The sequence below is a fragment of the Gottfriedia acidiceleris genome (assembly GCF_036421055.1).
In the GTDB taxonomy this organism is placed as follows: Bacteria; Bacillota; Bacilli; order Bacillales; family Bacillaceae_G; genus Gottfriedia; species Gottfriedia acidiceleris_C.
This window is the reverse complement of sequence record NZ_JAZGQS010000007.1, coordinates 57,672-115,342: the sequence shown is the minus strand read 5'-3', so window position 1 is coordinate 115,342 and position 57,671 is coordinate 57,672. Positions and strand designations below refer to the sequence as shown.

Sequence of the window (57,671 nt, the reverse complement as noted above, 5' to 3'; positions counted from 1 at the left end):
TTTAGTATACAAAACAATGACTGGAAAATTTAATGCTGTTGTTGATGAAATCGTTGAGCGTCATAAAGCTGGGCAACCAGTTCTAGTTGGTACGGTAGCGATCGAGACTTCAGAGTTAATATCTCAATTGTTAAAACGTAAAGGTGTTAAACACGAAGTATTAAATGCCAAAAATCATGAGCGCGAGGCTGATATTATCGCATTAGCTGGTCACCGTGGCGCAGTTACTATTGCGACTAACATGGCTGGTCGTGGTACAGATATCAAATTAGGTGAAGGCATTCGTGAACTTGGTGGATTAGCTGTTATTGGTACGGAGCGTCATGAAAGCCGCCGTATTGATAATCAGTTACGTGGTCGTTCTGGTCGTCAAGGTGACCCTGGTGTGACAACATTCTATTTATCAATGGAAGATGAATTAATGCGTCGTTTTGGTTCAGAAAATTTATCAGTTATGATGGACCGTTTAGGACTAGATGATTCTCAACCAATTGAAAGTAAAATGGTTTCTCGTGCAGTTGAATCGGCACAAAAACGAGTAGAGGGTAATAACTTTGATGCTCGTAAACAATTACTTCAATATGATGATGTATTACGTCAACAACGTGAAGTTATTTATGCTCAACGTTCTGAAGTTATTGATTCAAATGATTTACAACCAATCGTTAAGAATATGATTGAAGGTACTATTAACAGAGTAGTTCAAGCTCATACTCCAAACGAACAGCTTCAAGAAGAGTGGAATTTAGAAGGAATCATTGATTTCTTAGAAGCAAACTTATTAAATGAAGATGAAATCACAGTTGAACAATTACGTGTAATTGAACCTGATGAAATGGTTGAATTGATTCAAAAAACAGTATTCGATCGTTACGAAGAAAAACAGGTAGCTTTACCAGCTGAACAAATGCGTGAGTTTGAAAAAGTTGTATTATTACGTACTGTTGATAACAAATGGATGGCTCATATTGATTCTATGGATCAACTTCGTGAAGGAATTCATTTACGTGCATATGCACAAATTGATCCACTACGTGAATATCAAATGGAAGGCTTCGCAATGTTTGAAGAGATGATTGCTTCAATTGAAGAAGAAGTATCTCGCATTATTATGAAAGCTGAAATTGAAGTTGATGTAGAGCGTGAAGCTGTACAAGGCGATGCAATTCATGTAAGTAATGATGGTGATGGTGAAGTAAAGAAAAAACCAATTGTAAAAGGCGAAGAAACTGGTCGTAATGAAGATTGTCCTTGTGGATCAGGTAAGAAGTATAAAAACTGCCACGGTAAAGGAATCTAATAAAATAGAAACTATATAAAAAGGGGCAAGGGCAAGTAGTTATTAAAAAGGTAGGAGTAACTTTCTTTTGAAGGTTTCTTACTTTACTACTTGTCTTTACCTGCTTTTTATTGTTCGTAAAATTTAATCGAGGTGTTATGTAATGGAATTAGTAGAAGTAAAGCAAGAACTAGAAAAGATGGCGAAACGCCTTCAAGCATTTAGGGGGTCTCTTTGACGTCGAAACAAAACAAGCAAGACTAGATGAGCTTGAAGCGTTTATGTCAGAGCCAGATTTTTGGGATGACCAAAAAGCCGCACAAGTAGTAATTAGTGAAGTAAATGGTTTAAAAGAGGTCATTAATGAATTCAATGACTTAAATGATGGATATGAGAATCTTGAAGTAACATATGAGTTAGTTAAAGAAGAAAGTGACGATGAACTGTTTGAAGAATTAATCACTGAAGTAAAATCTTTAACAGGAAAACTGAATGATTTTGAACTTCAATTATTATTAAGCGAGCCTTATGATAAAAATAATGCAATTCTTGAGCTGCACCCAGGAGCAGGAGGAACAGAGTCTCAAGATTGGGGCTCAATGTTATTACGTATGTACACTAGATGGGCTGAAAAACGTGGTTTTAAAGTCGAAACTTTAGATTATCTACCTGGTGATGAGGCTGGTATTAAGAGTGTAACTTTAGCAATTAAAGGACATAATGCTTATGGCTATTTAAAAGCAGAAAAAGGCGTGCATCGTTTAGTACGTATATCTCCATTCGATTCATCAGGTCGTCGTCATACTTCTTTCGTTTCTTGCGAAGTAATGCCTGAATTCAATGAAGAAATTGAAATCGATATACGTACAGAAGATTTAAAAATTGATACGTATCGTGCAAGTGGAGCCGGTGGTCAACACATTAATACAACTGACTCAGCAGTACGTATTACACATGTTCCAACTAACACAGTAGTAACATGTCAAACAGAGCGTTCACAAATTAAAAACCGTGAACATGCAATGAAAATGTTAAAAGCAAAACTATATCAACGTAAAATAGAAGAGCAACAAGCACAACTAGATGAAATCCGTGGGGAACAAAAAGACATCGGCTGGGGAAGTCAAATTCGTTCATATGTCTTCCACCCATACTCAATGGTTAAAGATCATCGAACAAACACAGAGGTTGGTAATGTACATGCAGTAATGGATGGAGATCTTGATCCATTTATTGATGCTTACTTACGTTCTAAGATTTAATGTTGAAAAATGGGCTGATAAGATTGGGGGAAACTTCTTTCTTACCAGCCTTAATCTTTGGGGACAAAAGAGGTATATTTTATCATTGGGTTTTTTTGTAAATCCATCTTTTAACCTAAACATCTTCTAAGATAAGAGATGTTAATCTTTTATACTTTTTCTTTAAAGGGGTTAGGAAGGATTTTGCCTTACTAATGGTTGGAGTTAGATAAATCATATTTACTTTTAATGGGTTTTACAAATGGAAGAAAGTAAATTTTGCGTATATGTAATTAAATCTTATTGTATTTTTCATAATAAAAAATAGAGAGAGTATCCGATAAAAAGGATAAAAAATAGAAAAGTTGTCTGTAAGTGAGAAATGTTGAGGGGGATGGATTTGAAAAAGGTCAGATATTCTACTGCTCTAACTGTAGGGTGGGGAAAAACGTTTTTTGAATACTTTTTTGTATTAATTGGTTCTGCAATTATTGCTGTTGCATTTTGTGTGTTTTTATTACCGAATCATATTGCTTCTGGTGGGGTAAGCGGTATTTCGACGATTCTAAAGAGTACGATGGGATTTAATCCTGCATTTGTACAATGGGCATTTAATATTCCTTTATTTATAGCAGGTGTCATTTTCTTAGGTAGACAATTTGGAGCTAAAACATTAGTTGGAACAATCTTTATTCCACTTGTTGTTTATTTAGTTGATTTATACAATATAAAACCGGCAACTGATAATCCGCTTTTAGCATCAATTTTTGGTGGACTATTTATTGGTTTAGGTCTAGGGATCGTATTCCGTGGTAAAGCATCTACTGGTGGAACAGATTTAGCAGCTCAAATTGTTCATAAATATACTGGTTTATCACTTGGAATTTGTGTAGCCTTTATTGATGGATTAATCGTTCTTACATCTGCAATCGTGTTTAATCTTGAAAGCGGTATGTATGCACTAATTGCACTTTTTGTTACGAGTAAAACAATCGATTTAGTACAAATTGGTCTTGCTAGATCAAAAATGGCACTTATTATTACTTCAGAAGTGGAGCCTGTAACAACGGCAATTGTTCACCAATTAGATCGAGGAGTTACAAAGCTAACAGGTGTTGGTGGATATACAAATGAAGACCGTTTAGTATTAATGTGTGTTCTTGATCAAACTGAATTTTCTTCTCTACGTGATATCGTTCGGTCAGTTGATCGAAATGCATTCATTACAGTAGTAGATGCAACAGAAGTTCTTGGAGAAGGTTTCACAAATTTGACATAAAAAGGAAAAATAAATACTTTTATTAGTAGTAGACTATAGTTATGGGATTTTTAAAGGGGCGATGATTTTTGTGAAAAAGCTACTTCTTACTTTTATAACTGGTGGTATGTTGTTAACAATTACTGCATGTGGGTCAAATAATGATACAAGTAAAAATAATGATTCAGGTGCACCGGTATCGGTCGCTAATGGGGAAAAGTTATTTAAACAAAGCTGTGCTAGTTGCCATGGTGGAGAACTAGAAGGTATAATTGGACCTAGCTTAAAAAAGGTCGGAGCGAAATATTCTGAAAAAGAAATAGAAAATATTATCCATGATGGTAGAGGTTCAATGCCTAGTGGAGTGGTTCAAGGAAATGACGCGAAAAGTGTAGCGAAATGGCTTGCGACTAAAAAGTAAAATGTTTTAATAGAAAAAATTAAAGAAACAGACAATTTTCTGTTAATTAGAAAAGGTCTGTTTCTTTTCATTTTAGTTACATTTTTCCATATTTTGTTAAACTAATCCATTAATCGTTCGGAAATAATCTTGACTATTATTAAAATGTAACATAAATTTATCAATTTTGACATTTTTTAAGTGGTATAATAGAGGAGCTTAGCTGAAATTATCGAAATATGTAAATAGCAGGCGAAATAATAAGATCAAGTAAAGTTTAATAGAATTTCATCCAGAATGGATCTTATATAGTTTGATAGAAGAAAAAGGAACAAAAAAATAAGGAGAATGTCATGATTGAGTTAAAAGATGTATATAAGACTTATCCTAATGGTGTTCTTGCGGTAGATGGTATTAATGTAAAAATTCGCCAAGGTGAATTTGTGTATGTCGTGGGACCAAGTGGTGCCGGAAAGTCGACATTCATTAAAATGATGTATCGCGAAGAAAAACCATCAAAGGGTACAATCTTAATTAATGGAATTGATTTAAGCCATATGAAGGATAAAAAAGTTCCTTTATTACGTAGAAATATTGGGGTAGTTTTCCAAGATTATAAGTTATTACCGACTTTATCAGTTTATGAAAATATTGCATTTGCACTTGAAGTTATTGAAGAAAATCCGAAAACAATTAAAAAGAGAGTAATGGAAGTACTTGACCTTGTTAAGTTAAAACATAAAGCGCGATTCTTACCAACAGAGCTTTCTGGTGGTGAACAGCAACGTGTTTCGATTGCCCGTTCTATTGTAAATAAACCACAAGTAGTGATCGCCGATGAGCCAACTGGTAACCTAGACCCTGAAACTACTTGGGAGATTATGGATATATTTAAAGAAATCAATGATCGTGGAACAACTGTAGTAATGGCAACTCATAATAAAGATATCGTAAATACGATCAAGCGACGTGTTATTGCAATTGAAGCTGGAAAAATTGTACGCGACCAAGCGAGAGGAGTGTACGGTTATGAAAGCTAGAACTGCAAGAAGACATGTTCGTGAGGGTCTACGTAGTTTAAAACGAAATGGTTGGATGACGTTTGCATCAGTAAGTGCTGTTGCAGTCACTTTAATGCTTGTTGGCGTATTTTTAACCGTAATTTTGAATGTTAATCATATTGGAACAACGCTAGAAAAAGATGTTGAAGTACGTGTTTTAGTTGATTTAACAGCAAACAAAGAGCAACAAGCTACTTTAAAAGAAGAAATCAAAAAATTAGATCATGTAACTACTGTAAGGTTCTCGTCGAAAGATCAAGAACTAAACAATCTAATTAAAAGTATGGGAGAAGATGGGAAAGCATTCCAACTGTTTGAACAACAAAACCCATTAAATGATACGTATATTGTTAAAACAGATTCTCCAGAACAAATCGCACCAGTAGCCAAAAAAATTGAAGGCTTAAAATATATTGATGAAGTAATTTATGGTAAAAAACAAGTTCAAAAATTATTTAATGCAGTTTCAGTAGGTCGTAATATCGGTTTAGTACTGATTTTCGGACTATTATTTACTGCGATGTTCTTAATCTCTAATACTATCAAAATAACGATCATGGCAAGACGACGTGAAATTGAGATTATGAGATTGGTAGGGGCAACTAATAACTTTATTCGTTGGCCGTTCTTATTAGAAGGCTTACTGCTAGGTGTGTTAGGATCTGTTGTTCCGATTGTTTTACTATTAACTGGCTATAAGGTCATTTATAATATGTTAATGCCAAAATTAGCAGGAACAATGTTTACATTATTACCATTTTCACCGTTTGTGTACCAGCTATCTGCAATATTAATAGGTATTGGTGCAATAATTGGGATGTGGGGTTCTGTCATGTCAATTCGTAAGTTTTTACGTAAATAAGAATAAATTTTTAATTTATAGTTCTATTGTTTTAATAGTGTAATTCGTTTGATAAGCTCTAGTTCCCAATTTAACGTCTGTCTGAGTTGATACAGGTACTAGGGCTTTTCTATATACATATAAGGAGGGATCTTAGATGAATAAGAGAAAATCATCGAAAGTAATAACAATTATGTTATGCAGCTCTTTCATCATCGGTGCTATCCCATCCGTTTCTTTTGCTGAAAGTAAATACCAATCTGAAATTGACCGCATTAAAAAGAAGCGTAGTGAAGTTAAGGATAAGACCGATGCAACTAACAACAAAATTGCTGATATAAAGCATGATCAGCAAGAAGTTGTTGCGGAGCTTGAAAAACTTGATGCTCGGATGAGGCTGACTAAGCAAAAAGTTAACCAAACTGAAGATGCAGTTAATGATGGGAAAAAGCAAATTTCGAAACTAAAGGAAGAAATTAAGTTTATTGAAGAACGTATTAAATCTCGTGAAGAATTATTGAAAAACCGAATGCGATCTCTTCAAAAAGCTGGTGGAATGGTATCTTATATTGATGTCATTTTAGGCGCTAATAGTTTCGGAGATTTAATTCAACGAATGAGTGCCGTACAAATTATTATGAAGGCTGACGAAGATATTATTAAGCAGCAAAACTTGGACTTAAAAGAAGTTAGTGCTAAAAAAGATGATTTGACTATAAAACAAGCAAAAATTGAAAGAGATTTAGCGAACTTAAAGAGTCTAAATAATCAACTTGCAAGTCAGGTTAGCGAAAAAAACAAATTAATGGCTTCATTAAAAGCTAAAGAAAGCGAAGCTCATGAAGATGTTTTAGATTTAAAGGAACAAGATCAATTATTAGCAGGTCAGCAGGCTGCAATGCAAAAAGCTCTTGAAATCGCTAAGAAACAAGCTGCTGAAAGAGCTGCGGCAGAAGCAAGACGTAAAGCGGAGGCTAAACGTAAAGCAGAAGCTGCTGCAAAAAGTAAAAAGCCATCTACAAGTACAAGTCATTCAAGTGGAACTGGAAGCTCTAGTAGTTCAGGTACTTCTAGTAACTCAGATAGTACCGGTAGTTCTGATAATACACCAACCGTGTCTAGTGGAAACTTTACAAGACCAGCAAACGGTTATGTCTCTTCAGGATTTGGACAACGTTCGTTTGAGGGTGGAGAGTTCCATGAAGGTGTTGATATTGCTTCAGCGGGAAGTGTACCAGTTGTAGCAGCAGGCGATGGGGTAGTAATTCGTGCTTATGTTTCATCTACTTATGGTAATTGTGTATTTATTACACATAATATTGATGGACAAGTGTGGACGACCGTTTATGCTCATTTAGCTAGTTTTAATGTATCAACAGGACAAACTGTTTCAAAAGGTATGAAAATTGGTTATATGGGAAATACAGGTCACTCTACTGGACAACATTTACATTTTGAATTACATAAGGGTGAATGGAATTACGCTAAATCAAATGCAGTAGATCCTATGAAATATATTAATTTTTAATTTATTAGAAACCTATCCTAAAATATTAGGATAGGTTTCTTTCTTTATAAATCTCAATTTATAAAACTCACAATCCATGCCTACTTAAGTTAAGAGGAGTTTAAATTCAATTAGATTGTTCAACAGATTATAATAATTATAATTTGATATTGATTTTCATTATAAGTTAGATTAATATATAATTATTACTAGATTATAATAATTCTAATTAAGGAGAAATAACATGACAAATAACCGACTAACAACAAATCAAGGTGTGCCAATTGGAGATAATCAAAATTCACTTACAGCGGGAAGAAGAGGTCCAACTTTATTAGAGGATTATCAATTAATCGAAAAACTAGCTCATTTTGATCGTGAAAGAGTACCTGAGCGTGTTGTGCATGCACGTGGAGCTGGAGCACACGGTGTTTTCATAACTAAAAATAGTATGAAAAAATATACGAAAGCTAAGTTCTTACAAGATGCCGGAACAGAAACACCAGTATTTGCTCGTTTTTCAACTGTTATTCATGGATTACATTCTCCTGAAACATTACGTGATCCTCGAGGATTTGCTGTAAAATTCTATACTGAAGATGGGAACTATGATTTTGTAGGTAATAATCTACCTATATTCTTTATTCGTGATGCAATGAAATTTCCCGATATGGTTCATTCATTAAAGCCAGATCCTAGAACTAATCTACAAACACCTAACAGATATTGGGATTTCATGTCCCTAACACCTGAGTCAACAAATATGTTATTACATGTATTTTCTGATGAAGGTATTCCAGCGAACTATCGTCAAATGAGAGGTTCCAGTGTTCATGCATATAAATGGGTAAATGAATACGGCAATACAGTTTATATAAAACTTCGTTGGGTACCAAAGCAAGGAATTAAAAATCTTTCAATGGAAGAAGCTAGTGAAGTTCAAGGTAAGGACTTTAATCATGCAAGCCGAGATTTATACGACTCAATTGAAAATGGAGAATTTCCAGAATGGGACTTATATGTTCAAGTAGTAAATCCCGCAGATATGGATGATTTCGATTTTGATCCATTAGATCCTACAAAAGATTGGTTTGAAGATGTGATCCCTCGACAATTTGTTGGAACAATGATCCTTAATCGAAACCCTGAAAATGTATTTGCAGAAACTGAATCAGTTGGATTTAATCCAGGTGTGTTAGTTCCCGGAATATTACCATCTGAGGATAAGTTACTACAAGGAAGATTATTCTCTTATTCAGATACTCAAAGATATCGTATCGGGGCAAATTATTTACAACTTCCAATTAACTGTCCTTTTGCAAAAGTAGCAAATGGTCAACGTGATGGTCATATGCCTTTTAGTCAGCAAACACATCAAATTAACTATGAGCCAAATAGCTACGCTGATACGCCAAAAGAGAATGCTGATTATGTTGAAATAGCTCAGCCTTTAAGTGGTGTTTCTGAGCGCAAAAAAATAGAAAAAACAAATGACTTCGGCCAAGCGGGAGAAGTGTGGAATAGATATAGTAAAGCAGAGCAGGATGCTGTTATTAAAAATATTAGTGCTGATCTAGTTGATGTCGATGAAAAAGTTATGCTTCGTGCAGTTTGTAACTTCTATCGTGCAGATGCAGAATTAGGGGAGAGACTTGCCGGTAAATTAGGTATTAACCTAACGCCATACTTACAACATCTACCAAAATAATTAAACTCTTCTAATAAAAATTTATTAAATCGTGTTCTACTTGCAAACATAAGTGATACAAGCTTATCATATAATAGAACAGAAATGGCATCGCACTCTGTGTGATGCTTTTTCAAGTACATACACTATTTAATAGATTGGTACGTTCCTTTAGGAACGAAAAATAGGAGGTTCTGTATGAATCGTAAAAAAACGGCTTTACTTGCAACAGCAACATTTGTTGTTGGAATGGGGGTAGGTACATTTGCATTTAATGATGGAACAAGTACAATCGTTTCAAAATTCTCTGAGAGTAAAGAAGTAAAGGCTTCAGAAGATGAAAATATTGCTAAAATACAAAAAGCTTACGAAATTATTGCAAATCAATATGTGAAAAAGATTGATCCTGACAAATTAACTGAAGGTGCAATTCAAGGGATGGTAACAACTTTAGATGATCCGTTTTCTACTTATATGGATGGAAAGACAGCAAAACAATTCCATGAATCATTAGGTTCATCTTTCCAAGGAATTGGAGCGGAAGTTTCTAAAGACGGTGAAAAATTAATTATTGTATCTCCAATTAAGAACTCCCCAGCGGAAAAGGCTGGTCTGAAACCAAAGGATGAAATTTTATCAGTTGATGGTAAAAGTGTAAAAGGTTTATCTCAATATGATGCAGTGTTAAAAATCCGTGGTAAAAAAGGAACAAATGTTACGATTGAAATACAACGTCCAGGAGTTCCGGATCCAATTAAATTTACAATTAAACGCGATGATATTCCAATGTATACAGTATTTAGTTCAGTGAAGGACGTAAATAACGAAAAAATTGGTTATATTCATATTACCTCGTTTAATGAAAAAACAGCTGACGAATTTAAGAAAGAATTGAAAAAGCTAGAGGATCAAAATATCCAAGGATTAACAATTGACGTTCGAGGAAATCCAGGCGGGTACTTACAAGCTGTAGAAGGCGTTTTGGAAGAATTAGTTGTAAAAAATGAGCCATACTTACAGGTTGAAAATAGAAATGGCCAACGTGAAAAGTATTATACTAAACTAAATAAAGCAAAACCATATCCAATTGATGTATTAATTGATAAAGGAAGTGCATCTGCGGCAGAAATTTTAGCAGCGGCATTAAGTGAAGCAGGACATTATGAATTAATTGGGGAAAAATCTTATGGTAAAGGTACTGTACAATCTACATTAGATTTCAAAGATGGTAGCAATATTAAGTTAACACAATTTAAATGGTTAACTCCAGATGGTACTTGGATTCACAAAAAAGGTATTAAACCAGATGTTGCTGTAAAACAACCTGATTATTTCTACGCTACACCAATTGATAAAAAGAAAACATTTAAATTCGATGATAATGATGAAAATATTAAACAAGCCCAAATCATGTTAAAAGGTTTAGGATACGATCCAGGTCGTAAAGATGGATATTTCAGCAAGCAAACAGAAACGGCAGTAAAGAACTATCAAAAAGCGGTGGGGATTACTGTTAACGGTGAGATTGATCCTCTAACGTCAGAAAAACTTGAATCATCATTAATTGATAAAATTAAAGATGAAAAGAATGACCTTCAGTTAGAAAAAGCTTTAGATATGGTAGCTCAATAATACTACAAAAAGAGGACAACTTTTTATTGTCCTCTTTTTGTGCAAACATAGTAAAAAACTTGATTCTCAATTTAGAGAACAGAATTTATTTCGTCCTCATTTGACATAATTCCCGGGAAATAGATTTGAAATTACAATCCATGCAGGACTTTTAGTTTTGTATGTCGAAAGTACACTTTATGGAGAAGTGTGCTTTTTTATTGTTTTGTGGCATATTCTCTTTGAAAAAATATGAATAAACCGATAACATAAGTATATCAATCTATAATAATAAGGTGGTGAATGTTATGTGGTCAAATTTATTATCTGAACTACTAGTTGGATTAGGTAAACTATTTTTAAATCCATTTACTTATATATTTTTCATCGCATCAATTTTCTGTGGCAATTTACGTGTAAAACGAGAACGTAAGCATTTTTCGGTTCGAAATTTTAATGTAACGTTTGAGTGGAAAACTTCTCTATGGTATGGATTACTGATTGGATTAGTTCTTTCGGTTATCACATTGGTAGCTGGAATTAGCATTCCGGTTGAAATGGTTTATTTACTAAGTGTATTGACGATTATTTGTGCACTAATTTTACAATTCAGATGGATGTCTCCTGCTTATCTTTTTGGACTAGCATTAGTAGCTCTGCCATTACTAAATAGAGGGCAAGATTCATTACCTTTGTTAAAAAACTTAATACCTAATGATCTGAATGCGATGCTTCCTGCTATAACAATTTTATTGGCTTTACTTTTATTAGCTGAAGGAATTTTAGTTCAACGTAATGCTGCAAATCATACAACTCCTTTATTTATTGAGAGTAAACGTGGAAAAAGAGTAGGGGCACATGAGGCAAATAGATTATGGATGGTCCCATTATTTTTACTAATACCAAGTGGTTCAATCATTAGTGACTATTCATGGTGGCCAACACTTGCTTTAGGTGATAGTGGGTATTCGATTCTTTGTGTACCATTTGGAATTGGATTTTACCAGTTAATTCAAGGCATGCTGCCAAAGGAATCAATTAAGCTTGTTGGTAAACAAATAGTTGCTTTAGCAATTATCGTTTGTGCAGGTGGTATATTAAGTTATTTCATTGGTTTTGTAGCATTTGTAGCCGTAGCAATCGCAGTAGTGGGACGAGAAGCTATAAACTATATTCATAAAAATAAAGATATGAATACACCATCTTATTTTACAGTAAAATCAACGGGCCTAATTGTTTTAGGAATTCTACCAAACTCCGTAGCAGATAAAATGAACATTAAAGTAGGGGAAAGTATTACAAAAGTAAATGGACAAAATGTCTCTACTGTTAATGAGTTTTATGAAGCACTACAAATTAATCGTGCTTACTGTAAATTGGAAGTAGTTGATTTGAATTCTGAAATCCGTATAACTCAATCTTCAGTTTATGAAGGTGAACATCATGAGTTAGGATTTTTATTCCCAGAAGAAGAATCTAAATATAGTGGACAAGTCGGATAAGATTAGTAGGTTATAAGCTTTCATTTTTTACAATATAAAATTAAAAGGGACATATTCATAGCTTGAATATGTTCTTTTTTATACCGGTTTATAAGTCTAATGTAGGGGATATAGGTAGTATGTCATGTTTAACGTTTGTCTATATTTTGAGCTATCCGGATTAATAAATTTTAAAGTAGTGGAAGGGACGAATTCAATACAAATCAGTCCCTTTTGTATATTGTGTCTTATCTATTTTATCTAATGACCATTAATAAACATATCTCCAGTATGAACTGCTTTTTCATATTGTTTTGTCTTAACATAGTAGTTGTATAGCAATTTTGCATATTTAGTTGCATGTGTGACATGATGATGATTCTTAAAGAAAGGAAATGCAGTTTGTTCCATGTAACCATAATAATCTTCAATTTTTTTGTTAAAACGTAAAATAAGAAGGTTAAAGAGAATCTTGTATAAATCATTCATCGCCTTTTCGGAGAGAGTAAGTCCTTCATATGCTTCATTTAACAATTCATTCGTAGATAAAAGCTTCCCTTCTTCGGCATTATCAAGATAGTTGTATAAACGATTTAGGTAAGGTAATGATTGTTTATCGGCTTCTTCAACTGATTTTTTATAAAAAATATGAGCATTTTTAAAGTCTTGTTTCCAATAATACATTAGTCCTAAATTGTGTAGGATCAATCCTCTTTTATCTAAAAGACCTAAAGCTTCGCTATGTTCAATTAAACTCTCATACCTTTTTACAATTTCTTCAAAATCGAGTTGTGTACTGTCTTTTAATTGTACAAGCATCAAGGATTCAGCTAAAATTGCTCTTGCGTAATTATTTGTTTTATTAAAATATTTAAATGCTTTTTCGCCATAGAAATATGCCATAACTTTAGAGCGTGTCCAATGATAGGCTAGTCCTAGATGGTAGTAATATTCTTTATTTCTGTATTCCTCTAGATTGACCTTCTTTAATTCTTGTAAGGCAATTTGCCTATTTACATTTTCTAGACGGGTATATTGAGTTAAATAATATATTCCTTTGACATGATGGAATAGGTTCTTTTCAAAAGTTGACATAGGAGGAGAATCTTTTTCAATTCGTTTAATAATACGATCAGCTTTCTCAATGTTTTTACATAAAATAAAATAACGGGCTAATAAAAGCTGAAAATAGATTGCATAGTTAGATGCACTAATATAGTGAATGCTTTCTAATTCTTCTTTAATGACTATAATGTCCTTCATTCGCTCCAATATAATTGCGTTATGCCATTTTTGGAGCTTCTTTTCGATATTTTGAACAGCGGTTATCTCATTTTTAATGTCAATCTGAAGACGTTGAGAGAACAGTTGAATAATTTCTTCAGAATATCGAGTTTCCCCTCGTTCAATTCTACTTACATGGGTAGCGGTACAAATGTTTTTCCCTAATTCCTCTTGGGTTAATCCCGCTTTTTTACGATAAAATTTAATGATTTCGCCTTCAAGCATATGTTCTCTCCTTTTCTAATTCCAGTTGCTTAACTATGAAGTGTTTTGCGTCAATGCAAGACTACATTCTTACAATTTGCCAATGTTCATTTTGCAACGCAAATCTAAAAATCTAAGAAACTAGAAATTACAAAGACTTTGAAATACCTATTAATTTATAATAGCTACAATTTGGAAGTCAAATACTTTCGTTTCAAAATAAAAATAACACAATTTTTTAAGTGAAATTTCATGCTTTTTTAATATTAAATGAAATTTCCTTTCATTTTTCAATACCTTTTAGTAAAAAAATCCTACAAAATGACCAAAATTTCGATAAATAATAACACAATATGCTTTTTGCCTAAATGCGATTACTATTTAAATAGTGAGAATTTTTTAACTATATAGATAAAAGTGGGGGATGATGAATATGAAGGCAACAATATTGGTAAAGCACTCGGCAGTACTTGCCCTTTCAACAAGTCTGCTTATTTCACCTTTCAGTGCAAAGTCATATTTAACGGCAAAAGCAGCAACTTCTAAAGCTGAAGAAATTTTAGCCTCAATTACACCAGAGCAAAGAGAGGCACTAAAACAATTAGAATTAAACGATCAAAATGGGCTTCAAGGCTTTCAGGAAAGTGAATTGAATTCTGATAAAAACATCTCTGTCATTGTTCAATTTAAGTCAGATCCAAGTAATGTTGCAGTATTAGAAGCAGCAGTCGAAGGAAAGTCATTAACAAAAGCATCAGCACAAGCTCAGGTAGATAAAGAGCACAATACTTTCAAAGGGGACGTTGGAAAGTTTGTAAAAGTGAAAGAAAAGAAAAACGCTCCTGTTATTACAAAAACGTATAAAACAGCATTTAATGGTGCAGCGGTAACACTTCCTGCAAATCAAGTGAAAGAACTTTTGAAATCAGATGCTGTAAAAACGATTTATAAAGATTTAACGTTTAATGTTGATCCAATTAAAGAAGATGTCCCAACAGATGTTGCAAGTAAAACAACTACAACAGTAGATAGTATTCCTTATTTAAATGTGGACAAGTTACATAAAGAAGGAATTACAGGTAAAGGAGTTAAAGTTGGGGTATTAGATACAGGTATTGACTATAATCACCCTGAGTTAAAAGACGCTTTTAAAGGCGGATACGATTTTGTAGATAATGATAGCGACCCAATGGAAACTACATATAAGGACTGGCAGGCATCAAAGCAACCTGAAATGAATGGTAGTAATTCTTACTATACAGAACATGGTACACATGTATCTGGAACAATTGTAGGACAAAATAAAGGCAAAAATGGCGTATCGGTAGAAGGTGTTGCACCTAACGCTGATTTATATATGTATCGCGTGCTAGGTCCATATGGAAGTGGATCTACTGAAAATGTAATTGCTGGTATTGATAAAGCGGTTCAAGATGGAATGGATGTCATTAACCTTTCATTAGGAGCAGCATTTAATGATCCATATTATCCATCGAGCACGGCTATAAATTATGCAGTATTAAATGGAGTAACAGCTGTAGTATCAGCAGGAAACAGTGGATCTAAAGCTTACACTTTAGGCTCGCCAGGTACAGCTGCATTTGCTCTAACGGTTGGAGCTAGTGATGTTCCATCTTTAATTACAACATTTGATGGAAAAGTAGCAGGTGGATGGTCAACGGATTTAGTGAGTATGGCTAGAAGCTTCGCTGATACCTTTAATAGTTTAGAAGGAAGTTCTCTTGAACTAGTAGATGTAGGTTTAGGAACACTGAATGATTACAAAAATAAAAATGTTGCAGGAAAAATTGCTTTTGTTCAGCGTGGAAACTTTGCTCTAGTAGATAAAGTGAAGTATGCAAAGCAAAATGGAGCAAAAGCTGTCATTATGTACAACAATGTAGATGGCCATGTTGGATATAACTTAGGTGAATCAATGGAATATATTCCTGCATTCTCTATGACGAAGAAAGCAGGAGAAGAATTAAAAGAAAAAATTGCGAGCGGAAACAAGACATTTACCTTTACAAATCTAAAGGAAATCTCAACTGAGGGAGATAAACTAGCTGATTTCAGTTCAAGAGGTCCAGTTAATGGTAATTTCCAAATGAAGCCAGAGATTACTGCACCGGGTGTAAGTGTTCTATCTACGGTTCCTTCTTATATTGCAAATCACGACACACCGGAAGACTATAGATTTGCATACCAAAGAATGGATGGAACGTCTATGGCATCACCATTTGCAGCTGGTGTAGCCGCATTATTAATCGGACAGAATCCAAACCTTGAGCCATCAGACATTAAATCAATTCTAATGAACACTGCTGATCAACTAAACGGAGACTATAGCGTCTTTGAAGTAGGAGCAGGTCGAATCGATCCATATCAAGCTCTTCACACTCAAACAGAATTAAAAGTACAAGATGAAACATTAATTCCAATCGGCAACCAATTGGTAAAAGCAGAGAACGAAACAGGTGGTTTAAGTTTTGGTAAACAAGTTGTTAAAGATGAATCAGAAGTAAAAGTAAAGAAAGACATTGAGATTACAAATAATAGTGATCAAAAGAAAACATATGACGTAAAAGTAGTAGACAACGCAAATGGAAAGAATGGATTACAAGAGAACGGAATAGTTCTAGATATAGATAATTCGTTTAAAGTGGACAAAAACACAGTTAAATCAGTAAAAGCAAGCTTAACTGTTCCATCTACAGCGAAAAAAGGTTTTTATGAAGGGTATGTTTTAATTACAAACAATGAAGATAAAACAGAAGAATACCGCATTCCATTTAGTTTCAAAAAATCAGATGAAGGTTTTGATTCATTAAATTTATTAAGTCATGCGATCAGTCCTACATATTATAATCATGGGTATGACGGTTATCGCACAACAACAGCATTATTGAAATTCAATTTAGGTTCACCAATCAATTCACTAGATGTCATATTGCAAGACGGAAAAACGAATGAAGATTTAGGATTAATCGGTACACTTAACCTAGAAGGAAGACCAACGGATAATGACTACTTCCTTCAAGCGTTTAGTGGGGGGTATAACAAGTTTACGGGAGATAAAAAACACCCTATCTCTGATGAAACAACGATAGCTACACCTGGTCATTACAAATTAAAATTCGTTACTAATTTACCAAGTGGAAAACAAAAAATAAACTTTGATGATGTATTTATTGATATTGACACGCCTAAAGTGAAAAGTTCTTTAGACAGTGATTCACCTTTCATTGAGTACAAGCCTGGACAAAAAGCTTATCCATTTGAAATGGAAATAAAGGATGACGCTTTAAGCGAAATGCAGAACGCTGGTATTCAACTAGACGAAACATCGAACTTTGCAATTTATACGTATGGCTTCCCATTTCCAAATGGACCAATTAAAATGGACAAAAACGGCAAGTGGATAGATGAAGTTGATATGAATGAAGGAACTAAAGCACTTTCGTTCAACTTAATTGGTTACGATGCTGCTGGAAATCAAGCAAACTGGAAGGAATACTTCTTTGTAAAAGAAGGTACACCAGTTGCATACGCTAAACATAATGTAGAGCTAGCTAGATCAGGAGATATACTAACTGCATCATTAGTATTGGATAACTTGCAAGGTGTCAAAGAAGCAACATGGAATTTTGATGATGCACAAGCGGCAGGTGTTCCTTATGTTAATCTTGTAGAAGCTTCATTAACGGATAAATTTAAGGATAAAGCAACCATTCAAGTTACTGGTAATAAGGTTAAAGTAGTTTTTAAAGAAGCAATGATATTTGATCGTGCAGAAATCGTAAATGTAAAAGTAAAAGTACAAGATCAACTTTTCTATCCAATCGGTTATATTAACCCATCTGCTAATATAGTAGATGCTAACGGTCAATCAGTTAAGCTATTAAATGCAGGTAAACGATTCCAGTTAAAACCAAGATTTAATCGAGTACAAGGTAATATCATACCAGAAGGGTACCTAGTTGAAGGTCAATCGTATGCTGGATACCGTGATTGGACAAAAGTAGGTGCATCAATAAAAGTAACAAATGGAGCCTATATTCTAGACGGAACTAATTTAATGACAAGTGGTGGAAGGTTTGAGATTGAACCACTTCCTTTAAGCAACGATGCATACACATTTGAAGTGAATGTACCAGGGCACTTTATTACGAAGAAAACACAGAAATTCGGTTTTGAATACAAAGGTGCACTTTATGGTAAAGCCGATTCAATTAACATTGACCTAATTGGTGGGGACGTTAATCAAGACAACGTAATCGACGTTCAAGATGCACTTTACATTCAAACAAATTGGGGCACAAACAAACGAAGCGCTGATATTAACTTTGATGGAACTGTAGACAGAAAAGATTTTGCATTAGTAGAAAAGAATTATTTACAACAAAATCCATCTGTACAAAATGCACCAACACCAAAAACAATCTATAATAATCAAACATTAGAAACAATTAAGAGTCAATTAGGCTTATAATCTTAAATCCCAAAGAAACTACTATTAAATATTACTTAATAGTGGTTTCTTTTTTTTGTGGAGCTTTTATTTATTGAAGAAGGGCTATGAAATTCAGTAACTCATAAGGGGTTCATTAGCAAGTAAAAAAGGAAAAAGGTAAAAATAAATAACTCACAAGGGGGCATGGGAAGTAAAACGTAAAAAAAAGAAATTACCTTACTCAAATCGGTCCATGAGTAAGCATAAATTATAAGATCAAAACCCACTAATCTAGTGTAAAAAAAGACTAATTCAGTCGAATTAGTCTTTTGAAAATCACCATTCATTTGGTTCGTAATTTAATTCTCTAAATAACTGAGTTTTTTCTTTCTTAGATAAGTCTCTCCATTGACCTATAGGTAGATTACCTAGAGTAATATTCATAATTCGAGTTCTTTGTAATCGATAGACTTCATATCCAAGCGCTTCACACATGCGTCGAATTTGACGGTTTAAACCTTGTGTTAAAATGATTTGAAAATCGTACTTAGAAAGCTGTTTTACTTTACATGGTAATGTTTTCGTACCTAAAATTTTTACACCTTCAGACATTTTTGTTAAAAAGTCAGGAGTAATTGGTTTATCTACTGATACAATATATTCTTTTTCATGCTTATTTTCAGCTCGTAAAATTTCATTTACAATATCTCCATCATTTGTAAGGAGAATCAAACCTTCCGAGTCTTTATCCAATCTTCCAATATTAAAGATTCGTAGTGGATGGTTTACTAAATCAACGATATTCCCTTTAACACCTTTTTCAGTTGTACTTGTTATACCAACTGGTTTGTTTAAGGCAATATATACATGATTTCGAGCTAGTCTAATGCGTTCACCATTTACAATTACCTCGTCACCAGGTTCGACTTGATCGCCGACTTTTGCTACTTTACCGTTTAATTTAACTCTACCTTCACTAATTAACTTGTCCGCTGCACGTCTTGAAGCCTTTCCAGACTCACTAATAAATTTATTTAAACGAATGTTAAACAACCCCTTAAGTTCTAAATTATACTTTCAGAATAACATATTTCGCTTTTTAATGAGAATACCATCCGAATATAACTAAAAAGTACTTTTACATAATAGTTGTTTACTACTATTTTATCCACATTCTTTATATTATTTTCTAAATTATATAACAAAAATGATTTTTATTGACAGATTGTTAGCTCAATCGTATGATATTAAAAATATATTAATATTTTCTCATATAAACTTGAAAATAAGGTTCAAGAGTTTCTACCTAGCGCCCGTAAATTGCTAGACTATGAGGAAGAGCTCTGGATTTTTGTTTTCTACTCAATGTAAAACTGCCTGCTTTTTCTCATAGGAAGCGGGCAGTTTTTTTATTTTAATATAATAAAGGAGTCATCACATGTTTCAACTTAAAGAACGAAATACTTCATTTAAAATTGAAGTATTAGCTGGTTTAACTACATTTTTAACTTTGGCATACATCATTATTGTCAATCCCATGATTCTAAAGGATGCCGGTGTGCCATTTAATCAGGCATTTTTAGCAACTATTCTAGCCACAATTATTGGTACTTTAACGATGTCATTAATAGCTAATTATCCAATTGTTATTGCACCTGCAATGGGGTTGAATGCCTATTTTACTTATTCCGTAATTGGGGGACATAATCTCCCATATTCAGTAGGTTTTTCTGCCGTTTTTATTACTGGACTTTTATTTTTATTACTTTCTTTAACATCTTTCCGAACAAAATTAATTCAAGCAATTCCTGCTAACCTAAAGCATGCAATTGCAGCAGGAATTGGTTTATTTATTACCTTTATTGGTTTGCGTTTATCAGGTATTGTCGCAGATCATCCTACTAATCTAGTTCAAATTGGTGATTTTAGTTCACCAAAAGTTGCACTTACATTGATCGGTTTACTAATAACAATTGTATTTATGGCACTTAACTTAAATGGTGCGTTATTTCTTGGGATGATTACAACAGGTCTAATCGCATATTTTACAGGTCAGTTAAATTTTGCAAATGGTTTTGTTGCGATGCCTCATTTACCAAAAGGAATTTTAGTATATAACCCAATTGATTCAGTGAAAGACATTATTGAATACGGACTTTATAGTGTAATTTTCTCATTTTTACTTGTCATGTTATTCGATACAACAGGAGCTCTACTAGCGATCGTTAAACAAGCTGGCCTTATTAAAAATGGTAAGTTAGAAAAGGGAGGAAGTGCATTCGCTGCTGATTCAGTTGGAACAATTGTTGGTGCAATGTTAGGAACAAGCCCGACTGCAGCAACAGTGGAATCCTCTGCTGGTGTTGGTGCTGGTGGGAAAACGGGTTTAACATCATTAACTGTTGTAGTCCTATTTGTAATTGCAGCATTCTTTAGCCCAATGATTGGTTCAGTTTCAGAAGTTGCCTCAATTACGGCCCCTAGTTTAATTATTGTTGGCTGTTTTATGATTAAAAGTATTTCGGAGATTAAATGGGATGATTTTGAAGAAGCATTCCCAGCGTTTTTAGTCATCGTTAGTATGCCATTAACATCAAGCATCGCAAACGGTATTGCTTTAGGCTTTATTTCTTATCCAATAATGAAAATCGTAAAACGTAAATTTAAAGACGTTCATCCATTTGTTTATTTATTTGCAGTATTATTCCTAGTTCAGTTAGTATTTTTTGCACATAAATAATAGAAAACATAAAAAGCAGGTAAAGATTAAAGTCCTTTACCTGCTTTTTATTAACCTTAAATGTTACTCATATATCAACTTGCTTTATATTTTTCGTCACTTCTAATAGTCGATTTTAGTCTCCAATAGACAGGTAAACCAACAATTGAAATACCAATTGATACAAGTGCATCTATTGGTGCATTTATAATCGTACTAACGATGATGTAAAGTGTGCCTAATATTGCCACAATCGGAGTAATAGGGTACAAAGGCACTTTATATAATTTATTTCCACCTTTATCTTTTTTACGTAATATGAAGATTGCATAAAATGCTAGTCCATAATATAAGAAAACTGCGAATATAGCCATATCAGAAAGTCGATCTGGGTTCCAGAATATCATCATTGCTAATGCTAAAACGATTTGAAAAACTGTTGAGCCTACTGGTGTATTAAATTTAGGATGAATACTAGATAATACTTTTGAACCAGGTAGGAAGTTTCGTTCTGCCATCGCAAATGTAACCCTTGGGAATGTAAGAATTTTTCCATTTAGACAGCCAAAAATAGAAACTAGAATTCCGATGGCAAGAATTTTTCCACCGATACTACCAAATAATGAAGAAGCTGCCGCAGTAGCTGCATTAGGACCTAATTCAACAATTTTACTTGCAGATAAAACATGCAACATTGCGATATTAACAGAAAGATAAGCCAAAATAACAATAACAATACCAGAAATAATTGCCCTAGGAAGAGTCTTTGAAGGATTCTTCATTTCTCCTGCCATAAAGCCTACATTCATCCAACCATCATATGCCCATAGAGTCGCTAATACTGCTGCGCCCATACTAAGTGCTTGAGTAGAACTACCACTCTCTGCATTAAAAACTGATACGTCCCCTTGAAGGATACCAAAAACAGCAATTAAAATAATAGGAACTAGTTTACCTGCAGTAGAGATTGTTTGAATTAATCCACCAAGTTGAGTACCTAGTATATTTAGGCTACCAAGTAATATAATCGTGATAATACCAATAACTTTGCTACTTCCTTGAAAACCAAAAAAATCTGCCAGTAAAGAGCCAAAATAAAGACTAAGAGCACCCATAACAGCTGGTCCATAGACGAGGGTTTGTACCCAACCGCATAAAAATCCCCACTTCTCACCATAAACCTCTTCAATGTAAGCATATAATCCACCAGTTCTCGGGATTTTTACACTTACTTCAGCAATTGTTAATCCACTTGCTAGTGTAATAACACCACCGATAATCCACGCTAAAAGAGCCATAGTAGAGTTAGCAGTTGAAGACAGCACTATCCCAGGTTTCATAAAGATTCCAGAACCGATTACTGTACCGATTACTAAAGACGTTGATACGAAAAAGCCAATATTCTTCTTTAAATTTACTTCTTTTTCCACATTAAACTCTCCTTCCAGGACTATATTTATAAAATTAGAAAGATTATAGCATATTAAATTTCTAATCTATTTTTTTCTGAAAAATTAAAATTATTTCTTATGTAATTTTGAGAGGATAAGACCCATTAATTATGTTAAATCTTTCATAATATTTATTCATTATGACTAGAAAACAAATTGATAAAAGGTTATTAGTCGTAAATATCGAACACTATAATGTGGGTATTTCAGACCGATTTTTTAATTAAACATCGAATACATTATTCGAGAGGTGAAGACGTGGAAATTTTATTTGAACGTGTGATAGATAACATATACGTTTTAGCGGTATGGGATACCGAATGGAAGTCGTATAATAATTGCTATTTTATCATTCAAGAAAATGGAGTTACGATCATTGATTCAGGAAAAGGAAACCACTCTAAGTATCTTAGGAAAGCTCTGGGCGAATTAGGTAAAACACCAGAAGACGTCCTTCTCTTTTTAGCTACACATGGACATGAAGATCATATTGAAGGTTCTAGTATGTTTAAAAACGCTAAGAAATTTATCCATTCAAATGATAATGAATTAATTGATTCACTTGAATTAGCTCAATTTAGTAATGACCTGGAAGCTTTTGAAGTAATAAAGGAGTTTGAGTATGAATTAGTTGGATATCATACTTCAGGTTCAGTCGTTTTTTATCATCGCCCATCAAAAACAGTTTTTACGGGTGATTTTTTATGTTTCTTCGGTGATCCTTTATCAAAAGATGGACTAGTCTCTAAAGGAGAGTACCTTAGAAATGAATGGGTAAAATATTTAAGAGATGGTGGAGTATCAACAAAACACATAGATCAGTTTCTAAGTGGGCTAAAAAAAATAAATCAGTTTAATAGTCGTGTAATGTGTACCGGACATGGTGGTGTCCTAGTAGGAAATATTAAGGAGTTTATAAGTGAATTAATTAATATCGGAGTTCAATATAGTAAAAGGGTATCGGATTGTTGACCAATTAATCAGCGTTTTTATAAGAAGTAGTGTATAGAAAGCTTATTTGCACTTTAAAAGGTTAGAATGGAATATTCTTACCAATAATGAACTATATAGACTGTAAAAGGGTTTCTTTAAAATACCTAAAATTACTTTAAATGGGAGTGCATTGTAATGAGGTTAAAAACATTAATTGGGCTTTTATTAGGTTCATTTACAACATTCTTCATTTTAAGTCTCCTAAGTAATAAACTTACCAATAAAGAATACTGGTTTTATGCAATTATCTATCTTGTCTTTATGGTTTTAGCATACTTTGCAATTAACTTAATTCGAAAAGTTAAGTCATCAAAGAAGACTGATTCATTTTGAATCAGCCTTTTCTATTTATCTTTCCTATCATAAGAAAAATAAATGATGATAATATTGATAATAAGTAAATCTGATACTAGGAGATAGGATATGGATCAAATTCTTTTAGTTTTTATGGCGGTCGCTGAAAAAAGAAACTTTTCAAGAGCGGCTGAAGAGTTACATATGACTCAACCATCCGTTAGTCAGCAAATTCAATTACTTGAGAAGCAGATCGGTGCAAAACTTTTAATTAGAACAAATAAATATGTTCAGCTAACGAAGGCTGGAGAAATCGTCTATTTGCATGCAAAGGAAATAACTAGTTTATACAAACGTATGTCGACACTTGTAAATGACCTGATGAATGAGGCTAGTGGTCATCTTAAAATAGGTGCAAGTTATACTTTTGGTGAATATGTATTACCGCAAATTTTAGCGGAAATGAAGAGACTTTTCCCCAATGTCATTCCATCAGTACAAATAGGGAATACTCGAGAAATTGTTCAGGCAGCATTAAGTTATCAAATTGATATTGGCATAGTTGAAGGAGAAGCGACTCACACAAATTTAAATATCCAGCCTTTTGCAAATGATGAAATGTATATTATAGCTGGAACAAAGAGCGAAATATTCGCTATTGAAGCCGTGACATTGAATCAAATTGAAAATGAAACTTGGATTGTTAGGGAAGAAGGTTCTGGAACAAGGGAAGCGACTGAACGATTATTTGAATTGTTAAAGATACGTCCTAAAAATATAATTGAATTCGGTAGTACACAATTAATTAAAGAAGCTGTAGAAGCTGGCATGGGAATTACCTATCTATCTGAGCTAGCAATAAAAAAAGAAAAGCAGTTAAATACCATTGATTACCTAAAGGTAGAGGGGACACCTATTCAACGGAATTTTTCAATTATCACAGATAAAATCGAACTACAAACAAAATCGATGGAAATATTTATTGAGTTAGTTAAGAAATATTACGAGAAATAAAGTAGAAATCCTTTTTTTATTAATATGAACATATAGTTAAACGATAAGTGTTCAAACGATAAAAAGATAAAGGATAATCAAAATGACGGTCAAAAAACAAAAGGGTAAAACAGTCTTAATTACCGGGCCAACGGAAGGAATCGGCTATGAGTTAACTAAATTATTTGCAAAGGATCATTTCAACTTAGTTTTAGTTGCTAGGAATAAAATGAAATTAGAAGAAATGGCTAATTCTTTGAAGAAGCAGTTCAATATAAAAGTACTGGTTATTACAGAAGACCTTTCTAAAGTAAATTCTGCTAAGTTAATTTTTGATCAAGTTACAACATCCCAAATGGAGATTGATATTCTAGTTAATAATGCTGGGGTTGCCCTATATGGAGATTTTGATCAGACTGATTTAAATAAAGAATTAAAGATGATTCACTTAAATATTGTTACTTTAACAGAGCTAGTAAAATACTTCTTACCCAAAATGCTTCAAAAAAAATCGGGACATATTATTAATATTGCGTCTACTTCAGCTTTTCAACCAGGGCCAAAAATGTCTGTCTATGCAGCTTCAAAGGCTTATGTATTATCATTTAGTGAAGCTCTTTCTGAGGAATTAAGACATTCAGGAGTTACCGTAACAGTTGTTTGTCCAGGACCTACTAGAACGGGAATTATAAATTCATCTGGTGGGAATCATTCAAAACTATTTAAAGGTAAAATTATGAACCCCAAAAAAGTTGCAAAGTTGACTTATGAGGCAGTTAGTATGAAGAAAACTGTGGTTGTTATAGGTATAAAGAATAAAATTTTAGCTCAATCCGTTCGATTCATTCCACGATCACTCGTTAGAAGACTTACCAAAAAACTTTTAGATGAGAGATAAAAAAATACAGTCTAATAATTAGGCTGTATTTTTTAGTTTCTATTAAATTACGCATTACCCATAATAATCTGTTCAAGTGTATTTGCTACATCTTGTGCACTATCAGAAACTGCTTCTAGCATCTCATAAATCTCTTTGAACTGAATAATTTTAATTGGATCTTTTTCATTTTTAAATAGCTCTTTAATGGAAGTACGTAATAACGAGTCACACTGTGACTCATAATCTTTTACTTGGATTGCGTGTACGCGCATTTCTAATAATTTCTTCCTTGAAAGTAACTGAATTGCTTTTAATATTTCATTGGAAGCACTGCGTATATTTTTAACAAACTTCACCATAAATTCATCTATTTGAACGATGGAGTACATTTCAAATGTTGCTGAACATTGCTCCATTCCGTCGAGTACATCGTCCATTTTATTAGCAAGTTCTAGTATATCTTCACGTTCAATTGGTGTAATAAATGTTTTATTTAATTCAACAATAATTTGATGAATATATGTATCACCTTTTGTTTCATAAGCCTTCATTTTTTCAGAGAATGTTTTTAAATCGGTAGCATTTTTTATTTTAAAGTCATCAAAATAAATCGAACATTCATTCAAATTGTTTGCAATATTTAAGAGCATTTCAAAGAATGTATCATTTTTTTTACCTAGTCTCAAGTATGGTTCCTCCTAAAATACAGATTGATTCAAACCCTTACATTATGTTGCTCAAGAGAATGAAATATTATAAATATGATTCTTAAAAAACTGGTCCAGTTCGATCAATTTTTGCTTTAACGGAAGTTTTGAACTTAACATTCTTATATTCTTTGTCCCAATTTATTTTTTTCCATAAATTCGGATAAGTGCTAGATAAGATTCCGCCAATCCCTAAAGCGTCACAATTAGCTTCCAATAGTGATTTAGTGATTTCATTAGACTGTTTAGTAAGAATTTTTGAAACATCTTTATTTATTTTGTCTTTGTTAAGCTTTTCTCCTACCTTACCTGTATAACTAGTAATTGTTAAATCAATCGTTAAATGAAGACTACAAGTTATTTTATTAGTTTTTTTATCTACTTTTAAATCTAAATCTCTTTTTATTTTTTTTACTCTATATGAAATTGAACGATGGTCTCCTAACTGTACAACCATTTCAGCATATTTATTTAATCGATCCATTAGTAACAATAAAAGGCTTCCTTTTTCATTAGGTAAGCTAATTCCTGAAAATTTATCCCCATTAAATAGGTCTATTCCACCGATTGTAATTTTATCATCTTCGTCTTTTGTGACAAAAGGTAAAACGATATCTCGACCTGTATCTGTAATTTGTGTCCATGCTGTAAAAGCAGTTTCTTTAGGAATCTTTGTAGTATTTTCAGCAGCCTCTAGCCCTTTTAGAATCACAAATGCTATTGGGCTAGTTCCAGGATTGAGATTAATAATGTCTGAAGCCTTATTTTCTGCTATTACAACTCTAGTAGAAACATAGGCTTGTCTAGGTCGATAAAAAAGCTCTAAATAGGGATAAATCCCTTTTCTAGCAAGTTCTCTTCCGATTAAAATAATATGTGCCTTACTTACATCAATTAAGCCAGGTAGTTTATTGTTAATGTCAACTTCCATTCCAGATACACTAGGACGGTTTACTTTAACAAGTTCGTCCTTAACTTCAAACTGTCCTGCACCTTTATTTTCAATATTTAAAGCTCTAACTGTAGCTATTACATTATCGTTTTGATCTAAATCGAAGCTAATCCCATTAACCATTTTTTTATTTACTAATAGATTTTGATCCCAACAGCTTGTTAAAAATAAGATAAACAAACATAAGGTTATTAAAAGTGATTTTCTTATAATTGTTCACTCCTTTCAGTTTTCGAAATGATGAACGATAGACAAATCAGAATGAAAGGAAGTCCAAATACAACCACATAACTGAAATAAGTTACATATTTATCAAAGATAGCGAGTTGATCCTCATCCAATGGTATGAGTGTTATGAAAAAAATTAAGATGCCACTAATACATACATTTTTTTTAAATGATCTTTCATTACTGATACTTTTAGCTGATAAAAATAAATAAAGAATTACCGAGGTTGTCATTGGTACAATCCAGACCGATAAAAAGATCAAATCTAAGCGGTCAATCATTTCAAACGAAAGGGCTTTAAATAAATATAAAACAGGTTCCCTAATTTGCAAAAGTTGTGTTGGACTAAAGCTTAATAGGCAAATAAAAGTAAAATATGTATAGAATAATGTCACAGACAAATTAGCAAGGCTCACAGTTTTTAATATTCCTTTTTCAGTATCAAGCACAAAAGGAAAAATTAGTAAAAGACTTTCAAATCCCAATATTGAGAGTAATGATTTATGACTTCCTAAAATAATATTTTTTACTCCTGCTTGCCCAATAGGTCGAATATAGTGAAAATCTTTTGGTAAATAAAAGGTAAAAAACGATAGTAAAAAAAGAAGGATGATTAAAACGGATGCTAATACAAAAAATCTTGATATGATCCTTAGGTCACTAATTGTTAGATAAATGCTTGATAAAATAATAATTAGCGATAGTACCCACATAGGAGTTAATGGTAATAACCAAAGAGTGATGCTTCTGATAAAAAGAGCACAAGCCAGACTTCCGATCATAATAAAATAGATATAGATAACTAAGTTACAGAACTTTCCTACATATTTACCTAAAATTTTTTTTGTAATATCTGTATATGTAGCATTTGGAAATCTTCTTAGTAAAAGCCAGTATATGAATAATGTAATTTGGACTGCTACTCCTGCAATTATGGTAGAAATCCACCCGTCACCTTTGGCCGTACTTTGAACGGCATTTGGTAATGAAAGAAGTCCAATACCGATTTGACTTTGGACAATAAAAAAGTAGAGCTGTAATTTTGAAATCGAATTACTATTCGTTATCATTTTTTCTTCCACACCCTAGATATTCTTTGCTGTACAATCTTTTGGGGAACTGTATCAGTTGGTCGAGTATTTTGTTTCCATGAAGGGAGTCTAAAGAAAGTATCTTTTATATCTTCCTTTTTAAAAGGTGCCATCGGTGAAAAGTATGGCATGCCAAATGATTTTAATTTACACATATGCATAAAAATTAACATTAAAGTCAGAGTGATCCCAAAGAAACCGAGTACTGAAGCCATGATCATCGTCGGAAAGCCTAATAGCCTCATACTAGTACCCATCTCGCTAACTGGTGCTACAAAAGAAGCAATTGCTGTAAAACCAATTACAACAATCATAGTGTTTGATACTAAATGAGCTTCAACTACTGCTGTACCAATAACTAGCCCACCAACTATACCAATTGTTTGAGCAATAGGAGAAGGTAGTCTAATAGCAGCTTCTTTTAACAGCTCTAATATGATTTGCATTGCAAAAGCTTCTACGAGAGGTAGAAATGGTACAAACTCTAAAGAAACCCTAATCGAATAAAGAAGACCGATTGGTAGTATTTCAGAGTGGAAAGATACAATTGCAATGTATATGGCAGGTAAGCTAATTGCAATTATAAAACTAAATACCCTAATAATTCGAAAAAATGAACCAATCAACCATCTATGATTATAATCATCGGGGGCTTGATAAAAAGCGAAAAAGGTAATTGGAACAATAGAAACAGTTGGATTGCCATCTACAAGTAAATTTATTTTTCCGTCTAAAAGATAAGATGCAGCCCGGTCTGGTCTTTCTGTATTTAATACTTGTGGAAATGGTGAAAACGTACTATCCTCAATCAATTCTTCGAGTTGTCCTGTTGATCGAAGACTATCTAGTTTAAGACCTGAAATTCTTTCTTCTATGACCTCAACAAGTTTTCGATTTACAATTGAATCGATATAAACCATAGCAACCTTAGTATTTGTAATCGAACCAATCGTAAAATACTTAATCTTTAACTCAGGTGTACGAATTCTTTTTCTCAATAATTGTAAATTTGTATTAATACTTTCTACAAAACCATCGTGAGGACCATTAATATTTTGTTCATTAGCCGGTTCTTGAATAGCACGTTCCTTATCATCTGCTGCTGCTGCTAATTTTCCAATTGAACAATTTCCTTCTAAAATTAGACAAAACCCGTCTAATAAACTATCGCCTAATTCTGAAAGATTTGTTGAGTTTTTAATCTCAAACGATTTGACGTTATTGCCTGTTTCATCCTTTGTTTCTCTTAAAATAGGTTCAATAATAAATGATTGAAGTGCCTCAATTTTTATCATTGATTCAAGAAACAATATTGCAAAAATCTGAGCATTTTTATGAATAATCTTAACGATTAAATCTTCTGTATGGCATAAGTATTTTTGTATCATTTCAATATTATTTTTAAGATTGTTTGTTAAAACGTCATCATCTTTATATGAACTCATCGTTGTTGTTTTGGTTCTCATATTGATACCTCTTTGATGGAAGGTCTAATTGGCTTTATTCTTTCCAAAATTAGGTTGTGTATGCAATGTAGATTTATATAAAAAACATATATATGATTCAGTTTTTCAGAATAAAAAACGTAAAATATTAGTAATCTAAAAAGTAAAAAAATCGAATCTTGTAGAAATAAACTTGTTGACTTTTTGTTTTTTGCATAATAATATAAGGACAATTAATTTATATAAACATCTATAATTACTTTGCGTTGACGAAGAGTAGTAACGATTACGGAAACTAAAGAGAGCTGATGGTTGGTGTGAATCAGTGTGAAAGTAATCGCGAATGGACTTCTGAGCATTCAAACCGAACCTTAAATAAGTAGTAGGCTTTGGCGAGTAGTCTTCTCGTTACAAAAGACGGGTATTCAATGGAAAGTTGATTGGATATCGACAAAGCGAGCTGTTAATCAGCTAATGAAGGTGGCACCACGGGTCTCTCGTCCTTTTTTTAAGACGAGGGGCCCTTTTTGTATTTCTTTAAAATTAAATAATAATAAATCGCTGAGTAAGAAGAGTAAATATTGGTGAATGTCACAGAGAGTTAGACAATGGTGGGAGTCTAATACAGGAACCTTTATCGAATGGGCTTACGAGAGGCATCTTGAACAATAAAGTAGGGATGCACGGATTTCCACCGTTAAAAGGATAGGGTATCGGAATTGCAACTAATTCCCGTATCCGAAAAGTGGGATCCAGATAAATCTGATCCAATCTGAGGTGGTACCGCGGTAGCAACTAATCGTCCTCTATATGCACAATCTTTGTGCGTATAGGGGACTTTTTTTTATTCATTATTAAACCTTTGGAGGTCGAACAAATTGTCAGTACAAAACAAAGCAGAAATAATCATTGAGACGATAATGGGGGATTTGTTTACACCAATTTCATTATTTAAAAAATTGAACGCTAGTAAAAAGTTTCTATTTGAAAGCTCATATAAGCATAAAGATTCTGGCCGTTATTCATTTGTTGGTTCCAAACCAGCTTTTGAATTGATTGGAACAAATCAAAGTAGTCAAATCATCTATAAAAATGGCAAAAAAGAAGAGTTTGTTGGAAATCCTCTTTTAAAACTGAAAGAGTTACTACCAAAGCAGGATTATTCAGAGGGATTGGATATACCTTTCATTGGTGGGGGAATCGGGTATGTAGGATATGATATGATTCGTCAATTTGAAGAGATCGGTGATGAGCTGGAGGACGTTATCGGAATGCCGGATCTCCATTTAATGTTTTTTGAAGTCATTATTATATTTGATCATTTGGAACAGAAAATTCATTTGGTTGGAACAAAGCTTTCCGATGAAACAACATTAGAAGAATTGAAAAGCGAAATTCAGAAGTATAAGCAAGTAATTTTATCTAACTCAAATCAAGAGGAGGGAGTTAAACCAGTTGTATTTTCTACTTTTGAGTCTGAAGTTAGTAAAGCAGACTATATGTCTAAGGTCGAAAAGGCGAAGTCATTTATTCAAAAAGGAGATATTTTTCAAGTCGTTCTATCACATCGAATGGGAGCAAAATTTGAGGGGAATCCATTTGATTATTATCGAAAATTACGAATTCAAAATCCGTCACCTTATATGTATTATATCGACTTTGGTGATAGCGTTGTTGCGGGTACTTCCCCTGAAAGTTTAATTAAAGTGAAAGAAAATCAGGTTATAACAAATCCAATTGCCGGTACGAAAAGAAGAGGGAAAACGGATGAACTAGACTTAATAATCGAAAGGAATTTATTACAGGATGAGAAAGAACTCGCTGAGCATAAAATGCTTGTTGATTTAGGAAGAAATGATCTAGGAAAAGTTTGCGAGTTTGGAACAATCAAATTAGATAAATATATGAAAGTTGAAAGATACAAATATGTAATGCATATCGTTTCCGAAGTTAGCGGCCAATTAAAAAAACCACATACTTCACTTGATGCTCTTATTGCTTGCTTACCCGCTGGTACCGTATCTGGAGCACCTAAAATTAGAGCAATGGAAATCATTAATGAATTAGAGAGTTCCAAGCGAGGGGTATATTCTGGTGCAGTAGGTTATGTATCCGCTAATGGAAACCTTGATTTTGCATTAGCTATTCGAACGATGATATTAAAAAATCAAATGGCCTATATTCAAGCAGGAGCAGGTATTGTTTATGACAGCAAACCCGAACAAGAATATGAAGAAACCATTAATAAACTAAAAGCTTTTTTGGAGGAAAATCATGATTTTAATAATAGATCACTATGATTCTTTTACTTATAATCTTTATCAATTTTTAGGAGAGCTTGGCGAAGAATTGATAATCGCTAGATATGACAAAATTTCGATTGATGAAATAAAAGTAATGAATCCAAAAGCAATTATTCTATCTCCAGGACCTGGTAAACCCGAAGAGAAACAGGAAACAAATGAACTCATTCAAACTTTTTATAAGACTATCCCAATACTAGGGATTTGCTTAGGGCACCAAGCAATTGGTTATGCATTCGGCGCAAAAATTATTAAAGCTGGACAAATCAAGCATGGTAAAACATCAAAAATTAGGCATGATGGAAGTAATTTATTTGCCTACATGTCTCAACCGTTAGAAGTTATGCGATACCATTCACTAGTAATTGAAAAGGAAACGATACCGCCATTATTTGAAACGTTAGCATTCGCTATGGACGATCAAGAAATCATGGCCATTAAACACCGAAAATATCCAATCTACGGAATGCAATTTCATCCGGAATCGATTGGAACAGAATACGGAAAACAACTTTTATTAAACTTTTTAAATGAAATAAAGGAGGAATTAAAAAATGAAAGAGTACCTTCAACGCTTAGCTAACCGTGAGTCGTTTAAAGTAGAAGAAATGCAAGTAGCTGTCGGTAGGATTCTACAGGATGATCAAATATCAGATAGTGAAATTGCGGCATTTCTAATTGCTTTAAAAACAAAAGGTGAAACAGTAAACGAAATAGCAGGACTAGTAAACGCGATTCGAAATCACACGGTCGGATTTACTAGGAAGTTTCATAATGTCATTGATAATTGTGGGACTGGTGGAGATAATTCATCGAGTTTTAATGTTAGTACAACATCAGCGTTTGTTATTGCGGGGAGTGGAATTCCAATTGCAAAACATGGAAATCGTAGCATGTCTAGCAAAACAGGTAGTGCTGATGTATTAGAACAATTAGGTGTGGAGCTATCGATTCCAACACAAGCTTCCGAGGAGCTTTTAGATGAAATAGGAATTACCTTTTTATTTGCTCCATATGTTCATCCACGATTGAAAAAAGTTATGAAGGTTAGACGTGAGCTACAAATTCCGACCATTTTTAACTTAATTGGACCTTTAACAAATCCAGTTGAATTAGAGACCCAACTATTAGGAATTTACAGAAGAGATTATTTAGAAGTTTTTGCAGAAGTGCTAAATAAATTAGGACGTAAACGAGCGATTGTATTAAACGGTGCAGGGCATCTAGATGAAGCATCGTTAGCTGGTGAGAATCATATCGTCCTATTAGAAAATAATGAGCTGAAAAAGATGACACTTCATCCGGAAGAAGTCGGATTAACTTATTACCCTAATACAGAAATCAAAGGTGGAGATGCAAAGAGGAATGCGGATATCCTTCTTCGAGTATTAAAAGGAGAAAAAGGAGCTTTTAGGGATACGGTTTTATTAAATGCTGGTTTAGCAATTTATACTTCAGGAATTGTCAATCAAATTACAGATGGTATTAGGAAGGCTGAAGAAAGCATCGATTCTGGTGCAGCTTATGATAAATTACAAAAACTAGTTGAAAAAACCAGCAAACTAAAAAGAGAGGTTATTTAAATGGAAACCATTTTAGATCGAATTATTTCTCAAAAACAAATCGAAATTAAAAGTTTAAGAGCTATTAGTCGAAAAATAAAGAATGAAACAAAGAATCTATCATTAATTGAAAAGTTAAAAGCTGCAGACCATCTTTCAATCATTGCAGAGTTTAAACGGGCATCCCCATCAAAAGGTGATATTAATACAAATCTTAATCCGGCAGAACAAGCAAAGAAATATGAAGAAAATGGAGCAGCCGCAATTTCTGTTTTAACTGATACAACTTTCTTTAAGGGTTCCTTTAAAGATCTGAAAATCGTGCGTGATTCCGTAAATATTCCTATATTGTGCAAGGATTTTATTATCGATCCAGTTCAAATAGATATCGCAAAAGAGCATGGAGCAAACATTATACTACTAATTGCTGCAGCATTACCTTTTATAGAACTAAATCATTTATATCAATATGCTAAGCAGCATAATCTTGAAGTTTTAATGGAAGTACATGACGAGGAAGATTTAGAAAAAGCACTAAAAATTAGGCCAGGACTATACGGCATTAATAACCGAAACTTAAAAACATTTGAAGTGAATCTGGGTGTAACAGAAAGATTAGCACCACTTATTCAAGCAGATGGAGGATTCATTATTAGTGAAAGTGGAATTTTCAATCAGTTTGATGCAAAACGTGTAAGGGATGCTGGCGCAAATGGAATTTTAGTCGGAGAGGCACTAATGAGGAGCAATGAATTATCATCAAACATGAGTGAGTTGATGGTTCCTATATTAAAGGAGGCTAAGCAGTGAAAGTGAAAATTTGTGGCATTACCGATTTAAAAACAGCGAAAAGTGTAGTAAACGCTGGAGCTGATGCAATTGGTTTTGTTTTTGCAGAAAGTAAACGTCAAATTGAAATTTCTGAAGCAAAAAAAATCATTGAATCATTGCCAGAATCGGTGTTAAAGGTTGGCGTTTTTGTAAATGAAACAAGGGAGACATTAGAATCAATCTACGAGGAAATTGGCTTGACACATCTTCAGCTACATGGAGATGAAACCCCAGAATTTTGTCGTTCATTATCTTTTCCAGTAATCAAAGCATTACGAGTTCAATCGGAAAAGGACGTTGAAAAAATCGCAGAATATGATTGTGATTATATTTTAGTTGATAGCCCGAGTGGAAAATATCGTGGTGGAAATGGAACAACGTTTAACTGGGACCTTGTTAAATCAAAGAAAATAGATAATTTGATTCTAGCCGGTGGACTGACGATTGAGAATGTAATACCAGCATGTGACGTCGTAAAACCAATAATGGTTGATGTAAGTAGTGGAGTCGAAACGAACGGGAAAAAAGATGAAGAAAAAATAAAAAGTTTTATAAAAAAAGTTAAATTAGGAGGAATTTAAATGTCTACGTACACACTGCCAGATATAAAAGGTCATTTCGGTATTTATGGAGGGAAATATATACCTGAAACGCTTGTTCAAGCCATAAGTGAATTAGAAGAAGCTTATTCAACTATTAAAGATGATCCAACATTTATGGAGGAAATTGATCGATTATCAAAGGATTATGTAGGTCGCCAAACACCTCTTTACTTTGCAGAAAATTTAACTAAGCATGCTAACGGAGCCAGTATTTATTTAAAACGTGAGGACTTAAATCATACTGGTGCACACAAAATTAACAATGCGATAGGTCAGGCATTACTTGCCATTCGAATGGGTAAACGAAAAATTGTTGCTGAAACAGGAGCGGGACAACACGGTGTAGCAACTGCAACAGTTTGTGCTCTATTAAATTTAGAATGTGTTATTTTCATGGGAGCTGAGGATGTACGAAGACAAGAACTGAATGTTTTCCGAATGGAATTACTAGGCGCAAAAGTGATTAGTGTTGAATCAGGAAGTGCGACACTAAAGGATGCAGTAAATGAAGCACTTCGCTACTGGGTGGCAAATGTAGATGACACTCATTATTTATTAGGATCCGTAATGGGACCACACCCTTTTCCAATGATGGTACGAGATTTCCAAAGTGTAATTGGAAAAGAAACAAGACAACAATTTTTAGAAAAGGAAGGTAAACTTCCTGATGCAGTAGTAGCTTGTATTGGCGGAGGAAGTAATGCCATTGGTATGTTCCATCCATTTATAACGGATGAAAGTGTAAAGTTATTTGGAGTAGAAGCGGCAGGGCATGGAATCCAAACTGATAAGCAAGCAGCATCTTTAACAAACGGTGTTCCAGGTGTATTACATGGTGCACTAATGTATTTACTTCAGGATGAAGATGGTCAAATACAAGAAGCACATTCAATTTCTGCGGGGCTAGACTATCCGGGGGTAGGTCCTGAGCATTGCTATTTGAAGGATATTGAACGAGTAAAATATGAATCAATCACAGATGAAGAAGCACTTGATGCATTCCAATTACTAGCAAGATTAGAAGGAATTATCCCAGCATTAGAAAGTGCACATGCAGTTGCATACGCAATAAAGCTAGCAGCAACGATGAAGCAAGATGAAAACTTAGTCATTTGTTTATCAGGTAGAGGCGATAAAGATGTTCATACTGTTCGTGAGCGATTAAAGGAGGGCAAATAATCATGTTAAATCGAATTGAATTCCAATTTTCAGAACGACTTAAAAAAGGTGAAAAGCTATTTATTCCATATGTAATGGCAGGAGATGGTGGCCTTGAAGTATTAGGAGGAAGACTTGCTTTACTAGAAAAATTTGGCGCATCAGCAATCGAAATAGGTATTCCATTCTCAGACCCAGTAGCAGACGGACCAGTCATTCAACAGGCGGGAATTCGAGCATTACAAGCTGGTACAACTTTAAAAGCTGTACTTGAAAAAATAAAAGAAGTTCGTAAATTAATTTCTGTACCTTTAATTGTCATGACATATATGAATCCCATATTAGCTTATGGAATTGACAGATTCGTATCTGACCTTCAGCAAGCGGGAGTGGACGGCTGTATTATTCCCGATCTACCAATCGAAGAAGAAGAGATTATCATTCATCAACTTGAAGAATTTGGGGTAGAACTAATTCGATTAGTCACAATGGCTACACCAAAAGATCGAATCATTAAAATTGCTGAAAGAGGAAGAGGTTTCTTATATACAGTAACAGTAAAAGGGATTACCGGTGTTCGAAATGAGCTAGACGCCAGCCTCTCATCTTTTTTAAAAAGCGTTAAAGAAATTAGTAATAAACCTGTAATAGCTGGATTCGGTGTATCTAATCCAGAACAAGTAAAGGAATTAAGTAAAGATTGTGATGGAGTCATAGTCGGAAGTAAAATTGTTGATTTATTTAATCAAAATAAAATCAATGAAATTAAACTTTTAATGGAATCAAGTTTAGTAAGCGAGGAAGTAATTTAATAAAAATGAATCAGGCCATATCTGTGGCCTGATTTTTTTATGGTACTTATGTTTTATGGGGTATTTTCTCGCTCTTAATATGCTTAGCGATATAAGATAGCTGAATATGGGGAATATCTTTCTGTTTTTTTAGGTGTTTAGTTGAAAGGATTAATTTTCGATTTCAAGAATTTAATTGCGATTATCGAATTTTATCTGCAGTAACATAATTGACGAATGATTCAAAAGTATCCACAAATATGGACTGTTCCTAAAAAAATCAATGACAAACTATCCACTAATTTAGTAGTTCTCCACATTTTTATAAGAAGTTTTCCACATAATAGCATGTATCCGAAAAATATCTCACACCCACTTAAATAGAACTACAAACTATCCACAGAAATATAGATGATTTAAACAGTTTTCCACAATTGCAAAATACACTCATTTTTCTTTCTAGGACATATGTCCTTCCCAAACAACCACCCAATATCGTTTAATAATGAAGAAATCAATATGTCAGGGGAGAAAAAGATGAAAGGAATTATACTAGCAATTGTTGGTGGAGCACTTATTACACTACAAGGAGTAGCAAATTCACAAATTAGCAGTGATATTGGTACTTGGCAAGCAGCTACAATTACGCAGTTTACAGGTTTTATAGTAGCTTTATTCGTTCTACTATTAATAAAAGATAAAAAATTAGCTGATGTTAAGAAAGTAAATCCAATCTATTTAACAAGTGGAGCACTTGGAGCATTTATTATTTTTGGTAACGTAACAGCGATACACCTCAATGGAGTTACATTTTCAATATCAACCCTTTTAATTGCACAGTTAAGTTACACTTTTATCAATGATAGTAGAGGCTGGTTCGGAGTAAAAAAGCTAAATATTAGTCCGTCGCAATTTTTGGGAATTGGTATGATGATAATTGGTGTAGTCGTGCTAGGATCTTAAAAGTAATTGCTGGAGGTGAAGTTAACTTGAAAGTTACTAGTGATATTGAACAAATTAATCAATTTTTAGCTGAACTTCATATTGAAGATGTCTTTAATGAGGATTTAAAAGCTCATATGACTCTTCATCGATTCATGCAAGGTGAGCTTATTTGTTCCCAAGGAGACTTACCACAAACTTTGTTTGTTTTAGTAAAAGGTAAAGTTAAAGTTTATACAACTACAGCAGAGGGTAAAACATTAATTCTTTCATTTAAAAAGCCCCTTGAATTAATTGGCGACATTGAATATGTAAGAGGTTCAAATTATATAAATACGGTTGAGGCTGTTTCTGAGGTTGAAATGATTGCTGTTGATTATCGATGGCTAAAAAAATTTAGTAAAGACTATGCACCATTTCTTCAGTTCTTACTAGACATCATCACGGAAAAGTTTCATATTAAGTCGAATGCGATGAGTTTTAATTTAATGTATCCAGTAGAAGTTCGGCTAGCGAGTTATCTATTATCAGTTTCATATGATGAAACGAATTCTTTACTTATGGATAATTTAAGAACGATTAATCTTAAAGATGCAGCGAATCTGATCGGAACAAGTTATCGACATGTTAATCGAGTAATTCAACAGTTCTGTAAGAATGACCTAGTGGAGCGGAAAAATGGGGGGATTCTTATTAAGGATCGAGCTGGTTTGAGTGTTCTTGCTAGTAATAATATTTATGAATAAAGTATTTTATTTTTGGAGGTGTGAATTTTGCTTTATGGTTTAATATTATCTTTAATTTCAGGAGCACTTATTGGTTTACAAAATATATTCAATAGTAAAGTAAATGAGCGGACAGGAATATGGGTAACGACAACATTTGTATTAGGAATGGGCTTTTTAGCCTCTTTTGTAATGGGTCTACTATTTGAAGGTAAGCAATTATTTGTTTTGAATAATATGAAAAATTGGTATTGGATCAGCGGAATTGTCGGTGTAGGTGTTGTTTTCTGTTTAACGAAAAGTACTAGAATTTTAGGGCCAACTTATGCTATATCACTTGTTCTTACTTCTCAATTAATGTTTGCATTATTATTTGATTCTAGAGGATGGCTTGGACTTGAGAAAGTTCCATTTTCTTCTAAGCAATTAATTGGTGTTTTGCTAATTATAAGTGGTATATTAATTTTTAAATTAAATGGAATTAGTTTTAAACGGATTAAGCTAGTTAAAAATGAATCTAGTAAAATATGAATTAAATAAATAGAGATGGGGAAATGTTATGAAAACATACAAAACATTATTATTAGATGTAGATGATACATTATTAGATTTTGGTGCAGCAGAAAAAGTAGCATTACAATCTCTATTTAAGGATCAAAAATTACCATTAACAGATGAAATAAAGTCAAGGTACAAAGAAATAAACCATGGACTTTGGAAGTCATTTGAAGAAGGTAAAATAAGTCGAGATGATGTGGTTAACACACGTTTTTCAACTTTATTTAAAGAGTTTGGTATTGAAGTTGACGGTTTTCTGCTGGAACAGTCTTACCAAAGTTATTTAGGAGAGGGAAATCAATTAGTTGAAGGTGCGTATGAATTACTTACAAGTCTTCAGAATGAGTTCGATCTATTTATTGTCACGAACGGAGTTTCAAAAACACAATATAAACGTTTGAATGCGGCTGGTATTTTTCCTTTCTTTAAAGACATTTTTGTTTCTGAAGATACTGGTTATCAAAAACCGATGAAAGAATACTTTCAATATGTATTTGATCGAATTCCAAATATTGAATTAGATAAGACACTTATTATTGGCGACTCATTTAGCGCGGATATAATTGGTGGGGCAGGGGCAGGAATTGATACTTGCTGGGTCAATCCAAAAATGATTTCAAATGGTTCAGATGTAGTTCCAACCTATGAAGTACAAAAACTAGGTGAACTTTATAAGATATTAAATCTAGAAGAGAAGGTATTAGTTACTTCATCTAACTAATAACGCTTAAAAAACAAAGATTTCACTCGAATTTTTAATTAATTTTTGAACATTTTTTACACTAAAAAAGCAAAAAGTTATATACTTTTTGCTTTTTTTGTTTTTATAAACTAGAAAATATTGGAATAATAATCATTGACACTGATAATCATTATCATTTAATATGATAATGTGTTTCGTAGTGATAATAATTTTCATTATCATTTATTTGAAGTTAAATGAAATTATTAGAGGATGTGTAGATATGATTAATATTCAGAACAAAGAAGATCTAACAAATTATGATCAGTTAGATCAAGAAGAGTTAAAAACTTTGACCTATCTTCAAAGCGAAAAACCTGAATTATTGGTAGGCTATCTTTCTAATGTGAAAGCAGGAAGAAGAGGAATTTTTCAACGTCTTTTCCAAGCGTTTATAAGAGAAAAGTTAATACCAGATGAAAGAATTTCTTGGATAAATAGTGAAGTGTCAAAAATTAACGTAAATCTACCTAGTGGAAGACTTCTGCAAGTTTCTGTTAGCAAATTACACTCACTTGGAAGATTCGATCTAACTGGTGATGTATGTGTTATTGATAATTCATTAAATAACGATCTAATGCATCCTGTTGAACTGCTTGAGTTATTAAAGAATGAAGGTATGTTGGGGGAAGCAACTACAGAGCAGTATGAACGATTTAAACACGAAATTCAAAATGGTGTAGCTAATCTAACGTTGGCTCTAACGGGGGCTACAATCAATTATCAAGAATTAGCGGAAAAGGCAAAACAATTTTCGATAGATTCTTCAATAGAATGGGCTCTACATCAAAAGAAGCAGGACAAGGAATTTAGTCCACTTGCATTTTTTGAGCAATGTGTAGTTGAAGGGCATCCTTTACATCCTGGAGCAAAAACAAAGTTTGGCCTAAGTGTCGAAGAGGTAATTCAATACTCACCTGAATGGGGTGGCAAACCAGAAGTAGTCATTATTGCAGTATTAAAAGACTTTTGTCGAACGACATCCATCGATGAAACTACTGTTACAAATTGGTTATTTAAAGAGTATGAAAATTTACAGTCTGTGAGTGAAGAGGTATTACATAATAGAGGCTTACAGCTTAGTGATTTTGAACTGATACCAGTTCATCCATGGCAATTTGAAAATACATTAAATACATTTTATGCAAAAGAGATTATGCAAGGAAAAATAATTCCAATCAGTGATTTTGTTATTCCAACTCAATCATTAGTTTCATTTCGATCTTTAGCTCCTACTCAAAAATTAGGGGAGAAAAAACATCATATAAAAACGGCAATTAACGTGCAAACGACAAGTGCTATTCGTACTGTATCACCTAATTCTGTCGTAAATGGTCCGATACTTTCAAAAATATTTAAAGCTATCCAAAAAAAGGAATATGGATTAGATGGGAGATTTATTGTGCTAGAAGAACGAGCGGGAATTCATTTTAAGCCCGAAAGTATAAATATTTCTGAGGAAGAGCAATGGAAACTTCAAGCAAATTTAGCATCTATTTTAAGAGAAAATCCCGAAAACTATGTTCTACACGAGGATGAAATTCCAATGGCTGCAGCATCATTAATTTCAAAATCTCCAATAAGTAAAAAGCCAATTGTGATCGAGTTAATTGAAAAATTAGCTATTGCAAATCATTTAGATGATATGAACGAGGCTGCAAAACTATTTATTCGAAAATATGCAAGAACGTCGTTACCTGGCTTTTTAACAATGATGGTACGTTATGGAATTAGTCTGGAAGGTCATATGCAAAATAGTGTTACGGTCTTTAGAGAAGGTGAGCTAGTACGCATTTTAGTGAGAGATTTTGGTGGAATTCGAATACTTCCATCAAGAATGTGGAAACAAGGATTTGAAGCAGAATTTTATCCTGGTTCAGCAATAGTTACTGATGAGGAAAGCCAGTTACATAATATCATATCGTATTCTGTTATGCAGAATCATTTTGCTGAGTTAATCACTTGTATAGTTCGTACATTAGAGTTCGATGAAGAAGAGTTGTGGGAAGAAATTGTTAACATTAGTAGAGAGATATTCAAGGAATTAAAAAAGGACCCCACGATTAAAGTACAAGCAGCTACGGATGAAAAAGCATTTTTTCAACCATTGATTAACCTAAAAGCTTTGGCAACGATGCGATTACAAGGAGATAGTACTTCTTATTCATTTATGAAAGTTCCAAATCCAATGAGTACTGGAAAGGAGTATTCGGAGAATGAGTAAAAGTTTAACCCAAGTAATAGTAGAAAAAGATTTTTTATATGAATCATTTGAAAAGCTACGTAACGGAGAACTTTTGACAGATGAATCAGACAATCTTACTTTTTTAGTAGGCAATACACCAAATTTAATTCCAAATTATATGGTAAACCTGGAAAAAGGAAGACGTGGTATTTTAAACCGACTCGTTGGTTCAATGTTAAGAGAGAACTTACTTAATTTTTCTACAAACTCACATGATTTATATGTTATTGATTCCATCTATGCATTAAATGTACCAGCTATCACAAGCTTTTGGAGAATGGTTATTCAACAGGTTCAATCTTATAACCTACAATCAGGCAAAACATATAAACTATATTCTCTTAATGTGCATGGATGTTTGGTTATTCCTGTAAGTCGTACTTATGCGTTTAATCGAATTGAGATCGACGGTGAAATATTATTTGTTACGGAGAAGGAAGTAAGACCAATAAATCACTCGGTTGAACTGTTAGAAATTGTTCGTCACAAAAAAGAGTTCCAATACGAAGGTGAAAAGTTTGCTTGGGAGCAGTTTGCTAAGGAACTGATTAATGGAAGTGCCAATCTTGCATTATCCTATGCATATTGGGATCAAAAGAAAAAAGAGCTTCAAAAGAGAGCTTCAGAATTTAAGATTACGAATGTTTTAGACTGGGTACTGTTACAGAAAAAATTAGATTCAGCATTTGACAGTAGCTTATTTTTTGAACAGCTTTCGGTTGAAGGGCATAATCTTCATCCAGGTACAAAGACGAAAATCGATATGAAAGCTAAGGACGTTTTTCAATATGCACCGGAGTTTAATGGAGTGGCTACAATTCAATTTGTCGGCATTTTAAAAGAGTGTGTGGAATGGTGTGTGAAAGATGAATTTGAAGAGGATGCAAATAAACTACTATTTAAGGTTTATCCTGAGTTAAGAAAAGTAGTTGAGCAACAATTTCAGGTACAAGGCCATCGTATAGAAGACTATGTAATCGTTCCAGTTCATCCATGGCAACTAGAAAACGCTATTCCTGTAGTTTATAAGCAAGAATTGAATGATCAGACTATTGTTCCAATCCGATCTTTTCACGTTCCTTGCGGATCAACATCTTCTTTCCGAACTGTTGTACCACTAGGGAGTAAGGAGTCCATAAACTATGCAATTAAAGTTGCGATTAATAGTCAAATGACCTCAACTGTTCGTACAATTTCTGCAAATACTACAAATAATTCTACAATTTTTACTAGATTAATAAAGTCCATTATGGAAAAAGAACCGGTGTTAAGAAAGCAGTTTGTACCAGTTTATGAGGTTGCTGGTTACAATTTCAAAAAAGAACATGATAAGCAAAAAAATAGTAATTTATCTGCAGTATTACGCGAAAATATTGAGTCATTTACTTTCAATGATGAAGTTGCAATTGTCGGAAGTACACTATTTTCAGAATCACCAATTTCTGAAAAGACGATTGTCTCGGAATTAATTGAACTGTTTGCTAAAACAAAAGATGAATCCTCAATTAGACAGGCTGCTTATCAATTTGTTTCGGAATATGCAAATATTGCGTTACCTGGATTTTTGACTTTATTAGTAAAATATGGAATCGGTTTAGAGGGACATTTGCAAAATAGTGTGATGGTATTTAAGAATGGTCAACCTGTCCGGATGCTTTTCCGTGATTGGGGTGGTCTACGAATTTATAAAGATAGGCTTAAGAAAAACAATCTAAATGTTGAGCTTTACCCAGGTTCGATAACAGCGACAAATGATTTGAAAGAAGTGCACAATAAATTGTTTTATACTGTATTTCAAAACCATTTAGGCGAGTTAATTTTACAAGTTTGTAAGGAGTTCGGTCTAAATGAGAGAGACCTTTGGCAAGAAATTCATCAAATCTGTAATCGAGTTTTTGACAAATTAAAAGCAAACCCGACCTTGACAGAAAATGTAGCATGTGACCGCGAAGCTCTCTATCAAATGAAGGTTGAGCACAAGGCACTTACCAAAATGCGACTAGATCCTACAAACAAAGGATATTCTTACGCTAAAGTACCAAATCCTCTTCATGAATTTAAGTAAAAGGGAACGAATTTAAAATGACACAAATCGAAGTACAGAATAAAAAGAATTCGCGTTTTGCTTTTCAAACAAAATCCTTCAATACTTTTATGATGGGAAGCTTAATTTCAAGAGTTGGAGATTGGATGGATTTAGTTGCATTAAATTGGGCTGTCTTACAATTTACAAATTCACCAATTCATTTAGGCATTATGAACGCTTGTAGATTAGTTCCAACATTTTTATTAAGTGTTCCAGCGGGAATGATGGCTGACAGGTTTGATCGTCGAAAATTGTTAATATGGCTTCAAGTAGGAATGATACTGTTAACATTTTTGATAGGATTTCTTGTTGCAATGGGCCCAGCATTTTGGCTATTTTCACTAATTGTGACGCTGCGGTCAATGCTTGCAGCCATGGATCCACCAATTCGAAATGCGCTAATACCAAACCTTGTACCGGAAAGTTCAATGGCGAGCGCACTAGTAGTTAATACAATGATTATAAATCTATCGCGAATTATTGGACCTGCAATTGCTGGTATCTTGTTAGGTATTACAAATATAGCAAATTTATTTTATCTAAATGCTTGGGGTATATTTGCCGTCTTAATCTCTTTAGCTATTATTCGGGCTGATTACCAATCGATTAAAGATAAAGATAAAGATAAAGATGCAAAAATAACTATAAAAGAAGCTGTCGATTTCGTAAGGAAGAAGCCATCAGTCCAGTCATTGCTTATATTAGCAATTGTTCCAATGGTATTTGGTTTTCCATATACGACAATGACGCCACTGTTTGCTAAAGAGTTATTGCACCTCGGTCCTGAAGGATTTGGTGTTTTATTGTCGATTTCTTCCATTGGCGCAATAATTGGGACAAGCTGGTTATCCTTTGTAAAAGAGATTCATGAGACGGGTAAATGGTTAATTTATTCAATTATTGGATTCGGCCTATCACTGCTTTTATTTATTTGCACAAATAATTATCTAGTTGCAGGTTTGGCAATGTTCCTAGTTGGTTTAACGAGTCAAACATATAGAACACTGAGTCGAATTACACTACAAAAGCAAGTTCCAGATCATCTCAGGGGAAGAATTATGAGTATAGCTTTAATGGATCGAGGATTTATTCCACTAGGTGCACTATTAATTGGAGCAATAGCATCAAGTTTGGGAATTCTCTGGGCGGGAAGTGTAATGGGACTTGGCTGCATCTTAACCACTTTAATGATTGTGTTGAAAAGAAGAGAAATCTTAAAAGTATAACTTTATTATGATTAGGAGTGTATGAAAATGATCGCGAATATTGTGCAAACACAAAGTCAGGAGCAAGATCATCCATTTTGTGCTTATCTATATGACCTAACAAAATTACGAAATCATGTCAATTCATTAATGACAACTCTTCCTTCAAGCTGTCGATTATTTTATGCAATAAAAGCAAATTCAGATGAAATGATTCTTAAAGCATTGGCACCAATTGTGAATGGTTTTGAAGTAGCCTCGTTAGGAGAAATTGAAAAGGTAAGAAATATTAATCTTAATATACCAATTCTATTTGGTGGCCCTGGAAAAACACGTTCAGAAATTGAAATGGCAATAGAGTATGGAGTAACCTTGCTTCATGTTGAAAGCTTACATGAAATAAAACTCGTTAATTATATAGCAAAGAAAAAAAATGTCTCCGTTTCAATATTATTACGAGTTAATTTACGTCATTCTGTACCGTCAGCTAAATTAAAAATGGCTGGAGTGCCAACACAATTTGGTATTGATGAGATAGAAATAGATAAGGCGATTTCCTTAATAGAAGGATTACCTAACATAGAATTACAAGGTTTCCATTTCCATGCCATGTCGAATAATACAGATTCAAAAACACATGTTTCTTTTGTAAATCATTGCTATGAATTGACAGAAGAGTGGAGTAGTAAGTGGAATTTAGACATTAAATATGTAAATGTTGGTGGAGGAATTGGTATTAATTATTTACAGTTAGATAAGCAATTTGATTGGGAAGATTTTACGGAACAATTGGAAAAATTACTCGAAAAACATCATGACAAAAGTTGGAATACTTTATTTGAGTGCGGTCGATATATTACTTCTTCGTGTGGCTATTACGCAGCGGAAGTTCTAGATATAAAAAAAAATCACGGTGAGTATTTTTGTATTCTACGAGGTGGAAGTCATCACTTAAGACTTCCTGCAGCTTGGAAGCAAAGCCATCCATTTACCGTCATCCCAGTAGAAAAGTGGCCATATCCTTTTGAAAGACCTGAAGTTATCGATGAAAAAATTACAGTAGCCGGAGAACTTTGTACACCAAATGATGTATTAGCTAGAGAAGTCATCATTTCTAAATTACGGGTAGGAGACATCTTGTTATTTAGCTATGCGGGAGCGTATGGCTGGGCAATCTCACATCATAATTTTCTAAGTCATCCACATCCAGAACGAATTTATTTAGACCGTGATTCTTTAATTAAACAGTATGACTTTGTAAATGAAGGAATGTCTTTTAATGCGAAAACTTAAAAAATTTTCTCAGTTTTAATCGCATATTGATCTACAAATTAGAAATAATTAATAAAAATATAATTGACTATCACGCAAAATACCCTTATTATCAAGAGGTGATAATGATTATCATTTATATTTAAGGGGAAAATCAACGATGAAGCAGGCTCTTATTAAAATATCTTTAACAGCTTTACTATTATTAGTTTTACCGTTTAAAACCTTTGCTGCAAGCCCTGAAGAGGATTTAACACATGCAAATTCTTTTGTAGAAAGTGCAATCCAATCTGCACAAAAAGGAGATTTTAAATCTGCTGAGCAGGAATATAAAAAATTCAACGACGAGTGGCTTGATAAAGAGGATGGAATAAAAAATAAATCGATTGATGCGTATGGCAAAATCGAGGAAGCTATGGGAATGGTTCAGTATAACCTAGCACAAAAAATAGTGAATCAAAATGCACTCGTTACTGCACTTAAAGAATTAGAAGAGGTTAATGAAAAGTTTATTTCACATCAGTTCGCTAGTTCGAAATTAGATTCAAAAAGTACAGGTAGTGTAGAAGATTTAATCGAAATATTAAACAAAGCATTATCAGACTTAAAAGATAACAATGTTTCAGGAGCAACTTCGGAGATTAATCAATTTAGAAAGTCTTGGATCAATATTGAAGGTGTTGTTTTAACACAATCTCAAACAGTTTACACTGATGCTGAACGTGATATGGTTACGTCCTATGCAATGCTTACTGCTAAAACGCCAGATGTGAGAGCAGCTACAAAAACGATTACAGATATGCGTGATTATCTTTTACCATTAGCGTCTAAAACTAGTTATACAATGTTAGATGCTATAACAATTTTACTTAGAGAAGGTTTAGAAGCATTACTAGTAGTTGTTGCGTTACTAGGATTTATTAAAAAGTCTGGACAAGAAAAGAAAAGTAAGTGGATCTGGTTTGGTGTTGGCACGGGATTAGCTGTCAGTATCATTCTAGGTGTTATTGTAAATATTTTATTCTCAGCAGGTGCTTTTGGGAGCAACAACTTCTTAATCGCAGGCTGGACTGGAGTATTTGCTGCCGTCATGCTTTTATATATGAGTTATTGGTTACATAGCAAATCCAATACAAAGCAATGGCAACATTATATAAAAACTAAGAGTGATAAAGCATTAAATACAGGTAGTCTATTATCTTTATCAATCCTAGCTTTTTTAGCGGTTTTTCGTGAAGGAACTGAAACTGTATTATTCTTTATTGGAATGGCGTCATCGATAAAATTATCGTCATTATTAATAGGAATTGGATTAGGATTCGCAATTTTAGCAATACTAAGCTTCTTAATCTTAAAGGTTGGCCTTAAAATTCCAATGAGACCGTTTTTCCTTGTTTCAAGTATTTTAATGTTCTATTTATGCTTTAAATTTGCTGGTATGGGCATTCATGGTTTACAACTTTCAGGATTACTTCCAGCTACACAAGCTCCAATTCCAACAATTGATTTCTTTGCGATCTATTCAACTTGGGAGAGCTTTATACCTCAAGTGATCTTGTTATTAATAGCTTGTATTGCTGTAATATATAATAGATTCTCAAATAAAAACACTAAAAAAAGTAGTAATAATTCAGGGGGAACGAAAAATGTTATCTAATAAAAAACTAGTTGCAGCAATGGCTTTAGGACTATCTTTAACTTTATCTGCATGTGGAACGAATACAGACAATGCAATTAAAACTGGTTCTGATGATATGATTAAAACAATTTCAGAATTAAAAACACAAATTTCCAATAATGATGAAGCAAAGGCAAAAGATAGCGGAGAGGCCCTTGAAAAATCATGGGAAAAATTCGAAGACTCAGTAAAAGATAAAGACAAAGCACTTTATGAAAAAGTTGAAACGCCACTTCATATTATTGAAGCAGGAGTAAAAGTATCTCCATTGAATGCAGATACACTTAACCAAGCTGGTGACCAATTAGAAAGTGTATTAAAAGAAGTTAAAGATTTAAAATAATAAAAAATAAATAAATCATCGTTTTTTATAAAAGCCTACAAAGAATTTATCTTTGTGGGTTTTTTCATGGCTTTTTTCACTTCGTTTTGGGAATTTTTTCTGAACTGAACCTTTTCATAAAAGCAGGTAGACAATTATCATTTATTAACTTAAGATAAAGATATTGATAAAGATTATCATTATTGATTGTTTATAGATAATAAGTTTTGATCCGGGGGAGTCACTTATGTTACTTTCAGAATTAAAAAAAGGCGAAAAAGCAAAAATAACAGATTTATCATCACTAGCTGAGGCAGTAAAGAGACGTCTTTTAGATCTAGGGATTAGTGAAGGGTCTATGGTCTGTCTACAATGTACAATGCCATTTAAGGGACCTTGTATGATTGAAAATTGCGGACAATCGCTTGGTATTCGATTTCTAGATGCATCGGGGATAAAGGTAGAAAAAATATGTTGAATATAGCACTAATTGGAAATCCAAATACAGGGAAAACTTCTCTATTTAATAATTTAACAGGTACATACCAGTACGTAGGAAATTGGAGTGGGGTTACCGTTGAAAAAAAGGTAGGGACTATAAAAAATAAACTTGGAAATCTAATTGATTTACCAGGTATCTATTCTCTAAGCCCTCTTTCAAAAGATGAGGCCGTTGTTTCACATTTTTTTGTAAATGAAACATTTGATGGAATGATTAATATTGTTGACGCTGCTCAATTAGAGAGAAATTTAATGCTCACTCTTCAACTTCTAGAGTTTAATAAATCAATGATTATTGGTCTAAACATGGTTGATGTTGCTAAAAGGAGAGGAATTTCAGTTGATCCTTCTAGTATCTCAAAGATATTACAAGTACCAGTTATTCCAATTGATGCTAGATCGGGTAAGGGAACAAACGAGGTAAATGAATTATTAGAGACAATTCCTCAATCTGAAGTTGAGTTTGAAATTGATTATGGATTAATTATTGAAAACGGTATTAAAAATATTATGACTCTATTACCCTTAACATTATCTATTCCTAAAAGATGGACAGCAATACAAATCTTAGAGGGTAATAAAGAGGTAATAGAATTTATAGCTTCATCCTACGATTTTAGTAAAATTGATCAAGTAATTAAAACAACAGAAGAACAGTTAAACAGTGAACAAGGCGTCTCACCTTCAAAATGGATTTATTCTGTAAGAAAAGAAGTCATTTCAAATTTAATTGGTAGTTCCGTCGAGAAAGAATCTAATGAAACAGTTACATTAACTGATCGCATTGATCGATTTGTGACACACCCAATTTTGGGTATTCCTATTTTCCTAGTGACAATGTTTCTAATGTTTAAGCTTACTTTTGATTGGTTGGGGTTACCCTTATCAGACGCATTAGATGGGTTTTTATCAGGACCTGTAACAGACTGGCTAACAAACGGCTTAAATGCAATACATGCATCTAGTTTTATAAAAGCAGTTGTTCTTGATGGTATTGTTGCCGGTGTTGGTGGAGTTTTAGTCTTTGTTCCACAAATTTTTATTTTGTTTTTATTAATATCATTCCTTGAAGATTTTGGTTATATGTCTCGAGCGGCTTTAGTAATGGATCGTTCGATGGAAATGGTTGGTTTAACCGGAAAGGCATTTATTCCAATGATTATTGGATTTGGTTGTAATGTACCTGGAGTCATGGCTGCTAGAACGATTGAACAGCCTAGAGAGAGACTACTCACGATTTTGTTAACACCATTAATGTCTTGTTCGGCACGTTTACCTGTATATGCACTATTTGTAGGCGCTTTTTTTGCGAAAAATCAAGCAATCGTTGTTTTTTCACTGTATATACTTGGAATAGTAGTTGCATTAATATTAGCTAAAGTCTTTTCATCTACTATATTAAAAGGTGAGTTTTCATTATTTGTCGTAGAACTCCCACCGTACCGAATGCCACAAGGTAAAGCTTTGTTTAGAAGCACATGGGATAAAGGTAAAGGATTTATTCGAAAAGCAGGTACGTTTATTTTTGGTGGTTCAGTAGTTATATGGTTATTATCTTATATGGGACCAAGTGGTTTAGGTGTTTCGATGGATGATAGTTTTTTAGCAATGATTGGGGGAATACTTACACCAATACTTGCACCGTTAGGTTTCGGGACATGGCAAGCAGGTGCTTCTTTACTAACAGGATTTTTGGCTAAAGAGGTTGTCGTATCTGCCATGAATATTATCTATCACGTGCCAAATGCAAACTCTTTACAAGGAATACTGTCGACACAGTTTTCTGCACTTTCTGCATTTAGCTTTATGGTATTTGTCTTATTGTATGTACCATGTCTTGCAACTGTTGCGACAATTCGTAAAGAAACAGGTTCAGCTAAATGGACGTATTTCTCAGTTGGATATGCACTAGTTATTGCGTATATACTAGCGCTAATTATCTATCAAGTTGGAAGTCTATTAGGCTACTAAAGAAAGGGGTATCTACTTATGATTGTCAATATTATAATAGGAGCTCTTATTTTTGGATACGCAGGGTGGACACTTTTACGATATGTAAATAAAACGAAAAAAGGTAAATGTGGTTCTTGCTCGATCGCAAAAACTTGTAGTTCAAATTGTGATACAAATTATTCTTTAAAGTAATCTGTCTAAATACTTGAATAAAGTAGAAGGATTAATTAAGATGATAAAGTAATTAACTTTAATAATTGAATAGTACTAGGGGTGCCGTAAATGTTCGGCTGAGATTAAGACACGTAAGTCTTTGACCCTTTAACCTGATCTGGATAATGCCAGCGTAGGAAAGTGAACGGTAGAATACATATTTTGTATTCTTAACATTGATTTGTTCGAGCACAAGTCCTTATGGGATTTGTGCTTTTTTGTATTTAAAATCAAGTTTCATCTTCTATCTGTAAGATCAAAGTGTTCTATTCATGAAATAGGGGGAAGAGAATTGAAGAAAGTATTAACGATAGCAGGTTCTGATTCAAGTGGTGGCGCAGGTATTCAAGCGGATTTAAAGACGTTTTCAGCTCATCGAGTTTTTGGAATGAGTGTTATCACAGCAGTAACTGCTCAAAATACGCAAGGAGTATTTGCAGTACAAGATATGACACCAGAGATGATTGCTAGTCAGTTAGATGCAATTTTTACTGATATTGATGTCGATGCTGTAAAAATTGGAATGGTATCTCAAACTGAGACGATTAAAGTCATTGCAGAGAAACTAAAGCAATATAAACTAAAGCAAATCGTAGTGGATCCAGTTATGGTTTCAAAAAGCGGATTTGACTTATTAAGTCTGGATGCAAAGGAAGCTTTAATTCAAGAATTGATTCCATTAGCAACTGTAATTACACCAAATCTTCCTGAAGCTGAAGTGATTACTGGAAGAAAAATTACAACTATTGAAGAGATGAAAGAAGCTGCAATTCAAATCCACTCATTAGGTGCTAAGAATGTCCTTGTAAAGGGAGGGCATCTAGAAGGTGAAGCTACCGATATTTGTTTTAATGGTGAGGAGTTTACAAGCTTTAATAGCGTGAGAATTAATACGATTAATACCCACGGTACAGGTTGTACGCTATCTTCAGCTATTACATCTAATTTAGCAAATGAACTTGAATTAATTGAAGCTATTAGAGAGGCGAAAAACTACATAACATTAGCAATTAAACATTCCTTTTCAATTGGAAAAGGGGTGGGTCCTGTTCATCACTTTTACTCATTATATGAAAAGGCAGGAGCGCAACATGTCTAATCAAAATGGAAAAATGACAAAGTGGAACTTTACAACACTTTGGTTTGGTGCGGCAGTTTCAGTAGCAGAAATTATGACTGGTGCCCTAGTAGCACCACTAGGTTTTACGAAAGGTTTGACAGCCATTTTAGTAGGGCATTTACTTGGAACACTATTGCTTATTTTAGGTGGAGTCATTGGTTCTCAGCAAAGATTGTCAGCTATGGAATCTACCAAAATTTCATTTGGTAGCTATGGTAGCTATTTGTTTTCAATTTTAAATGTTCTACAGCTACTAGGCTGGACAGCAATTATGATTTTAACAGGAGCTCGCTCAATTAATTTAGTTACAATAAAAGATTATCGATTTGACCACCTATGGGTTTGGTGTTTAGTAATTGGAGTGCTAATAGCAATCTGGTTGTACTTTGGACAAAATGCTTCAAAAAAACTAAATAGTTTAGCTGTTTGTTTATTATTTGCTTTAACAATAGTGCTTTGTTTTGTCATTTTTAAAAGTGATAATATCCTAACTCAACCAAGCACTTCTGGATTATCTTTTGGTCAAGCTGTTGAGTTATCAGTGATTATGCCACTATCTTGGATTCCATTAATTAGTGATTATACTCGTTTCGCGAAGACAACAAAGGATGGAGCAATTGGTAGTTTTATAGGTTATATGTTTGGTAGCTCTTGGATGTATATTATTGGACTAGGCGCAGCATTAGCATTTAATCAAGTAGACCCGGTTGCTGTTTTAATGAGTGCAAATCTAGGATTATTTGCAGTTGGTATCGTCGTGTTAGCAACTGTTACAACAACTTTTATGGATGCTTACTCTGCCGGAATTTCACTTACAACCATTTTTCCAAAGCTAAATGGAAAACATATAGCCCTTATCGTTACAGCCAGTGGAACATTATTGGCCGTTATTTTCCCTATAGAAAAGTATGAAGGATTTTTATATACTATTGGTTCTTTTTTTGCACCGTTATATGCAATTTTATTAACGGACTATTTTATTCTAAAAAGGACCAGTATAAGGAAAACGTTGAAGATTGAGGGGATCGCGTTTATTATATGGATTTTAGGAGTTTTTATTTATCGTAAGTTTGTACAATTAGATTTCTTCCTTGGAGCAACTGTTCCAAGTATGATTTTAATTTGTTTCATTTATATTTTTGTTCAATTTGTTATTAATAAGCTTGTTCGAAAGCAAATCGGGGGAGAAAAAAATGTTAACTATGAATGAAATGAGTCAAATTCTTGAAAGTGTAAAAGAGAAAAAGCCTTTAATTCATCACATTACAAATTATGTAACTGTAAATGACTGTGCAAACATGGTGTTAGCTCTAGGTGGATCACCTGTTATGGCAGATGACTTAGCAGAAGTAGAAGAAATGGTATCTTTTGCTTCAGCTCTTGTTATTAATATTGGAACATTAAATGAAAGAACAATTCAATCAATGATTAAAGCTGGTAAAAAAGCTAATCAATTAGGCGTACCAGTAATATTAGATCCTGTTGGTGTAGGAGCAACCACTCTACGTACAGAAACGACTGCTAAATTATTGAAGGAAGTACGTTTTGCGGTAGTTCGTGGAAATATGTCAGAAATTAAAATCATTGCTGGTTTAAATGTTCACATTAAAGGTGTTGATTCTGTAGCCGATGGAAAAGACGGTGTTGAAATTGCGAAATCTCTTTCAGCAAAATTAGGATCAGTAGTTGCAATCACAGGTGTGGTAGATATTATTGCAGAACAAGATCGAGTTTGTATCATTTCAAATGGAGATAAAATGCTAGCTGATGTAACTGGAACTGGATGTATGAGCACATCATTAATTGGAACTTATGCTGGAGCAACGACTGATTATTTCCTTGCTGCTGTTTCCGGTATTACTACAATGGGTCTATGTGGTGAGCTTGCTAAGGCTCGCCTAACTGAAGGACAAGGAATCGGTACATTTAAAGTAAACTTATTTGATGAGGTATCTAAAGCCTCTGTTGATACACTTCTAACAGGAGGAAAAATCGAATGGTTATAACAAAAAGTAAAATAGATTATAAGCTTTATTTAGTAACGGATCGAGATATACTAGGATCAAGGGATTTAGTTCAATCTGTTGAGGAAGCAATTAAAGGTGGAACAACAATCGTACAAATAAGAGAAAAGATTTGTAGTAGTCTAGATTTTTACGAAATTGCTATGAAAGTAAAACAAGTAACTTCAAAATATAATGTACCATTGATTATTAATGACCGTTTAGATATCGCATTAGCAATTAAGGCGGATGGCTTACACATCGGACAAGAAGACTTACCTTTAAGTGTAGCTAGAAAGATTGTTGGGGAAGACATGATCATTGGCGTTTCTGCATCAACATTAGAAGAAGCAATGATTGCACAGGAACACGGTGCGGATTATGTTGGAATTGGCTCGGTATATCCAACGAGTACAAAACTAGATGCAAAATATTTATCACGAGATGAGTTACGAAGAATACGTGAGGCATTAAACATTCCAATCGTAGGAATCGGCGGCATTAATGAAAAAAATGTTTCAGAATTAATGGAAACAAATATTGATGGCGTTGCAATTGTTTCTGCGATATTAGGGAAAGAAGATATTAAATCGGCTGCTGAGCATTTGAGTAGGTTGATTAAACAATAATAAATTAGTGTGGGTGTCTATTACATCGGTATTTGATGGGTAGGCACCTTTTTCGCTATAAATGACTATCCCCTAAACTCTCCTTAATCTAATGTAATTAATCATTCTGTTTATGTTCATTTGAATAGCATTTGTAAGAATTTATACAAAAAATTTCATTCATTAATGTTAAAACATACCGAAATAAAAGTAAAAGGAGGAGGTAGATTTTAAATGAAACTTTTTAAGAAAAATACACTTAAATTAATATTAGTAGAAAAATACAAATACACGTACAAACCTTTACTTAGATCGAAAAAGACATTATATAGTAGTGCAAATGATAGTGACGGTACATATAAATGGTTTTTTAGGTACCCTCGTATATAATCTATTCTTTTCTGGTACTTAAATTAAGAAAAGAAGAAATGGGGAAATTTTTGAGAAAAAAACTTTGTTTATTGGTACTAATCATTACATTCATTTGGTTAATCTATACATGTAACGTACAAAAAAAAGAATACTCTAAGCATTTCACATTTTCTATTATTACTAAATTAGAAGGGTTGAATAATAAGGAAAAAAATTATTTATTCTTTAATAAAAATGAGACAACTAAAAGGTTAACTCTGTATTTTTACGATATCTATAATAAAGAACCTATTACAAACGTTAGTTTATATCATGATAATGTATTAGTTAGTAATAAAACAAAAGTAATTGATACATCAATTCATGACAATGGTATATTTACTTTTGAAATGTGTGAGTATGCTCCTTTCTTTAATAGTATTGAATTAAGTAATCATAATGGTAGACTGCTAAAATTAAGAACCGGCGATTACCACTTTGAATTAATCAATCTTGCTAATAATATAGACAATGATTATCGTTGGTACTTGGATCGTTATAGCACAGCAGAAGGTAATTTTAAATTTGAAATAGATGCTAATTTTAGTAGGAAAAATTCTCAAGAAACAAAATTTGAGATAAACTCTGCTTATAAAATGTCAAACGATTTAAAAGTTGTAGAAGTACCTATATTTAATGAAAAGGGTAATACTTTATCCTTTAAATACTCAGCTTCAAGTTCTACAAAAGAGGCTGGTTCCTATGAGGTTTTAGTAATTCAGAAGAATAATAGTGGACAAAAGTATATAATGAGTTCTGTTATTGTTCCAATAAAAGAATAATTTTTAATTAGCGGACGTAAAGGCAAGATATAGAAAGAGATTAAAGGGATGCCACTTTTCTATTATATAAAAACTATTACTAATTGAAGCTATTAATTTAAACTGAATCATTTGTGTAATTGTTCACAAATGATTCAGTTTTACCTCGCTCGCATAGCTCTACTTTCAGGTAAAATCTTCCTTAATAATGAATTAATAGAAAGGAAGAATAATAATGAAAAAGCTATTAGCCGAAGAAAAGATTGTAATAGGGTTTATTTTGTGCATTGTATGTTTAGGAATACTATTACCTAAAGGAAAAGCAAGTTCTTTTCAATTTAAACCTGGAGATATTCTTATTACAAAGAGTACAGCTCCTGGAGTAAGCGGAAAGGGATTTGTAGGTCATGCGGGGATTGTAATTGATTCGAAAACTGTGTTACATATAGCCGGTCTAGGCAAGAAGCCATCTGAGATATCAATAACGAAATGGCTGAGTAAATCTAAGAATCCAAGTACAAAAGTAATTAGGGCTAGTAATCAGGCCCTTGGAGCAAGGGCAGCACAAAAAGCTAAAGCCAATTTTAAAAATAAAAATATATCTTATGATTTAAAATTTACTCCAGATCCTACAAATATTAAAAAGACCTACTGTAGTGAATTAGTATGGTACTCCTATTACAAAGCAGGTAAGGAATTTAAAAAATCTAGTACCTTATCCATGGGGGGAGGAGTTTTTAAAACAACTTGGCAACGCCCCTCGATTATTAAGCCATATGATTACTTAAATAGTTCAGCTTTATCTTATAACGGTTTTAAAATAGTAAAATCGTTTAATTGGTAAGATAAAAGAAGAGGTGCTAATACCTCTTCTTTTAAGGCTTTCTTCCTTTTAATTTTTTATACTCCTTAGAGCTATATTCCACTCCATGTAAAACAAAATAATCTAACTTGATTTTATTATTTTTGTGATCTTTATAGTAATAATATGTTCCCTCTTCTCCATGTATTTCAATACA

The 57,671-nt window shown here is 33.4% G+C and carries 50 protein-coding genes, 2 riboswitches and 2 other annotated features (2 of these 54 cut by a window edge); of the genes, 42 read left to right on the top strand and 8 right to left on the bottom strand.

The features are described from left to right. From secA to RAH41_RS12450, 10 genes are all read left to right on the top strand, one after another. Positions 1–1,300: the 3' portion of a preprotein translocase subunit SecA gene (gene secA, locus RAH41_RS12495; RefSeq protein WP_331222804.1), read on the top strand. 1,214 nt of this gene lie to the left of the window's left edge; the window shows 1,300 of its 2,514 coding nt (coding positions 1,215–2,514); the start codon falls outside the window, past its left edge; it ends in the stop codon at positions 1,298–1,300. A gap of 142 nt (positions 1,301–1,442) precedes the next feature. After that, positions 1,443–2,541 (top strand): peptide chain release factor 2 gene (gene prfB, locus RAH41_RS12490; protein ID WP_331222803.1). Its coding sequence is split into 2 segments (ribosomal slippage): positions 1,443–1,505 and positions 1,507–2,541, totalling 1,098 coding nucleotides; the frame shifts between segments, so codons are not numbered across the junction. A 373-nt stretch (positions 2,542–2,914) separates the two neighbouring features. Beyond that, positions 2,915–3,799 carry a YitT family protein gene (locus RAH41_RS12485; protein ID WP_331222802.1) on the top strand — a complete coding sequence of 295 codons (885 nt, stop codon included), beginning with the start codon at positions 2,915–2,917 and terminating at the stop codon, positions 3,797–3,799. 70 nt (positions 3,800–3,869) lie between these two features. Next, positions 3,870–4,199, top strand: coding sequence for a cytochrome c551 (cccB, locus tag RAH41_RS12480; protein ID WP_419471598.1), 330 nt, complete (start codon positions 3,870–3,872; stop codon positions 4,197–4,199). A gap of 332 nt (positions 4,200–4,531) precedes the next feature. Beyond that, on the top strand, positions 4,532–5,218 hold the full coding sequence (gene ftsE, locus RAH41_RS12475; RefSeq protein ID WP_331222800.1) for a cell division ATP-binding protein FtsE: 687 nt from the start codon (positions 4,532–4,534) through the stop codon (positions 5,216–5,218). Beyond that, a complete protein-coding gene (gene ftsX, locus RAH41_RS12470) occupies positions 5,208–6,101 on the top strand; it encodes a permease-like cell division protein FtsX (RefSeq protein WP_331222799.1) in 894 nt (297 codons plus the stop codon). The genes ftsE and ftsX overlap by 11 nt, the downstream gene beginning before the upstream one ends. 136 nt (positions 6,102–6,237) lie before the next feature. Beyond that, the gene (locus tag RAH41_RS12465; protein WP_331222798.1) at positions 6,238–7,608 is read left to right on the top strand and encodes a murein hydrolase activator EnvC family protein; all 1,371 of its coding nucleotides are present in this window, start codon (positions 6,238–6,240) and stop codon (positions 7,606–7,608) included. Between the two features lie 223 nt (positions 7,609–7,831). Next, the gene (locus RAH41_RS12460; protein WP_331222797.1) at positions 7,832–9,295 is read left to right on the top strand and encodes a catalase; all 1,464 of its coding nucleotides are present in this window, start codon (positions 7,832–7,834) and stop codon (positions 9,293–9,295) included. 177 nt (positions 9,296–9,472) lie between these two features. Then, on the top strand, positions 9,473–10,906 hold the full coding sequence (locus tag RAH41_RS12455; protein ID WP_331222796.1) for a S41 family peptidase: 1,434 nt from the start codon (positions 9,473–9,475) through the stop codon (positions 10,904–10,906). Positions 10,907–11,193: 287 nt separating this feature from the next. Continuing rightward, the gene (locus tag RAH41_RS12450) at positions 11,194–12,387 is read left to right on the top strand and encodes a PDZ domain-containing protein (protein ID WP_331222795.1); all 1,194 of its coding nucleotides are present in this window, start codon (positions 11,194–11,196) and stop codon (positions 12,385–12,387) included. 240 nt (positions 12,388–12,627) lie between these two features. Here the strand turns inward: RAH41_RS12450 and RAH41_RS12445 are convergent, their stop codons facing one another. Further along, on the bottom strand, positions 12,628–13,875 hold the full coding sequence (locus tag RAH41_RS12445; RefSeq protein ID WP_331222794.1) for a helix-turn-helix transcriptional regulator: 1,248 nt from the start codon (positions 13,873–13,875) through the stop codon (positions 12,628–12,630). 412 nt (positions 13,876–14,287) lie between these two features. Between RAH41_RS12445 and RAH41_RS12440 the strand changes: the two genes are divergently transcribed. Further along, a complete protein-coding gene (locus RAH41_RS12440) occupies positions 14,288–18,346 on the top strand; it encodes a S8 family serine peptidase (protein ID WP_331222793.1) in 4,059 nt (1,352 codons plus the stop codon). Positions 18,347–18,643: 297 nt separating this feature from the next. On the opposite strand, the gene rluF is transcribed toward RAH41_RS12440, so the two are convergent. Continuing rightward, positions 18,644–19,360 (bottom strand): 23S rRNA pseudouridine(2604) synthase RluF, encoded by a 717-nt coding sequence (gene rluF, locus RAH41_RS12435; RefSeq protein ID WP_331222792.1) that lies wholly within the window; start codon positions 19,358–19,360, stop codon positions 18,644–18,646. A 196-nt stretch (positions 19,361–19,556) separates the two neighbouring features. After that, positions 19,557–19,658, top strand: a riboswitch (purine riboswitch). Positions 19,659–19,745: 87 nt separating this feature from the next. Between rluF and RAH41_RS12430 the strand changes: the two genes are divergently transcribed. Further along, a complete protein-coding gene (locus RAH41_RS12430; RefSeq protein WP_331222791.1) occupies positions 19,746–21,047 on the top strand; it encodes an NCS2 family permease in 1,302 nt (433 codons plus the stop codon). Positions 21,048–21,121: 74 nt separating this feature from the next. Here RAH41_RS12430 and RAH41_RS12425 read toward each other — a convergent pair whose 3' ends face one another. Continuing rightward, a complete protein-coding gene (locus RAH41_RS12425; protein ID WP_331222790.1) occupies positions 21,122–22,456 on the bottom strand; it encodes an APC family permease in 1,335 nt (444 codons plus the stop codon). A 279-nt stretch (positions 22,457–22,735) separates the two neighbouring features. Between RAH41_RS12425 and RAH41_RS12420 the strand changes: the two genes are divergently transcribed. From RAH41_RS12420 to RAH41_RS12405, 4 genes are all read left to right on the top strand, one after another. Continuing rightward, complete coding sequence (locus RAH41_RS12420; RefSeq protein ID WP_331222789.1) at positions 22,736–23,449, top strand: MBL fold metallo-hydrolase; 714 nt, start codon at positions 22,736–22,738, stop codon at positions 23,447–23,449. Positions 23,450–23,605: 156 nt separating this feature from the next. Further along, the gene (locus RAH41_RS12415) at positions 23,606–23,803 is read left to right on the top strand and encodes a hypothetical protein (RefSeq protein ID WP_331222788.1); all 198 of its coding nucleotides are present in this window, start codon (positions 23,606–23,608) and stop codon (positions 23,801–23,803) included. Positions 23,804–23,893: 90 nt separating this feature from the next. Next, positions 23,894–24,778: a LysR family transcriptional regulator gene (locus RAH41_RS12410; RefSeq protein ID WP_331222787.1), complete on the top strand. Its 885-nt coding sequence runs from the start codon at positions 23,894–23,896 to the stop codon at positions 24,776–24,778. An 82-nt stretch (positions 24,779–24,860) separates the two neighbouring features. Further along, a complete protein-coding gene (locus RAH41_RS12405; protein WP_331222786.1) occupies positions 24,861–25,655 on the top strand; it encodes an SDR family oxidoreductase in 795 nt (264 codons plus the stop codon). A gap of 47 nt (positions 25,656–25,702) precedes the next feature. Here the strand turns inward: RAH41_RS12405 and RAH41_RS12400 are convergent, their stop codons facing one another. The 4 genes from RAH41_RS12400 to RAH41_RS12385 all read right to left on the bottom strand — a co-directional run bounded on the left by RAH41_RS12400 (position 25,703) and on the right by RAH41_RS12385 (position 30,081). Then, positions 25,703–26,287, bottom strand: a complete 585-nt coding sequence (locus tag RAH41_RS12400) for a DUF47 domain-containing protein (RefSeq protein WP_331223038.1) — start codon at positions 26,285–26,287, stop codon at positions 25,703–25,705. Positions 26,288–26,405: 118 nt separating this feature from the next. Further along, complete coding sequence (locus RAH41_RS12395) at positions 26,406–27,488, bottom strand: Ger(x)C family spore germination protein (RefSeq protein ID WP_331223036.1); 1,083 nt, start codon at positions 27,486–27,488, stop codon at positions 26,406–26,408. Between the two features lie 14 nt (positions 27,489–27,502). Continuing rightward, a complete protein-coding gene (locus RAH41_RS12390) occupies positions 27,503–28,594 on the bottom strand; it encodes a GerAB/ArcD/ProY family transporter (protein WP_331222785.1) in 1,092 nt (363 codons plus the stop codon). Further along, positions 28,591–30,081 carry a spore germination protein gene (locus RAH41_RS12385; RefSeq protein ID WP_331222784.1) on the bottom strand — a complete coding sequence of 497 codons (1,491 nt, stop codon included), beginning with the start codon at positions 30,079–30,081 and terminating at the stop codon, positions 28,591–28,593. The genes RAH41_RS12390 and RAH41_RS12385 overlap by 4 nt, the downstream gene beginning before the upstream one ends. 236 nt (positions 30,082–30,317) lie before the next feature. Then, positions 30,318–30,568 (top strand) — a binding site (T-box leader). A 44-nt stretch (positions 30,569–30,612) separates the two neighbouring features. After that, positions 30,613–30,870 (top strand) — a binding site (T-box leader). A 110-nt stretch (positions 30,871–30,980) separates the two neighbouring features. Between RAH41_RS12385 and trpE the strand changes: the two genes are divergently transcribed. The 26 genes from trpE (at position 30,981) to RAH41_RS12255 (ending at position 57,496) form a co-directional block, all read left to right on the top strand. Next, a complete protein-coding gene (gene trpE, locus RAH41_RS12380; RefSeq protein WP_331223035.1) occupies positions 30,981–32,360 on the top strand; it encodes an anthranilate synthase component I in 1,380 nt (459 codons plus the stop codon). Further along, a complete protein-coding gene (locus tag RAH41_RS12375) occupies positions 32,335–32,946 on the top strand; it encodes an aminodeoxychorismate/anthranilate synthase component II (protein ID WP_331222783.1) in 612 nt (203 codons plus the stop codon). The genes trpE and RAH41_RS12375 overlap by 26 nt, the downstream gene beginning before the upstream one ends. Beyond that, the gene (gene trpD, locus RAH41_RS12370; RefSeq protein ID WP_331222782.1) at positions 32,918–33,946 is read left to right on the top strand and encodes an anthranilate phosphoribosyltransferase; all 1,029 of its coding nucleotides are present in this window, start codon (positions 32,918–32,920) and stop codon (positions 33,944–33,946) included. The genes RAH41_RS12375 and trpD overlap by 29 nt, the downstream gene beginning before the upstream one ends. Then, positions 33,947–34,735 carry an indole-3-glycerol phosphate synthase TrpC gene (gene trpC / locus RAH41_RS12365; protein ID WP_331222781.1) on the top strand — a complete coding sequence of 263 codons (789 nt, stop codon included), beginning with the start codon at positions 33,947–33,949 and terminating at the stop codon, positions 34,733–34,735. Continuing rightward, positions 34,732–35,337, top strand: coding sequence for a phosphoribosylanthranilate isomerase (locus RAH41_RS12360; protein WP_331222780.1), 606 nt, complete (start codon positions 34,732–34,734; stop codon positions 35,335–35,337). Before trpC ends, RAH41_RS12360 begins: the two co-directional genes overlap by 4 nt. Continuing rightward, positions 35,338–36,537, top strand: a complete 1,200-nt coding sequence (gene trpB, locus RAH41_RS12355; protein WP_331222779.1) for a tryptophan synthase subunit beta — start codon at positions 35,338–35,340, stop codon at positions 36,535–36,537. Positions 36,538–36,539: 2 nt separating this feature from the next. Then, positions 36,540–37,328 (top strand): tryptophan synthase subunit alpha, encoded by a 789-nt coding sequence (gene trpA, locus RAH41_RS12350; protein ID WP_331222778.1) that lies wholly within the window; start codon positions 36,540–36,542, stop codon positions 37,326–37,328. A 516-nt stretch (positions 37,329–37,844) separates the two neighbouring features. Further along, complete coding sequence (locus RAH41_RS12345; RefSeq protein WP_331222777.1) at positions 37,845–38,270, top strand: DMT family transporter; 426 nt, start codon at positions 37,845–37,847, stop codon at positions 38,268–38,270. A 26-nt stretch (positions 38,271–38,296) separates the two neighbouring features. Next, positions 38,297–38,995, top strand: coding sequence for a Crp/Fnr family transcriptional regulator (locus tag RAH41_RS12340; protein ID WP_331222776.1), 699 nt, complete (start codon positions 38,297–38,299; stop codon positions 38,993–38,995). A 27-nt stretch (positions 38,996–39,022) separates the two neighbouring features. Further along, positions 39,023–39,505, top strand: coding sequence for a DMT family transporter (locus tag RAH41_RS12335; RefSeq protein ID WP_331222775.1), 483 nt, complete (start codon positions 39,023–39,025; stop codon positions 39,503–39,505). 28 nt (positions 39,506–39,533) lie between these two features. Then, positions 39,534–40,253 (top strand): YjjG family noncanonical pyrimidine nucleotidase, encoded by a 720-nt coding sequence (locus RAH41_RS12330; protein WP_331222774.1) that lies wholly within the window; start codon positions 39,534–39,536, stop codon positions 40,251–40,253. Between the two features lie 244 nt (positions 40,254–40,497). Further along, a complete protein-coding gene (locus RAH41_RS12325) occupies positions 40,498–42,498 on the top strand; it encodes an IucA/IucC family protein (RefSeq protein ID WP_331222773.1) in 2,001 nt (666 codons plus the stop codon). Continuing rightward, a complete protein-coding gene (locus RAH41_RS12320) occupies positions 42,491–44,584 on the top strand; it encodes an IucA/IucC family protein (protein WP_331222772.1) in 2,094 nt (697 codons plus the stop codon). Before RAH41_RS12325 ends, RAH41_RS12320 begins: the two co-directional genes overlap by 8 nt. 17 nt (positions 44,585–44,601) lie before the next feature. After that, positions 44,602–45,831, top strand: coding sequence for an MFS transporter (locus tag RAH41_RS12315; RefSeq protein ID WP_331222771.1), 1,230 nt, complete (start codon positions 44,602–44,604; stop codon positions 45,829–45,831). A 27-nt stretch (positions 45,832–45,858) separates the two neighbouring features. Next, the gene (locus RAH41_RS12310; RefSeq protein WP_331222770.1) at positions 45,859–47,103 is read left to right on the top strand and encodes a type III PLP-dependent enzyme; all 1,245 of its coding nucleotides are present in this window, start codon (positions 45,859–45,861) and stop codon (positions 47,101–47,103) included. A 139-nt stretch (positions 47,104–47,242) separates the two neighbouring features. Continuing rightward, positions 47,243–48,739: an FTR1 family protein gene (locus RAH41_RS12305; RefSeq protein WP_331222769.1), complete on the top strand. Its 1,497-nt coding sequence runs from the start codon at positions 47,243–47,245 to the stop codon at positions 48,737–48,739. Next, positions 48,729–49,103, top strand: coding sequence for a hypothetical protein (locus RAH41_RS12300; protein WP_331222768.1), 375 nt, complete (start codon positions 48,729–48,731; stop codon positions 49,101–49,103). The genes RAH41_RS12305 and RAH41_RS12300 overlap by 11 nt, the downstream gene beginning before the upstream one ends. Positions 49,104–49,329: 226 nt before the next feature. Further along, positions 49,330–49,560 carry a FeoA family protein gene (locus RAH41_RS12295; RefSeq protein ID WP_088012408.1) on the top strand — a complete coding sequence of 77 codons (231 nt, stop codon included), beginning with the start codon at positions 49,330–49,332 and terminating at the stop codon, positions 49,558–49,560. Then, entirely contained in the window at positions 49,554–51,554 is a 2,001-nt protein-coding gene (feoB, locus tag RAH41_RS12290; RefSeq protein WP_331222767.1) for a ferrous iron transport protein B, read from the top strand. Before RAH41_RS12295 ends, feoB begins: the two co-directional genes overlap by 7 nt. An 18-nt stretch (positions 51,555–51,572) precedes the next feature. Continuing rightward, entirely contained in the window at positions 51,573–51,728 is a 156-nt protein-coding gene (locus RAH41_RS12285) for a FeoB-associated Cys-rich membrane protein (protein ID WP_331222766.1), read from the top strand. Positions 51,729–51,795: 67 nt separating this feature from the next. Further along, positions 51,796–51,906, top strand: a riboswitch (TPP riboswitch). Between the two features lie 135 nt (positions 51,907–52,041). Next, positions 52,042–52,848: a bifunctional hydroxymethylpyrimidine kinase/phosphomethylpyrimidine kinase gene (gene thiD, locus RAH41_RS12280; protein ID WP_331222765.1), complete on the top strand. Its 807-nt coding sequence runs from the start codon at positions 52,042–52,044 to the stop codon at positions 52,846–52,848. Beyond that, positions 52,841–54,079: a putative hydroxymethylpyrimidine transporter CytX gene (cytX, locus tag RAH41_RS12275; protein WP_331222764.1), complete on the top strand. Its 1,239-nt coding sequence runs from the start codon at positions 52,841–52,843 to the stop codon at positions 54,077–54,079. The genes thiD and cytX overlap by 8 nt, the downstream gene beginning before the upstream one ends. Then, positions 54,063–54,875 carry a hydroxyethylthiazole kinase gene (gene thiM, locus RAH41_RS12270; RefSeq protein ID WP_331222763.1) on the top strand — a complete coding sequence of 271 codons (813 nt, stop codon included), beginning with the start codon at positions 54,063–54,065 and terminating at the stop codon, positions 54,873–54,875. The genes cytX and thiM overlap by 17 nt, the downstream gene beginning before the upstream one ends. Next, positions 54,866–55,501: a thiamine phosphate synthase gene (gene thiE / locus RAH41_RS12265; RefSeq protein ID WP_331222762.1), complete on the top strand. Its 636-nt coding sequence runs from the start codon at positions 54,866–54,868 to the stop codon at positions 55,499–55,501. Before thiM ends, thiE begins: the two co-directional genes overlap by 10 nt. Positions 55,502–55,920: 419 nt before the next feature. Further along, the gene (locus RAH41_RS12260) at positions 55,921–56,673 is read left to right on the top strand and encodes a hypothetical protein (protein WP_331222761.1); all 753 of its coding nucleotides are present in this window, start codon (positions 55,921–55,923) and stop codon (positions 56,671–56,673) included. A gap of 214 nt (positions 56,674–56,887) precedes the next feature. Further along, complete coding sequence (locus tag RAH41_RS12255; protein ID WP_331222760.1) at positions 56,888–57,496, top strand: YiiX/YebB-like N1pC/P60 family cysteine hydrolase; 609 nt, start codon at positions 56,888–56,890, stop codon at positions 57,494–57,496. 31 nt (positions 57,497–57,527) lie between these two features. Here RAH41_RS12255 and RAH41_RS12250 read toward each other — a convergent pair whose 3' ends face one another. Further along, a protein-coding gene (locus tag RAH41_RS12250; protein WP_331222759.1) for a hypothetical protein crosses the window boundary here: on the bottom strand, positions 57,528–57,671 show its final stretch. It continues 207 nt past the right edge of the window; only the last 144 of its 351 coding nucleotides appear in the window; its start codon lies off the right edge, out of view; it ends in the stop codon at positions 57,528–57,530.

Excerpts from the sequence above, each read along its gene's own strand:
- RAH41_RS12485 (WP_331222802.1), top strand. The coding sequence starts at position 2,915 with ATGGATTTGAAAAAGGTCAGATATTCTACTGCTCTAACTGTAGGGTGG.
- ftsE (WP_331222800.1), top strand. The coding sequence starts at position 4,532 with ATGATTGAGTTAAAAGATGTATATAAGACTTATCCTAATGGTGTTCTT.
- ftsX (WP_331222799.1), top strand. The coding sequence starts at position 5,208 with ATGAAAGCTAGAACTGCAAGAAGACATGTTCGTGAGGGTCTACGTAGT.
- RAH41_RS12465 (WP_331222798.1), top strand. The coding sequence starts at position 6,238 with ATGAATAAGAGAAAATCATCGAAAGTAATAACAATTATGTTATGCAGC.
- RAH41_RS12460 (WP_331222797.1), top strand. The coding sequence starts at position 7,832 with ATGACAAATAACCGACTAACAACAAATCAAGGTGTGCCAATTGGAGAT.
- RAH41_RS12455 (WP_331222796.1), top strand. The coding sequence starts at position 9,473 with ATGAATCGTAAAAAAACGGCTTTACTTGCAACAGCAACATTTGTTGTT.
- RAH41_RS12450 (WP_331222795.1), top strand. The coding sequence starts at position 11,194 with ATGTGGTCAAATTTATTATCTGAACTACTAGTTGGATTAGGTAAACTA.
- RAH41_RS12445 (WP_331222794.1), bottom strand. The coding sequence starts at position 13,875 with ATGCTTGAAGGCGAAATCATTAAATTTTATCGTAAAAAAGCGGGATTA.
- RAH41_RS12440 (WP_331222793.1), top strand. The coding sequence starts at position 14,288 with ATGAAGGCAACAATATTGGTAAAGCACTCGGCAGTACTTGCCCTTTCA.
- RAH41_RS12430 (WP_331222791.1), top strand. The coding sequence starts at position 19,746 with ATGTTTCAACTTAAAGAACGAAATACTTCATTTAAAATTGAAGTATTA.
- RAH41_RS12415 (WP_331222788.1), top strand. The coding sequence starts at position 23,606 with ATGAGGTTAAAAACATTAATTGGGCTTTTATTAGGTTCATTTACAACA.
- RAH41_RS12410 (WP_331222787.1), top strand. The coding sequence starts at position 23,894 with ATGGATCAAATTCTTTTAGTTTTTATGGCGGTCGCTGAAAAAAGAAAC.
- RAH41_RS12405 (WP_331222786.1), top strand. The coding sequence starts at position 24,861 with ATGACGGTCAAAAAACAAAAGGGTAAAACAGTCTTAATTACCGGGCCA.
- RAH41_RS12400 (WP_331223038.1), bottom strand. The coding sequence starts at position 26,287 with ATGCTCTTAAATATTGCAAACAATTTGAATGAATGTTCGATTTATTTT.
- RAH41_RS12390 (WP_331222785.1), bottom strand. The coding sequence starts at position 28,594 with ATGATAACGAATAGTAATTCGATTTCAAAATTACAGCTCTACTTTTTT.
- RAH41_RS12385 (WP_331222784.1), bottom strand. The coding sequence starts at position 30,081 with ATGAGAACCAAAACAACAACGATGAGTTCATATAAAGATGATGACGTT.
- trpE (WP_331223035.1), top strand. The coding sequence starts at position 30,981 with ATGGGGGATTTGTTTACACCAATTTCATTATTTAAAAAATTGAACGCT.
- RAH41_RS12375 (WP_331222783.1), top strand. The coding sequence starts at position 32,335 with ATGATTTTAATAATAGATCACTATGATTCTTTTACTTATAATCTTTAT.
- trpD (WP_331222782.1), top strand. The coding sequence starts at position 32,918 with ATGAAAGAGTACCTTCAACGCTTAGCTAACCGTGAGTCGTTTAAAGTA.
- trpC (WP_331222781.1), top strand. The coding sequence starts at position 33,947 with ATGGAAACCATTTTAGATCGAATTATTTCTCAAAAACAAATCGAAATT.
- trpB (WP_331222779.1), top strand. The coding sequence starts at position 35,338 with ATGTCTACGTACACACTGCCAGATATAAAAGGTCATTTCGGTATTTAT.
- trpA (WP_331222778.1), top strand. The coding sequence starts at position 36,540 with ATGTTAAATCGAATTGAATTCCAATTTTCAGAACGACTTAAAAAAGGT.
- RAH41_RS12345 (WP_331222777.1), top strand. The coding sequence starts at position 37,845 with ATGAAAGGAATTATACTAGCAATTGTTGGTGGAGCACTTATTACACTA.
- RAH41_RS12330 (WP_331222774.1), top strand. The coding sequence starts at position 39,534 with ATGAAAACATACAAAACATTATTATTAGATGTAGATGATACATTATTA.
- RAH41_RS12325 (WP_331222773.1), top strand. The coding sequence starts at position 40,498 with ATGATTAATATTCAGAACAAAGAAGATCTAACAAATTATGATCAGTTA.
- RAH41_RS12320 (WP_331222772.1), top strand. The coding sequence starts at position 42,491 with ATGAGTAAAAGTTTAACCCAAGTAATAGTAGAAAAAGATTTTTTATAT.
- RAH41_RS12315 (WP_331222771.1), top strand. The coding sequence starts at position 44,602 with ATGACACAAATCGAAGTACAGAATAAAAAGAATTCGCGTTTTGCTTTT.
- RAH41_RS12310 (WP_331222770.1), top strand. The coding sequence starts at position 45,859 with ATGATCGCGAATATTGTGCAAACACAAAGTCAGGAGCAAGATCATCCA.
- RAH41_RS12305 (WP_331222769.1), top strand. The coding sequence starts at position 47,243 with ATGAAGCAGGCTCTTATTAAAATATCTTTAACAGCTTTACTATTATTA.
- RAH41_RS12300 (WP_331222768.1), top strand. The coding sequence starts at position 48,729 with ATGTTATCTAATAAAAAACTAGTTGCAGCAATGGCTTTAGGACTATCT.
- RAH41_RS12295 (WP_088012408.1), top strand. The coding sequence starts at position 49,330 with ATGTTACTTTCAGAATTAAAAAAAGGCGAAAAAGCAAAAATAACAGAT.
- feoB (WP_331222767.1), top strand. The coding sequence starts at position 49,554 with ATGTTGAATATAGCACTAATTGGAAATCCAAATACAGGGAAAACTTCT.
- RAH41_RS12285 (WP_331222766.1), top strand. The coding sequence starts at position 51,573 with ATGATTGTCAATATTATAATAGGAGCTCTTATTTTTGGATACGCAGGG.
- cytX (WP_331222764.1), top strand. The coding sequence starts at position 52,841 with ATGTCTAATCAAAATGGAAAAATGACAAAGTGGAACTTTACAACACTT.
- thiM (WP_331222763.1), top strand. The coding sequence starts at position 54,063 with ATGTTAACTATGAATGAAATGAGTCAAATTCTTGAAAGTGTAAAAGAG.
- thiE (WP_331222762.1), top strand. The coding sequence starts at position 54,866 with ATGGTTATAACAAAAAGTAAAATAGATTATAAGCTTTATTTAGTAACG.
- RAH41_RS12255 (WP_331222760.1), top strand. The coding sequence starts at position 56,888 with ATGAAAAAGCTATTAGCCGAAGAAAAGATTGTAATAGGGTTTATTTTG.